This window comes from Microbulbifer maximicatervae (SeqCode) (assembly GCF_052467505.1).
This window is the reverse complement of the sequence record NZ_CP174313.1, coordinates 3,753,358-3,811,028: the sequence shown is the minus strand read 5'-3', so window position 1 is coordinate 3,811,028 and position 57,671 is coordinate 3,753,358. Positions and strand designations below refer to the sequence as shown.

The 57,671-nt window shown below is 52.1% G+C and carries 53 protein-coding genes (2 of these 53 only partly in view); 33 read left to right on the top strand and 20 right to left on the bottom strand.

All coding sequences use genetic code 11. From position 1 onward, the window contains the following. The 4 genes from ACJJIN_RS16760 to lptM form a co-directional block, all read right to left on the bottom strand. Positions 1-199: the beginning of a DUF484 family protein gene (locus tag ACJJIN_RS16760; protein WP_444895478.1), read on the bottom strand. Its footprint begins 539 nt before the window's first position; 199 of the gene's 738 nt are visible here — the first part of the coding sequence; the start codon lies at positions 197-199; the stop codon falls past the left edge of the window. Between the two features lie 123 nt (positions 200-322). After that, a complete protein-coding gene (gene dapF, locus ACJJIN_RS16755) occupies positions 323-1,153 on the bottom strand; it encodes a diaminopimelate epimerase (protein ID WP_444895477.1) in 831 nt (276 codons plus the stop codon). 93 nt (positions 1,154-1,246) lie between these two features. After that, positions 1,247-2,500 carry a diaminopimelate decarboxylase gene (gene lysA / locus ACJJIN_RS16750; RefSeq protein WP_444895476.1) on the bottom strand — a complete coding sequence of 418 codons (1,254 nt, stop codon included), beginning with the start codon at positions 2,498-2,500 and terminating at the stop codon, positions 1,247-1,249. Positions 2,501-2,511: 11 nt separating this feature from the next. Continuing rightward, the gene (gene lptM / locus ACJJIN_RS16745) at positions 2,512-2,862 is read right to left on the bottom strand and encodes an LPS translocon maturation chaperone LptM (protein ID WP_282930330.1); all 351 of its coding nucleotides are present in this window, start codon (positions 2,860-2,862) and stop codon (positions 2,512-2,514) included. A 107-nt stretch (positions 2,863-2,969) separates the two neighbouring features. Here lptM and cyaY point away from each other — a divergent pair, with 107 nt between their 5' ends. Then, positions 2,970-3,296 (top strand): iron donor protein CyaY, encoded by a 327-nt coding sequence (cyaY, locus tag ACJJIN_RS16740; protein WP_282930329.1) that lies wholly within the window; start codon positions 2,970-2,972, stop codon positions 3,294-3,296. 7 nt (positions 3,297-3,303) lie between these two features. Here the strand turns inward: cyaY and argH are convergent, their stop codons facing one another. Further along, the gene (gene argH, locus ACJJIN_RS16735; protein ID WP_444895475.1) at positions 3,304-4,728 is read right to left on the bottom strand and encodes an argininosuccinate lyase; all 1,425 of its coding nucleotides are present in this window, start codon (positions 4,726-4,728) and stop codon (positions 3,304-3,306) included. 89 nt (positions 4,729-4,817) lie between these two features. Between argH and ACJJIN_RS16730 the strand changes: the two genes are divergently transcribed. Both ACJJIN_RS16730 and ACJJIN_RS16725 read left to right on the top strand, forming a co-directional pair. Then, positions 4,818-5,975, top strand: coding sequence for a sensor histidine kinase (locus ACJJIN_RS16730; protein ID WP_444895474.1), 1,158 nt, complete (start codon positions 4,818-4,820; stop codon positions 5,973-5,975). Further along, positions 5,972-6,718: a LytR/AlgR family response regulator transcription factor gene (locus tag ACJJIN_RS16725; protein ID WP_413664050.1), complete on the top strand. Its 747-nt coding sequence runs from the start codon at positions 5,972-5,974 to the stop codon at positions 6,716-6,718. The genes ACJJIN_RS16730 and ACJJIN_RS16725 overlap by 4 nt, the downstream gene beginning before the upstream one ends. A 3-nt stretch (positions 6,719-6,721) precedes the next feature. Here the strand turns inward: ACJJIN_RS16725 and ACJJIN_RS16720 are convergent, their stop codons facing one another. The 4 genes from ACJJIN_RS16720 to ACJJIN_RS16705 all read right to left on the bottom strand — a co-directional run bounded on the left by ACJJIN_RS16720 (position 6,722) and on the right by ACJJIN_RS16705 (position 10,574). After that, the gene (locus tag ACJJIN_RS16720; RefSeq protein WP_413664051.1) at positions 6,722-7,330 is read right to left on the bottom strand and encodes a LysE family translocator; all 609 of its coding nucleotides are present in this window, start codon (positions 7,328-7,330) and stop codon (positions 6,722-6,724) included. An 11-nt stretch (positions 7,331-7,341) separates the two neighbouring features. Further along, positions 7,342-8,091, bottom strand: coding sequence for an SDR family oxidoreductase (locus tag ACJJIN_RS16715; RefSeq protein WP_444895473.1), 750 nt, complete (start codon positions 8,089-8,091; stop codon positions 7,342-7,344). Positions 8,092-8,327: 236 nt separating this feature from the next. Then, positions 8,328-9,479 carry a PilT/PilU family type 4a pilus ATPase gene (locus tag ACJJIN_RS16710; protein ID WP_108731394.1) on the bottom strand — a complete coding sequence of 384 codons (1,152 nt, stop codon included), beginning with the start codon at positions 9,477-9,479 and terminating at the stop codon, positions 8,328-8,330. 60 nt (positions 9,480-9,539) lie between these two features. Further along, positions 9,540-10,574, bottom strand: coding sequence for a type IV pilus twitching motility protein PilT (locus ACJJIN_RS16705; RefSeq protein ID WP_108731395.1), 1,035 nt, complete (start codon positions 10,572-10,574; stop codon positions 9,540-9,542). 69 nt (positions 10,575-10,643) lie between these two features. On the opposite strand from ACJJIN_RS16705, the gene ACJJIN_RS16700 reads away from it, so the two are divergent. Together ACJJIN_RS16700 and ACJJIN_RS16695 are read left to right on the top strand one after the other, a co-directional pair. Next, the gene (locus ACJJIN_RS16700) at positions 10,644-11,348 is read left to right on the top strand and encodes a YggS family pyridoxal phosphate-dependent enzyme (protein WP_444895472.1); all 705 of its coding nucleotides are present in this window, start codon (positions 10,644-10,646) and stop codon (positions 11,346-11,348) included. Between the two features lie 26 nt (positions 11,349-11,374). Next, complete coding sequence (locus ACJJIN_RS16695) at positions 11,375-11,674, top strand: hypothetical protein (RefSeq protein ID WP_444895471.1); 300 nt, start codon at positions 11,375-11,377, stop codon at positions 11,672-11,674. A gap of 77 nt (positions 11,675-11,751) precedes the next feature. Here the strand turns inward: ACJJIN_RS16695 and ACJJIN_RS16690 are convergent, their stop codons facing one another. Next, positions 11,752-13,767 carry an alpha/beta hydrolase family protein gene (locus ACJJIN_RS16690; protein ID WP_444895470.1) on the bottom strand — a complete coding sequence of 672 codons (2,016 nt, stop codon included), beginning with the start codon at positions 13,765-13,767 and terminating at the stop codon, positions 11,752-11,754. 126 nt (positions 13,768-13,893) lie between these two features. On the opposite strand from ACJJIN_RS16690, the gene proC reads away from it, so the two are divergent. The 15 genes from proC (at position 13,894) to ACJJIN_RS16615 (ending at position 28,925) form a co-directional block, all read left to right on the top strand. After that, positions 13,894-14,727 carry a pyrroline-5-carboxylate reductase gene (gene proC / locus ACJJIN_RS16685; protein WP_444895469.1) on the top strand — a complete coding sequence of 278 codons (834 nt, stop codon included), beginning with the start codon at positions 13,894-13,896 and terminating at the stop codon, positions 14,725-14,727. Positions 14,728-14,794: 67 nt separating this feature from the next. Continuing rightward, positions 14,795-15,403 (top strand): YggT family protein, encoded by a 609-nt coding sequence (locus ACJJIN_RS16680; protein WP_413664057.1) that lies wholly within the window; start codon positions 14,795-14,797, stop codon positions 15,401-15,403. Between the two features lie 233 nt (positions 15,404-15,636). Continuing rightward, entirely contained in the window at positions 15,637-17,604 is a 1,968-nt protein-coding gene (locus ACJJIN_RS16675) for a dynamin family protein (RefSeq protein ID WP_444895468.1), read from the top strand. A gap of 137 nt (positions 17,605-17,741) precedes the next feature. Beyond that, on the top strand, positions 17,742-18,926 hold the full coding sequence (gene metX, locus ACJJIN_RS16670) for a homoserine O-succinyltransferase MetX (protein WP_444898269.1): 1,185 nt from the start codon (positions 17,742-17,744) through the stop codon (positions 18,924-18,926). Beyond that, a complete protein-coding gene (gene metW, locus ACJJIN_RS16665) occupies positions 18,926-19,516 on the top strand; it encodes a methionine biosynthesis protein MetW (protein ID WP_282930320.1) in 591 nt (196 codons plus the stop codon). The genes metX and metW overlap by 1 nt, the downstream gene beginning before the upstream one ends. Positions 19,517-19,656: 140 nt before the next feature. After that, positions 19,657-20,106, top strand: a complete 450-nt coding sequence (locus ACJJIN_RS16660; protein ID WP_413664060.1) for a DUF4426 domain-containing protein — start codon at positions 19,657-19,659, stop codon at positions 20,104-20,106. Between the two features lie 92 nt (positions 20,107-20,198). Further along, positions 20,199-20,816, top strand: a complete 618-nt coding sequence (gene rdgB, locus ACJJIN_RS16655) for an RdgB/HAM1 family non-canonical purine NTP pyrophosphatase (RefSeq protein ID WP_444895467.1) — start codon at positions 20,199-20,201, stop codon at positions 20,814-20,816. Beyond that, positions 20,809-22,023: a radical SAM family heme chaperone HemW gene (gene hemW / locus ACJJIN_RS16650; RefSeq protein ID WP_444895466.1), complete on the top strand. Its 1,215-nt coding sequence runs from the start codon at positions 20,809-20,811 to the stop codon at positions 22,021-22,023. The genes rdgB and hemW overlap by 8 nt, the downstream gene beginning before the upstream one ends. Positions 22,024-22,170: 147 nt before the next feature. Then, the gene (gene trxA / locus ACJJIN_RS16645) at positions 22,171-22,500 is read left to right on the top strand and encodes a thioredoxin TrxA (protein ID WP_444895465.1); all 330 of its coding nucleotides are present in this window, start codon (positions 22,171-22,173) and stop codon (positions 22,498-22,500) included. 365 nt (positions 22,501-22,865) lie between these two features. After that, positions 22,866-24,125, top strand: coding sequence for a transcription termination factor Rho (gene rho, locus ACJJIN_RS16640; RefSeq protein ID WP_108731406.1), 1,260 nt, complete (start codon positions 22,866-22,868; stop codon positions 24,123-24,125). Between the two features lie 275 nt (positions 24,126-24,400). After that, entirely contained in the window at positions 24,401-24,670 is a 270-nt protein-coding gene (rbp, locus tag ACJJIN_RS16635; RefSeq protein WP_020413665.1) for an RNA-binding regulator, read from the top strand. A gap of 156 nt (positions 24,671-24,826) precedes the next feature. Then, positions 24,827-26,293 carry a 4-hydroxy-3-polyprenylbenzoate decarboxylase gene (ubiD, locus tag ACJJIN_RS16630; RefSeq protein WP_444895464.1) on the top strand — a complete coding sequence of 489 codons (1,467 nt, stop codon included), beginning with the start codon at positions 24,827-24,829 and terminating at the stop codon, positions 26,291-26,293. Between the two features lie 183 nt (positions 26,294-26,476). Next, positions 26,477-27,697, top strand: coding sequence for a serine hydrolase domain-containing protein (locus ACJJIN_RS16625; RefSeq protein WP_444895463.1), 1,221 nt, complete (start codon positions 26,477-26,479; stop codon positions 27,695-27,697). Between the two features lie 86 nt (positions 27,698-27,783). Then, positions 27,784-28,287 carry a hypothetical protein gene (locus ACJJIN_RS16620; RefSeq protein ID WP_444895462.1) on the top strand — a complete coding sequence of 168 codons (504 nt, stop codon included), beginning with the start codon at positions 27,784-27,786 and terminating at the stop codon, positions 28,285-28,287. A 308-nt stretch (positions 28,288-28,595) separates the two neighbouring features. Next, positions 28,596-28,925: a hypothetical protein gene (locus ACJJIN_RS16615; protein ID WP_444895461.1), complete on the top strand. Its 330-nt coding sequence runs from the start codon at positions 28,596-28,598 to the stop codon at positions 28,923-28,925. Between the two features lie 177 nt (positions 28,926-29,102). On the opposite strand, the gene ACJJIN_RS16610 is transcribed toward ACJJIN_RS16615, so the two are convergent. The 9 genes from ACJJIN_RS16610 to gshB all read right to left on the bottom strand — a co-directional run bounded on the left by ACJJIN_RS16610 (position 29,103) and on the right by gshB (position 37,738). Further along, positions 29,103-30,152, bottom strand: a complete 1,050-nt coding sequence (locus ACJJIN_RS16610) for an alpha/beta fold hydrolase (RefSeq protein ID WP_444895460.1) — start codon at positions 30,150-30,152, stop codon at positions 29,103-29,105. Positions 30,153-30,240: 88 nt separating this feature from the next. Next, positions 30,241-31,491: a heme biosynthesis HemY N-terminal domain-containing protein gene (locus ACJJIN_RS16605; RefSeq protein WP_444895459.1), complete on the bottom strand. Its 1,251-nt coding sequence runs from the start codon at positions 31,489-31,491 to the stop codon at positions 30,241-30,243. Beyond that, positions 31,488-32,816 carry a uroporphyrinogen-III C-methyltransferase gene (locus ACJJIN_RS16600; RefSeq protein WP_444895458.1) on the bottom strand — a complete coding sequence of 443 codons (1,329 nt, stop codon included), beginning with the start codon at positions 32,814-32,816 and terminating at the stop codon, positions 31,488-31,490. The genes ACJJIN_RS16605 and ACJJIN_RS16600 overlap by 4 nt, the downstream gene beginning before the upstream one ends. Positions 32,817-32,936: 120 nt before the next feature. Then, positions 32,937-33,719, bottom strand: coding sequence for a uroporphyrinogen-III synthase (locus ACJJIN_RS16595; protein ID WP_444895457.1), 783 nt, complete (start codon positions 33,717-33,719; stop codon positions 32,937-32,939). A gap of 1 nt (position 33,720) precedes the next feature. Then, a complete protein-coding gene (gene hemC, locus ACJJIN_RS16590) occupies positions 33,721-34,638 on the bottom strand; it encodes a hydroxymethylbilane synthase (RefSeq protein WP_444895456.1) in 918 nt (305 codons plus the stop codon). A 77-nt stretch (positions 34,639-34,715) separates the two neighbouring features. Next, the gene (gene ruvX, locus ACJJIN_RS16585; protein WP_413664071.1) at positions 34,716-35,138 is read right to left on the bottom strand and encodes a Holliday junction resolvase RuvX; all 423 of its coding nucleotides are present in this window, start codon (positions 35,136-35,138) and stop codon (positions 34,716-34,718) included. A gap of 20 nt (positions 35,139-35,158) precedes the next feature. Continuing rightward, positions 35,159-35,743, bottom strand: a complete 585-nt coding sequence (locus ACJJIN_RS16580; RefSeq protein WP_444895455.1) for a YqgE/AlgH family protein — start codon at positions 35,741-35,743, stop codon at positions 35,159-35,161. 34 nt (positions 35,744-35,777) lie between these two features. Beyond that, positions 35,778-36,689 carry an energy transducer TonB gene (locus ACJJIN_RS16575; protein WP_444895454.1) on the bottom strand — a complete coding sequence of 304 codons (912 nt, stop codon included), beginning with the start codon at positions 36,687-36,689 and terminating at the stop codon, positions 35,778-35,780. A 92-nt stretch (positions 36,690-36,781) separates the two neighbouring features. After that, positions 36,782-37,738: a glutathione synthase gene (gene gshB / locus ACJJIN_RS16570; RefSeq protein WP_444898268.1), complete on the bottom strand. Its 957-nt coding sequence runs from the start codon at positions 37,736-37,738 to the stop codon at positions 36,782-36,784. A gap of 350 nt (positions 37,739-38,088) precedes the next feature. On the opposite strand from gshB, the gene pilG reads away from it, so the two are divergent. From pilG to ACJJIN_RS16540, 6 genes are all read left to right on the top strand, one after another. Further along, positions 38,089-38,484, top strand: a complete 396-nt coding sequence (gene pilG, locus ACJJIN_RS16565) for a twitching motility response regulator PilG (protein WP_020413651.1) — start codon at positions 38,089-38,091, stop codon at positions 38,482-38,484. Between the two features lie 235 nt (positions 38,485-38,719). Beyond that, positions 38,720-39,082 carry a twitching motility response regulator PilH gene (gene pilH, locus ACJJIN_RS16560; protein ID WP_108731421.1) on the top strand — a complete coding sequence of 121 codons (363 nt, stop codon included), beginning with the start codon at positions 38,720-38,722 and terminating at the stop codon, positions 39,080-39,082. A 16-nt stretch (positions 39,083-39,098) separates the two neighbouring features. Further along, the gene (locus tag ACJJIN_RS16555; RefSeq protein ID WP_444892581.1) at positions 39,099-39,638 is read left to right on the top strand and encodes a chemotaxis protein CheW; all 540 of its coding nucleotides are present in this window, start codon (positions 39,099-39,101) and stop codon (positions 39,636-39,638) included. Positions 39,639-39,798: 160 nt separating this feature from the next. Then, positions 39,799-41,940, top strand: a complete 2,142-nt coding sequence (locus ACJJIN_RS16550; protein WP_413664075.1) for a methyl-accepting chemotaxis protein — start codon at positions 39,799-39,801, stop codon at positions 41,938-41,940. Between the two features lie 139 nt (positions 41,941-42,079). Further along, complete coding sequence (locus ACJJIN_RS16545) at positions 42,080-48,343, top strand: hybrid sensor histidine kinase/response regulator (RefSeq protein ID WP_444895453.1); 6,264 nt, start codon at positions 42,080-42,082, stop codon at positions 48,341-48,343. Positions 48,344-48,378: 35 nt separating this feature from the next. After that, positions 48,379-48,858, top strand: a complete 480-nt coding sequence (locus tag ACJJIN_RS16540) for a chemotaxis protein CheW (protein WP_444895452.1) — start codon at positions 48,379-48,381, stop codon at positions 48,856-48,858. A gap of 63 nt (positions 48,859-48,921) precedes the next feature. Here the strand turns inward: ACJJIN_RS16540 and ACJJIN_RS16535 are convergent, their stop codons facing one another. After that, positions 48,922-51,582, bottom strand: a complete 2,661-nt coding sequence (locus ACJJIN_RS16535; RefSeq protein ID WP_444895451.1) for a penicillin-binding protein 1A — start codon at positions 51,580-51,582, stop codon at positions 48,922-48,924. Between the two features lie 148 nt (positions 51,583-51,730). Here ACJJIN_RS16535 and ACJJIN_RS16530 point away from each other — a divergent pair, with 148 nt between their 5' ends. From ACJJIN_RS16530 to aroB, 7 genes are all read left to right on the top strand, one after another. Then, positions 51,731-52,807, top strand: a complete 1,077-nt coding sequence (locus tag ACJJIN_RS16530) for a pilus assembly protein PilM (RefSeq protein ID WP_444895450.1) — start codon at positions 51,731-51,733, stop codon at positions 52,805-52,807. A 1-nt stretch (position 52,808) separates the two neighbouring features. Beyond that, positions 52,809-53,381, top strand: a complete 573-nt coding sequence (locus ACJJIN_RS16525) for a PilN domain-containing protein (RefSeq protein WP_444895449.1) — start codon at positions 52,809-52,811, stop codon at positions 53,379-53,381. 15 nt (positions 53,382-53,396) lie between these two features. After that, entirely contained in the window at positions 53,397-54,017 is a 621-nt protein-coding gene (locus tag ACJJIN_RS16520; RefSeq protein ID WP_444895448.1) for a type IV pilus inner membrane component PilO, read from the top strand. Further along, positions 54,014-54,544, top strand: a complete 531-nt coding sequence (locus ACJJIN_RS16515) for a pilus assembly protein PilP (protein ID WP_444895447.1) — start codon at positions 54,014-54,016, stop codon at positions 54,542-54,544. The genes ACJJIN_RS16520 and ACJJIN_RS16515 overlap by 4 nt, the downstream gene beginning before the upstream one ends. Next, positions 54,544-56,700 carry a type IV pilus secretin PilQ gene (locus ACJJIN_RS16510; RefSeq protein ID WP_444895446.1) on the top strand — a complete coding sequence of 719 codons (2,157 nt, stop codon included), beginning with the start codon at positions 54,544-54,546 and terminating at the stop codon, positions 56,698-56,700. The genes ACJJIN_RS16515 and ACJJIN_RS16510 overlap by 1 nt, the downstream gene beginning before the upstream one ends. Beyond that, complete coding sequence (gene aroK, locus ACJJIN_RS16505; RefSeq protein WP_413665828.1) at positions 56,700-57,221, top strand: shikimate kinase AroK; 522 nt, start codon at positions 56,700-56,702, stop codon at positions 57,219-57,221. The genes ACJJIN_RS16510 and aroK overlap by 1 nt, the downstream gene beginning before the upstream one ends. Positions 57,222-57,288: 67 nt before the next feature. Then, on the top strand, positions 57,289-57,671 hold the 5' portion of the coding sequence (gene aroB / locus ACJJIN_RS16500) for a 3-dehydroquinate synthase (protein WP_444895445.1). 703 nt of this gene lie beyond the right edge of the window; only the first 383 of its 1,086 coding nucleotides appear in the window; it begins with the start codon at positions 57,289-57,291; its stop codon lies off the right edge, out of view.

Sequence of the window (57,671 nt, the reverse complement as noted above, 5' to 3'; positions counted from 1 at the left end):
TCATCAGCGACACGGTCTTGCCATTTTCCCGCGGCAACTTGATGGTTTCCAGCAGTTCCATGCGCTCTTCAAAGAACTCTGGGTTTTGAATCAGGTAGCGAGCTACCTGCCGTGCCAGCAGTTTATCGTCACGCTGGGTTTCCTTGTGAGTGTCGCCGGCAATCTCTTCGGGGGGCTGATTGGCGTCTGTGTGTTCCATTGTGTTTGCTTTTTCTGGCACGGGGATGGGGCATCGGACAACTGATGTGGCGAAGCGTTCTGCTCTCTGAGTTATCCCGTACCCGCTTGTGGCGGGTTTACTGCCAAATACCCGGACAATTGTTTAGAGAATAATCTGCCCGTGAAAAACCGTGGTTGCGGGCCCGGTCATAGTAACTGGCTGGCCGGGTCCGCTCCAGTGAATTGTCAGTGTGCCGCCGGGGAGCTGAATTTGGACTTTGTCATCCACCAGGTTTCGCAGGCGAGCGTATACCATGGCAGCACAGGCGCCGGTGCCACAGGCACGAGTTTCGCCAACGCCGCGCTCAAATACCCTGAGCCGGGCTTCGGTGCGTGTATCCACTTGCAGAAAGCCAGCGTTGACCTTTTGTGGGAACCGCGGGTGGCGTTCAATTAGGGGCCCGAGTCTTTCTACCGGTGCGGAAGCGATATCTTCCACCAGCAGAACCGCGTGGGGGTTGCCCATGGATACAGCACCAATGGTGAAGGTCTCCCCGTCCACTTCCAGGGGATAGGACTCTGCGCGGCGATCGGCGGAAAAAGGTACTTTTTGGGGCTCAAGGACTGGTGCTCCCATATCGACACTAATCTGATCCCCATCCAGCACTCTAAGGTGCAGTAAACCGGCGGCAGTTTCTACTTGGATATTTTTCTTACCGGTAAGGCGGCGTTCACGTACAAAGCGGGCAAAGCAGCGGGCGCCATTGCCGCAATTTTCCACTTCGCTGCCATCGGCGTTAAATATGCGATAGCGAAAATCCGCCTCGGGTGTGCGGGGCGGCTCCACCAGCAGTACCTGGTCGCAGCCCACGCCGAGGCAGCGGTCTGCCAGGCGACGAGTTTTTTCCGGGGTCAGTTTAATTTTTTGGCTGACGCCGTCGAGCATCACGAAATCGTTGCCGAGCCCATGCATCTTGCTGAATTTAACGCGCATTCCATTTCTCTGTTCGTACTGATTTTCCGCGGCGTTAGCTGCGGTTTGGGGCCCGGGCTGAAAAATGGACCCCACTGCGATGCAAGTAGCTGATCAGGCTTTTTTGGGGACAGTGGTCTCACCGCGAACCAAGTCAGCAAAAGTCTCCCGCTCACGCACCAGGTAAGTTTTGTCGCCATCCACAAGTACTTCAGCAGCGCGACAGCGGCTGTTGTAATTAGAGCTCATGGTGAATCCGTAAGCACCGGTCGACAACATGGCTAATAGCTGTCCCTCTTTCAGAGATTGGGAGCGGTTTTTACCCAGGAAGTCGCCCGTTTCGCATACCGGACCGACAATATCCCACAGGGTACTTTCACTCTCGTCCGGTGTCACTGGCACAATATCCTGCCATGCCTGGTAAAGGGCCGGACGCAGGTTGTCATTCATGGCGGCATCGACGATAGCAAAGTTGTGCTCTTCGGTACGCTTCAGGTATTCGACACGGGTCAGCAGGGCGCCGCCGTTGGCGGCAATGGAGCGGCCGGGTTCGAGAATCAGGGATAAATTGCGTTCGCCGATACGCTTGTGGACCTCCGCCAGGTAATCTCCGACAGGGGGTGGTTCCTCACCGCGGTAACGCACGCCGAGGCCTCCGCCCAGATCCAGGTGTTCCAGGGTAATTCCCAGCTCGGCGAGCTGATCGATAAGGACCAGCAGGCGATCGAGTGCATCCAGGAAGGGGGCGACTTCGGTGAGCTGGGAACCGATATGGCAATCCACACCGGTAATTTTCAGATGCTCAGAATCCGCCGCGTGCTGATAAACCTCGATCGCCTTGTCTATGGCGATACCAAATTTATTTTCTTTGAGACCGGTGGAAATATAGGGGTGGGTTTGGGCATCCACATCGGGATTGACCCTGATGGAAATTGGGGCGGTCTTGCCACACTCTGCGGCCACGCGCTCAAGGCGGTCAATTTCCGCTTCTGATTCAATATTGAAGCAGTGCACTCCAACCTCCAGAGCACGCCGCATTTCCTCTGAGGTTTTACCCACTCCGGAAAATACGATTCGCGATGGGTCGCCGCCGGCGAGCAGCACTCGCTCAAGTTCCCCGCCGGAAACAATATCAAAGCCCGCCCCCAGCTGTGCCAGCAGTGACAGAATGCCCAGGTTACTGTTGGCTTTCACTGCGTAGCAGATTAGGCCGGGACGATTGCCGAGGGCCTCGGCGTAATCCCGATACTGCCGTTCAAAGTGCGCGCGGCTGTAGACATAAGTGGGGGTGCCGAAATTCTCAGCTATTTGTTCCAGTGAAACCTGCTCAGCCCACAGGCTACCGTCGCGATAACTAAACTCTCTCATATGACCGGTTCTTACTCTTCTAAATCTTCCTCGACATTGGAGTCATCCGCTGTGCCCGATTCGTCGTCGACTTCGATAGTCGGGCCGGTCTCAATGGTGTCATCGATATCAAAGTCGGGCCCATAGCCGTCTTCAGATTCAATTTCATCAACGGTTTCCACCGCTTGCTCTGCTGCAGAGCCGGGCTCGCCGGGTTGTGCTGCACCACTGGTGGGTACTGTCTCCGGCGGGCCACCTGGAATATTGGAGGCGGGCATGGCGGGGTCCTGTGGAAGATAGAGAGGACCTTTTTGGCCACAGCCCAGTAACAGTGCGGTGGCACCGATGGTGATGGTTAATAGAGAGAGTCGTTTTTTGAGCATCGATAACATCCTGAGAGTCGGAGATTCGCAGCGGCAACCGGCAAAAGCCTGATAGTATAGCGGCCCACCTGATTCAACACATTACACGGTAACAGAAGTAACCAAAGATGAGCCAAGCGGAATATGATGCGGCTGTGGAGCAGACTCTAATCGGTATTGAGGATGCACTCGATCACTGCGATTGGGATATTGACTACGAACGCAGTGATGCGGTGCTGACCCTGACCCTGGAAGACAATGGCAGCCAGGTAATTCTCTCGCGCCAGTCTGCCAACCGGGAGTTGTGGGTCGCCGCCAAATCCGGTGGCTACCATCTTTCTTTTGAAAACCCCGGTTGGAAGTGCACCACGACCGGTGAGGACCTGCCGACTTTGCTCGACCGCGTATTGAGCGAGCAGCAAGGCGAACAGGTTTCCCTCGGATTATCCGCTTAAACAGCACTTAAGTGCGCTGCGAAATCTCTTCCCGTGCGCGTTTACAGGCCGCGCGCACTTGGTTTGGTGCGGTACCGCCAATATGATCGCGAGCCGCAACCGATCCCTCTAAAGTCAGCACCTCAAATACATCTTCGTCAATTTCTGTTGAGAATTGTTGTAGTTGGTCCAGGCTGAGTTCGGATAAGTCTTTATCCTGTTCAATGGCAAAGGATACGGACTGCCCGACAATTTCGTGAGCATCGCGGAAGGCCACCCCTTTGCGTACCAGATAATCGGCCAGATCCGTCGCGGTGGAGAAGCCCTTGGCCGCAGCTTCCAGCATATTTTCTTTTTTTGCCTTCAGTGCCGGCGCCATATCGGCAAACGCGCGCAGGCAATCCAGAGCGGTATCGGCGGCATCGAATAGCGGCTCTTTATCTTCCTGGTTGTCCTTGTTGTAGGCCAGCGGTTGGCTCTTCATCAGTGTGAGCAGCGCAATCAGGTGGCCGTTAACCCGGCCGGTTTTTCCGCGCACCAGCTCCGGAACATCGGGGTTTTTCTTCTGCGGCATAATTGAGGAGCCGGTGCAGAAGCGATCGGGCAGGTCAATAAAGTCGAACTGGCTGGAAGTCCACAGCACCAGCTCTTCACTGGCCCGGGACAGATGGGTGAGCAGCAGCGCGGCGAATGCACAGAACTCGATAGCGAAGTCCCGGTCGCTGACTGAGTCGAGAGAGTTTTCTGTGGGGGCATCGAAGCCCAGCAGCTCCGCTGTGCGTGCGCGATTGATCGGATAGCTGGTGCCGGCCAGTGCTGCGGCTCCCAACGGTGAGCGGTTAACCCGTTTGCGGCAATCCATCAGGCGCTCGAAATCCCGGCTCAGCATGGCATTCCAGGCCAGTAAGTGGTGGCCAAAGGTCACCGGTTGCGCGCTCTGTAAGTGAGTAAAGCCGGGCATAATGGTATCGGCTTCGCGCTCCGCCAAATCGACCAAGCCATTTTGCAGGCGGGTCAGTTCGGCAGCAATCAGATCGATGCGCCCACGCAGCCACAGGCGGATGTCGGTTGCCACCTGATCGTTGCGCGAGCGGCCGGTATGCAGTTTCTTGCCAGTGGCACCAATGCGTTGGGTCAGGCGCGCTTCGATATTCATATGCACATCTTCGAGCTGCACAGACCAGGGAAATTCTCCCGCTTTTATCTCTTCGGCGATGCCCTTCAGGCCGTCGGCTATCTTGTGATATTCATCAGCACTTAATACCCCCACTTCTGACAACATCTGCGCGTGGGCAAGTGATCCCTGGATGTCTTCCATGGCCATGCGCTGGTCAAAAGTCACCGAGGCGGTAAATCGCTCGACAAAGGCATCGGTGGCTTCACTAAAGCGGCCGCCCCAGAGTTTGGCGGCAGGATTGTTGGCGGACTCGGAGGGGGATTTTTCGTTACTCATGGTTTTCCTGGCTGCAGTGAGATGAAAGGCTGGGGAGCTTGGTGATATCTTGCGCTTGGAACTTTGGGACAATCAAGAATAACAACTGCATGTCATTCCCCTGGCCGTCGGGCATTATAACGCAGAAAATTCGAAAATATCGCACAGGAAATAAGGATTCTGCGCTATCTGGGCAGCTTCCGTTTCTGCCAGACCTCTGTAGTGTCACCTCTCTGGCGGTACTGGTGTTGATGGGGGAGTTGCTGGCGTTGGTGCTGGTCCTGGCCCTGGATGGTTTACCGGAATTCAGTTGGCAGCGCCTGGGGCTGATCTCTCTGGTGATCCAATGGGTGATATTACCTTCGGCCGCGCTGCTGTGCCGGCTTCGGCCGAGCCTGGCGAAAATGCCCCACAAACTCGCTGGCGGCTTGAGTTTTATTGCAGTGCTGTCGGTGCTCATATTGGTGATGGCAGTGCAGCGCTCCCTGCGCGCGGTGTTGTTACAGACCAGCTTTGATAGCTGGGGATTTGCGGGCGACTGCCTGCTTGGGGCTATTTGTGCGGGGGTGGTATTGCGCTACGCCTATCTTCAGCAGCAACTCTACAACCAGCAGCAGGCGGAGCTCGGTGCCCGAATCGAGGCACTTCAATCGCGGATTCGCCCCCACTTCCTTTTTAACAGTATGAACAGCCTGGCTAGTTTGATCGCTGTTGATCCTGATCGCGCGGAGCGGTTGGTAGAGGATTTATGTGCATTATTTCGTGCAAGCCTCGCCGATCCAAAGCTGGTGCCTTTAGCGCAAGAGATTACTCTAGCCCAACGCTATTTGGAGATTGAAGCCCTGCGTCTGGGGGAGCGTTTGCGCCAGAGTTGGCAGCTAGACGCGGGCCTGGATAAGATTCAGCTGCCCAGTATGTTGCTTCAACCCCTATTGGAGAATGCGGTGTTGCACGGTGTGGCACAGTTGCGGGCAGGCGGAGAGATCAGAGTACAACTCTCGCAAGAGGGGGGCATGTTCAAAGTTGTTATTGAAAACCCATTGCCACAGGACAGTGCAGTTCCTGCGAAGACAGGTAATGGCATGGCGACAGAGAATATTCGCCAGCGTCTCACTGCATACTACGGCGATCGCTTCAAATTTACCGCCCGTCGGGAGGAGGGCCGGTACCGGGTCATACTACAGCTACCCTTATCTCCCCGGGAAGTGGACCGGCGGGAAATAGAGTCCACCACAAATTCCAAGAAGACTATCGAGGTGATGGAGTGACCCAATTGCGCGTACTGATTGTTGATGACGAGCCTTTAGCTCGTGCCCGTCTGCACCGGCAGTTGGAGAGGATCGATAATTGTATTGCTGTGGGAGAAGCGGCAGATATTGAAGTCGGACTATCACAGATCCGCGAACTCGACCCGGACCTTGTGCTACTGGATATTGAAATGCCCGGTGGTAGCGGCCTGGAATTGGCTCAGCAGTTATCCAGCTTCGCGTGTCCGCCGGCAATAATTTTCTGCACCGCCCACGATGAGTTTGCTTTGCCCGCTTTTGCCACTTCAGCGGTTGGGTATCTATTAAAACCTGTGAATGTCGAACAGCTGCGTGAGGCGGTTTCCAAAGCGCAGCGTCTGAGTAAGCCGCAGCAGCAGTTGTTAACCAAGCAGGATCTGGAGGAGCCCAGTGGCCGCAGCCGTATTAAGGCGATAAGCCGCCTGGGGGTGGAGTTGCTGGATGTAGATTCTATCCGCTGTTTGGTTGCGGACAGCAAGTATGTTGTAGCCCATCACTCCGCTGGAGAGACCATTCTGGATGAGTCTCTAAAAGAGCTTGAGAGTGAGTTTGGACAGCGTTTCGTGCGTATTCACCGCAGCGCACTGGTGGCTGTGCAATATATTGTTGGGTTGCGCAGGGAAGGTACAAATTACCGGGTAGAGCTGGATGGCGTAACAGCAGCGCCGCTGGTGAGCCGGCGCATGCTGCCTTCGGTAAAAGGATTGATCGCAGAGATGTGTTAGAGCTTAAATGCTTCCGCGGATAAAAACAGCGAGTACGGCTGCCACCATTAATACCGCAAAACATACCCTGATTATTCGCGCCTGCCTGGGTTTATGAAAAACCGGCCTCAGGCTTCCTCCTAAGCACAACCAGATAAAATCCACCGCAGCGGCTACCAGTAAACAGACCAAGCCTGTGGCTAAATAGCTCAGGCCACTCTCTTCAATCGGTAGTAAGAATTGGGAGAATATGGCGAGAAAAGCAGCATAGGCCTTGGGATTCAATAAGTTAAAAATAAACCCATCCAGCAGCGACGGAGGCTGAGCCGTCGACGATTCGCCCTGCTCCAGTACCGGGGCCGTGGCAATTTTGATCGCGATATAGCCAATATATAAGGCACCGCAAAGCTGAACCGCCAAGCGCGCTTCTGGCCAGGCTGCCAGTAGTGCGGCGATGCCGGCGGTTGCCCCGACAATGGCGACACTCAGGCCAAGCAGGATGCCGATAAGGAAACCGCCGCTTTTTCTCACTCCAAATGTCGCTCCCGATGCGGCCAGGGCAAGTGGTGCTGGACCAGGGGAGCCGAGCAATAGAGCGGTTGCTGCAATTAGTGAAAAGAGTGCTTCTAACATATTTTTTGGTCCTACTTCCCGCCTGCAACGTCAATAAATGAACCGGTAGTAAAGGTGGATTCATCACCGAGTAGCCAAGCCACAGCTTTAGCCACTTCCTCTGCTCGCCCCCCACGCTTGAGTGGAATCGCAGACTTTACTCGCTCAATTCTGTCTGCTTCGCCACCATCAGCGTGCATTTCTGTATAAATAAAGCCAGGCCTAACACCATTTACGCGAATCCCTTCATCGGCAACTTCCTGGCTGAGCCCGATGGTCAGCGTATCGACAGCGCCCTTACTCGCTGCATAGTCGATGTACTCGTTAGGTGATCCCGAACGGCTGGCAGCAGAGGAAATATTCACGATGGTTCCTCCAGTACCCCCATTTTTGATAGACATTCTTTTGATTGCTTCCCGGCAGCAGAGCAGGGTGCCGGTGATGTTGGTACGCAGGATTTCATTGATACGCTCAGCGTCCATCGTTTCGACGCGCATTTGCGGTTTAATGATTGCCGCGTTGTTAACCAGGCAGCTAATTGGGCCTAGTTGCTCGTCGACCATATTGAATAGCTGAACAATATCTTTCTCTGAGGAGATATCGGCGCGAACGGCTATTGCTAAAACACCAAAAGATCGAAGTTCAACGATCAGTTCTTCCGCTTGCTGCTTGCGCTGCCGGTAGCTAATGGCAATCTGGTACCCCCTATGGGCAAGTAATTTGGCTGTCGCGGCACCAATGCCCCGGTTGCCACCAGTGATCAAGGCGACTTTTTTATTCATATTGATTGGTCACTCTTTTAACGGGATATTGCGCAGGAAAATAGAGACTTATTGAAAGGCTATTTTCTTCCAATAAAAATGCTGCAGAAAAGAGCCTGCGAGATCATTCAATATCGGGCGGGATCAGCTTTTGCATTGCGGAAATATCAGCAGCGGATTATACCGGGTGAAAACCGTTTACAGGCTGGGAACCTTTGATATGTCTGTAAACGGTTTTGATCTGGCTGGATCGGGGGCTAGTAGAGCTGAGGACCACCGTCTCCGTACTCTGAATCATTTTGTAGACTCAACTCGCCAGCGGCACTATTTAAGTACTCGGCATCGGATTCGGATTTGAGCTTAATCATCAGGCGCAAATCATTGGCGGAGTCGGCGTGGGAGAGGGCATCCTCATAGGTAATTTCTCCCCCATCGTAGAGCTCGTAGAGTGCCTGGTCGAAGGTCTGCATTCCCTGCTCACCAGAGCGCTTCATCAACTCCTTGATCTTATCCACTTCGCCTTTGCGGATCAGGTCCGACATCAGTGGGGTATTGATCATGATCTCAAGGCAGGCACGGCGGCCATCGCCATCGGGGGTTGGTACCAGCTGCTGGGCCACCATCGCCTTCAGGTTGAGGGACAGGTCCATAAACAACTGTTTGTGGCGGTCTGCCGGGAAGAAGTGAATGATCCGATCGAGGGCCTGGTTAGCATTGTTGGCGTGGAGGGTACACAGACACAAATGGCCGGTCTCGGCGAAAGCGATGGCGTGGTCCATGGTTTCGCGGGAGCGTACCTCACCGATCAGAATAACATCTGGTGCCTGACGCAGAGTGTTTTTCAGGGCTACATCGAAAGACTCGGTATCCAGGCCCACTTCGCGCTGGGTCACAATACAGCCGCGATGCTGGTGGATAAATTCGATCGGGTCCTCAATGGTGATGATATGGCCCTTGGTGTTCTCATTGCGGTGGCCGATCATGGAGGCGAGGGATGTGGACTTACCGGTACCGGTGGCGCCCACAAAAATAATCAGCCCGCGTTTGGTCATGGCCAGGTCTTTGAGTACATCGGGTAGTCCGAGTCCATCGATAGTGGGGATTTTGGTTTCGATGCGACGCAGCACCATACCCACCAGATTGCGCTGGAAGAAGGCCGATACCCGGAAACGCCCCACGTTGCGCACTGCAATCGCGAAGTTCAATTCCTTTTGCTCGGCAAACTCGCGCCGCTGTTTCTCGTTCATGGTTCCCACCACCAACTCGCGCGCTTTCTCTGGCGTGAGCGCGGTGCTGCTGCAGGGCACCACTCGGCCGTGTAGTTTGATGGAGGGCGGGACGCCCGCCGTGATAAATAAATCCGAAGCGCCCTTCTCTACAACCAGTTGTAGAAGTCTTTCAATATCCATGGTGTTTACCGCGTTTTATCTCGACTTTTCTTCCCCAGATTGGGGGCGGGTTTTGGCCGTTTAGAAGTTCTCCGGCATCTTGGCTTTTTCGCGAGCCACTTCGCGACTGATGATGCGGCGTGCCACCAGGTCTTCCAGACATTGGTCCATGGTCTGCATGCCGACGCTGGCTCCGGTCTGGATGGCCGAGTACATCTGCGCGATTTTGTCTTCGCGGATCAGGTTACGGATGGCTGGGGTACCACGCATAATTTCGTGGGCAGCGACCCGGCCACCGCCGTTTTTCTTCATTAGCGTCTGGGAGATAACGGCCTGTAGGGATTCCGACAGCATTGAACGCACCATGGCTTTCTCCTGCGCCGGGAATACATCCACCACACGGTCAATGGTTTTGGCGGCGGAAGTGGTGTGCAGGGTGCCGAATACCAAGTGACCGGTCTCTGCCGCAGTCAGCGCCAGGCGAATGGTCTCCAGGTCCCGCATCTCACCTACGAGAATGATATCCGGGTCTTCACGCAGTGCAGAGCGCAGTGCTTCGGCAAAGCCGTGGGTATCCCGGTGCACCTCACGCTGGTTCACCAGGCATTTTTTGGATTCGTGCACAAATTCGATCGGGTCCTCGATGGTGAGGATATGCTCGTATTTGTTGTCGTTGATGTAGTCCATCATCGCCGCCAGGGTGGTGGACTTACCGGAACCCGTGGGCCCGGTCACCAGCACCAAGCCACGGGGAGTATCCGAAATCTGCTTGAACACCTGACCCATTCCCAGGTCTTCCATAGTGAGAACTTTGGAGGGAATGGTCCGGAATACGGCGCCAGCACCTCGGTTGTGGTTAAAGGCGTTTACACGAAAGCGGGCGACACCGGGGACTTCAAAAGAGAAGTCTGTTTCCAGTAGTTCTTCGTAATCCTTGCGCTGCTTATCGTTCATGATCTCGTAGATCAGGCCATGTACCTGCTTGTGCTCCATTGAGGGCAGGTTGATACGGCGCACGTCGCCGTCGACACGGATCATCGGCGGCAGGCCCGCCGAGAGGTGTAAGTCCGAGGCGTTTTGCTTGGCGCTAAAGGCGAGGAGTTCAGTGATATCCATACTGCTACCTTATGGTTCTTGTTTGGGCTCAGGTAAAATCGCCGCTCAAATCGGTAAGGGCATCAGTATATGCGCAAAGAGACAATCGTCGAAAACCTGAATGCAGTAGGTGAGCGGATTGTGACATGCTGCAACAACTGCGATCGCAACCCTGCAGAAATTACCCTGCTGGCGGTTTCCAAAACACGACCGGCGGAAGACCTGCGGATTGCTTTTGCAGCTGGCCAGCATCACTTTGGCGAAAATTATTTACAGGAAGCCCTGCAAAAACAGGATGCCCTGTCCGACCTGGATATTCACTGGCATTTTATTGGGCCGCTTCAATCGAATAAAAGCCGCGCTGTGGCAGAGCGATTCCAATGGATGCACACGGTAGATCGCTTAAAAATCGCCCAACGTCTGTCGGCACAGCGTCCCAGTAATATGGCACCACTCAATATCTGCTTGCAGGTGAATATCGATGGCGAGCAGAGCAAGTCTGGCATAGCTCCACAGGATTTGGTGGCTCTGGCGCGTGAAGTGATGACATTGCCGGGGCTATGCCTGCGTGGCTTGATGGCGATTCCCGCTGCTCGTGACAATGTATTTGAGCAGGAAAAACCATTTATCCAGTTGGCAGGGTTGCTGCAAAGTCTTCGTGAAGAATTTCCTGAGCAGACCTTAGATACTCTATCCATGGGGATGTCTAAAGATATGGAAGCTGCTATTGCCTGCGGCGCCACTATTGTGCGTATCGGCACAGATATTTTTGGGGCACGAAACTATTCTGCATGACAGAATTAGTACGCAAGTAGATTTTTTTGGGATACGGGATGACAAAATCTGGGACTGTAGATGTATTGCTGCTGCTTTTATCAGTGAGCGCGGTGCTATCTCTGTCTGTAACGAATAGTGTACTGGTGACTTGGGTGGCGCTTGAATGGTTGGCTTTTATCTGCCTGATTGCATTTGTTTCTCCCAAAATCTCATTGGTTACCGGTTTTTTGAATTCGGCAGTTATTGGGATATTCGGAGATAAGAGCCGCTATTGGCTTTGGATACTGGCGATTGTTCTGAACTTGATTGCGATTGTGGAAACATTTCCTTTTTTGTTTAGTTAATCAGTGGCTCTTTACATAGTTAAGTTCTAAAAAGAAAACGGCCCTAAAGGCCGTTTTCTTTCTCTGGGAACAAATAATTATTGTTCATTCAAGCTGAGCTGCTTTTTTTGATCTTCACTTAGCAGGTGTTGGGCAAAAAAGAGCGCTGTTGCCTGGGTAAAGGCATCACTGTTCTCTTTCTTGCGGTAACCGTGCCCTTCATTGAGTGCGTTCATATACCAGACTTGATTGCCATTCTCGCGAAGTGCAGCCACGATTTGCTCAGCTTCGGTGACAGGTACCCGAGGGTCATTTTGTCCCTGCACTACGAACATTGGCACCTGGATCTTGTCCACATTGTTGTTGGGGCTGATTTTTTCCAGGAAAGCGCGCATCTGCGGATCCCGCTCATCACCGTATTCGACTCGACGAAGGTCGCGACGATAGCTCTTGGTATTGGTGAGGAAGGTGACAAAATTAGAGATGCCGACGATATCCACTGCTGCTTTTAAACGATCGGAATAGTAAACACTACTGGCCAGCACCATATAACCACCGTAGCTGCCACCAAACACTGCAACGCGTTCCGCATCCAGGTCAGGCTGAGTAGCAACCCAATCCAGAAGAGCACCGATATCCCTGACTGAGTCCTCGCGCTTGTAGCCGTTATCCATGGCTAGATAGCTCTTACCATAACCAGCGGACCCGCGTACATTTGGGGCAATTACAGCAACACCAAGTTTTTCTAGCCACAGCTGGTATGTACTGGAAAACATGGGGCGGTACTGTCCTTCAGGGCCACCGTGGATTGAAATAACCACAGGTACGGGGCCTTTGGCATTGCGCGGCTTATAGACGAATGCGGGAATTTCACGCGGCTTTCCATCCACCTCGTCGAAAGTGGGATAGTGCACCAGTTCGGGTTCGACAAAGCTTTCGCTGTCGAGACCACCGACTTCACTAAATGTCCATCGGGTAAGGTCACCACTGGATAGCGGGCGGCGGCCAAGGTCCATTACAAAGGAATCGGAGGGAGTTTTAGGCGTGTTTAGGGTTAGGGCCAGCTTATCACCTTCGGGGTTAAATTCTATTCCACCGATAAGACCGATCGGCAGCGAGTCGACCTTGCGGTAGCGGTCATTGCGTGGATCGTATAGATAGAGGGTGGACATACCATTTTCGTTGGCGACAAAAGCGCCGCGGCGACCGTCTTTACTGAGGATAAAGCTGCTGATATCCCAGGGGATATCGGAGGTAATTATCTTTTCATCGCCACTCTCCAGGTCTTTGCGGATCAGTTGGGTAAATTCGCGCCCTTTGTCAGAGATGATATAAACCGAGCGATTGTCATAACTGAAACCCGCTGGGAAATTGCGGGAATCAGCCTCTTCATCGCTCGTACCGGCGAGTAGTGAGACTTCGCCGCTGTCGAGATCCAGCAAATGGACATTAGATCGAGTGGAGGAGATATATTGCATGACCAAAATTTGGCTGCCGGATTGTGAGAAATCACTGGGACCCCACCAACTGCCATCCTCAGACTTAAGGATCAAGCGGTCTTCTTTTTTGTCACTGTCGAAAGTGGTTAGCCATATATCATTGGCCCTGCCATCTCGGCGAGTACTTTGGTAAGCGATAGCTGAGCCTTGCTTATTCCAGAGAATACTGCCATTGCGAGACTCACCATCAGTAATCATCTCGCTAGTGCCATTTTCTGTATCAAACAGGAAAATCTGGGCGTATTCATTGCCGCCGGCATCCATGGTGAATGCCAGTTGGCGGTGCTCTGGGCGGGTAGAGATGCCGCCTATCGGTTCTTCGAAAAAGGTTAGCTGTCGGCGAGCGCCACCTGCATTCTCTACCTTGTGTAATTGAGAAACTTCGCCGAAGCGGGTACTGACATAGATACCGTTACCGTCAAGATCCCAGCCCCGGAAGCTAGCTGAGCGTACGTTCTGGTAACGATTGAGCTCATTGATGATAGTTTGGGGAATGTTTGGCACATCTTCGAGTATCAATTGGCCGTTGTTTAGCGTGCGAGTTTCTACTGCACCAGCAGCACTGGTCGCAGTGATCAGTGCTGCTATAAGCAGTGAACGCCATCCTTTTTGCATACTGTCCTCCGTTAGGAGCCACTTGGTATGGCTCTCTTGTTATTTGAATCTGGCGGCCACATATTAGCGGAATGCCCCGAACGGGGAAAAGCAACAAAATTTTTGTAACCGCCCAAGGTGATATGAGTGAGTACAGCGAACCCTAAGATGGTTTTTATTGGTGGCGCCGGCAATATGGCGGGGGCAGTGATCGGTGGTTTGGTGGCCTCCGGTTATCCGGCGGACCAGATCACTGCTACAGGCCGTGATCGGGACAAACTCAATGCTTTTGCCGAGAGCCATGGGGTAGCTATTAGTGACGATAATGTTGCCGCTATTGTTGATGCCGATGTAATTGTACTGTCGGTGAAACCGCAAGTTATGCGAGAACTTTGTGAGGGACTGAAACCCCATTTGGTGGATCGCTCGCCCTTGATTATCACTTTTGCTGCGGGAATTCCGCTCGCGGCTTACCACCGTTGGATGGGAATGCACCTCCCTATTGTCAGGGCTATGCCTAATACCCCGGCCCTGGTGCAAACCGGAGTTACCGGTCTTTATGCCGATAGCAAGGTTACGGGCGAACAGAAGGAACTTGCCGGGCGTATCGTCGATGCGGTAGGCATCTCATACTGGGTTGAGGAAGAGCGCGGCATCGATCAGGTGATTGCGGTAGCGGGATCGGCACCGGCTTACTTTTTCCAGTTTATGGAGGCCATGATTGATGCGGCTTCCGCCGGTGGCCTTGCCCGTGCGGATGCGGAGCGCCTTGTGTTGCAAACTGCCCTGGGCGCCGCCAAACTGGCGGTCGCCAGCGATGTTGATGTCGCCCAGTTGAAGCGCAATGTGATGTCACCAGGTGGAACCACTGAGCGCGCTGTTCAACGGTTCGAGGAGGGTGGGTTGCCGCAGTTAGTGGCCGATGCCATGCGCGATTGCGAGGAGCGGGCGACGGAAATGGCAAAGGAATTGGATCGGTAACAGGTTCCGGTCCAATTGGGTAGGTGCAGCGGTGGCTGCTGAAAATCTTTTTGTTTAGGGTTTATCCATGGTCAATACCTTCAGCGATATCGGCGTTTATGTCGTGGGCATACTGGGCATTTTGTTCCTTTTCGCCGTGTTATTGCGTTTCCTATTGCAGTTGGGCCGTGCGGATTTTTACAACCCCATATCTCAGGGCGTTGTGAAGGTTACCAACCCTTTGCTGCTGCCGCTGCGCAAAGTGGTGCCAGGACTTTTTGGCGTCGATATGGCCTCAGTAGTACTGGCGTTGATAGTCGGTTGGGCGATGATTATGGCTTGCGCCATGATCGCAGGTTACGGCCTGGTTAACCCCCTCAGTGCCCTGCTGTGGTCGTTGATCGGCTGTGTCTCCACTGTGATAGCGATGGTGTTTGTCGGCTTATTGGTCTCCATCGTTGCCAGCTGGATTGCGCCGAATAGCGGCCATCCAATTCTAATTTTATTGCACCAACTCCTGGAGCCATTTTGCGGACCTGTGCGACGCTTGATTCCGCCGTTGGGGGTGATTGATATCAGCCCGATATTTGTCTTTATCCTGCTCACTGTGATTAACAGGCTGCTTATTGGTTTTGCCCAAATGGCCAACATGCCGGCTTTCGTGTACAGCCTGTTTTGGCATATCCCCGGCTTTTAACCGGACTCTGATCAACCCCAAAATATCCCCTGCATCTTTCAAGCCCCGCCCTCTGGGGCTTGCGCAGTTGTTCGAAGGTTTCTTAAATTGTGACCGGCTGAACATTTCTTCACCTGTGCGCACTAGATCGTATTTGGCGCGGTGTTAGACTCTTATACTATCGACTGACGGCTCTTTCTCTTGTCTTAGTAGGGGCCGGTAGTTCCGGGTCTCAATAACAAGAACACCGTGAAATGGAAGACGCACTTTTACGCCAGCATATTTCTGACTACGACCGTTGGAAAAAGAATCTCGATCGCCAGTTTGCCCACTTCAGCCAATGGCTTGAACAGCACTTCTCTAATTCTGCTGGTGCCTGCCAGGTTGTACAGCAGGCCCGCGCCCTACTTGCAGATGATCAGTTCACCCTGGTTTTAGTTGGGGAGTTTTCACGGGGGAAAACTGAACTGCTCAATGCCCTGTTGTCGCAAACTTACGGACAGCGTCTACTGCCCTCAAGACCAGGGCGCACCACTATGTGTCCCACGGAAATTTTCAGTGATGGCGGCGAGCGCGCCAGTTTGCGGCTGCTTCCGATTGAGACCCTGGCGACGAATACCAGCCTGGAAAGCTTCCGTCGAATTCCGCAAAAGTGGGTAACTCACGAGTTTGATGCCAATGATCCCGAGGCGACCCGAGAGACTTTATTGAAGGTTGCCTCGACCAAGTCAGTAATGCCGGAAGAAGCCGCTCGCTATGGCTTCGATCGGCGCCACTTAGATGGCAAAGGGAATCTAGTTGAGATCCCCGCCTGGCGTTTTGCTTTGATTTGTCTGCCGCACCCATTGCTGGATCAGGGGTTGCGTATTATTGATACCCCGGGACTGAACGCCCTCGGCAATGAGCCGGAGCTCACATTGAGTACACTGCCCGGGGCCCAGGCGGTTGCCTTTCTGCTGGCTGCCGATGCTGGGGTAAGTGGTACCGATATGAGCATGTGGGAAACTCACCTGGCGCCACTGCAAGAGCATCGCGGAACATCCGTGATGGCCCTGCTCAACAAGATGGATGTGCTTTGGGATGATCCGGAGGAGGATGCTGAGCTGCTGCTGCGACGCATGCGCAGCGAAGTGGCCGGTCTCTTGTCTCTGCCTCAGGAAAGTGTTGCCGGAGTCTCTGCAAAAATGGCTCTGTTGGGGCGCCAGCAGCGGGATGCGGATTTGGTGCGAAGCAGCCGCTTCGGTGAGTTTGAAAGGATGCTGGTTCAGCGCCTGTTGGAGCACCGGCATAAAATGGCCGAGCACCGCTCACTGCATCAAGCTCTCACCCTGATGGCTGATACCCGCGATCTACTCAAGCGTCGTTTGAATAGTGGCCGGGCAGCGTTGGCTCACCTGCAGCGCAATAGTGGCAACACCTCAGAGCAATTGGCAGAGTTGGAACAGTTGCAGACGACCGTGCGCGAGCAGCATAAGATTTGTCATCAGGAATTGCTGACGCTCAAATCCAGCCAGAGAATGCTTACACGACAAAGCACTTCTTTGTTGGCGCCGATATCCAGACAGCAGTTGCAGGCGCTGATTGACGATACCCTGGCTACTCTCAATCGCCGTTGGACGCCCATGGGCATGGCCAGGGCTATCGATACTTTTATGGAAGGGGTAGACCATCAGATGTCTAACCTCGAGCGGGAAGTGGATCAGGCTAATCGCTTGCTCGACGCTGTCTTTGAGCGCTCCAGCTTAAAGAAAGTGGATGATGTCGAGCAGTATTTTACTATCCGCAAATTTCGCTTCGCGTTGCGTGGACTGCATCGCCAGGCCGCTCAGCTGAGGCGATCCCCGCAGTTGTTATTGGCGCGCCGCAGCCGTCTCAGCGAGCGCTTTATTACCACGCTTGCCAGTGAAGTGGGTCGGCTGTACGACGATATGGGTAACAAAGCGGAAAATTGGTTAGAGCAGGCTCTTGAGCCTCTTAAACAGCATGCGCAGTATCAGAAACAATTACTCAATCGCCATTTGATTAAGCTCACCGAGTTGAAACAGAAAACTCGCAGTCGTCGCACGGATCTTCGAACTCTCGAGGATGAGGTTCAGCGCAATGATAAGGCGCTGGTGGCGTTAGAGGATTTACTGCGGCACAACAGCTCTGCACCACAGCCGGTTGCGCCGGCGCCGCGCGCGCACAACGTAACCCCCTTGAAGGCCTCGCATACCACCTGAATTGGGTGCTAATTGATATTGGTTCTGACTGGCATTTGTTATAAGTTGCAGTGATCTTATTCACTGACTGCTTCGGCAATTTGCCAGGCAGCACCTATCAACCTGACAGATACAGTGCCTTGTCAACGGAAAATCCTATCGCTTCTGCGGAAGCCCAAACCGCAACTACCGGTGACCCAGGCTCCGTGGGCCTTGTTGAGCCTAAAAGTCATCACTTTAGTGAACCGCTGGAATTGGCCTGTGGCCGAGTGCTGAAAAATTACACTCTGGTTTATGAGACTTACGGTGAACTCAATAGGGAAAAGACTAACGCAGTTCTGATCTGTCATGCTCTGTCTGGGCATCATCACGCTGCGGGGCGACACAGTATCGATGATAAGCGCCCGGGGTGGTGGGACCACTATATCGGTCCGGGTAAGCCGATAGATACTAATCATTTCTTCGTGGTGTCTGTTAATAATCTCGGCGGTTGCCACGGATCTACTGGCCCCGTATCCATCAACCCGGATACCGGCACTACCTGGGGGCCGGATTTTCCATCACTGCGTGTCCGCGACTGGGTCCACAGCCAAGCGCGTCTGGGGGATATGCTAGGCATTCGACAGTGGGCGGCGGTTGTTGGCGGCAGTCTCGGTGGAATGCAGGCGATGCGCTGGTCACTGGAATACCCTGAGCGCCTGCGCAATTGTGTGGTGATTGCCTCTGCCATGAAGTTATCTGCACAGAATATCGCGTTTAATGAGACCGCACGCCAGGCGATAACATCCGATCCGGACTTTTGCGATGGGCACTACCTCCAACAGGATAAGTTACCCCGTAGAGGCCTGGCCGTTGCGCGTATGATCGGGCATATCACTTATCTGTCTGACGATGGGTTGGGACGCAAGTTTGGTCGAGAATTGCGCAGTGGCAGCTTTCAACAGGGGTCGGATGAAGAGGTGGAGTTTCAGATACAAAGTTATCTGCGCTACCAGGGAGCCAGTTTTTCCACCACCTTCGATCCCAATACTTACATTCTGATGACTCGAGCGCTGGATTTCTTCGACTTAGCTCGGGAATACGGGGATGACCCGGTAGAGGCCTTCTCCCATGCCAAGTGCCGGTTTTTATTGGTGTCATTTACTTCTGATTGGCGCTTTGCGCCGGAGCGCTCGAGGGAAATCGCCGATGCCCTGATGCACGCGGATATTCCAGTCAGCTATGCCGAAGTAGAGTCAGCAATGGGACACGATGCCTTCCTGCTGCCCAATGGTCGTTATGAAGGTGTATTTCGTGCCTATATGCAGAGAGTTGCGGCAGAAATTGCTGAGGAGGTGTACTGATGCGGATAGATTTGGATGTGATCCAGGAATGGATCGCTCCCAACAGCCGGGTTCTCGACCTCGGCTGTGGCGATGGTGCACTGCTCGATCAGCTGGGGAGAAATAAAAATGTGAAAGGCTATGGCCTGGAGATTGATCCCGAGCAAATAGAGCGATGTGTGGCCCGTGGGGTCAATGTTGTCGAGCAAAATCTGAATACAGGGCTGGGAAATTTTGCTGATGGCAGCTTTGATGCTGTGGTGATGACCCAGGCACTGCAAACCTTGAGTCAGCCTCATTTAGTGGTAGAGGAAATGCTCCGGGTTGGGCGGGATTGCATTATTACGTTTCCCAATTTTGGGCAGTGGAAGGCCCGCTGGCACCTCGCATTCTCCGGGCGCATGCCAGTATCCGACTTATTGCCATACGAATGGTATGACACTCCCAATATTCACTTTTGTACTTTTACAGACTTTGAGGTGTTATGCCGAGAAAACGGCTGGGCGATTCTGCATCGGCAAGTGGTTTCTGAGTCCATGGTTGGGCGGGCATTCAAAGACTTTTTACCAAATTTGTTTGGTGAGACAGCCATCTATCACCTAACTCGCTAAACTAAGATTTGCGCCAGCTCTTTTGTGGAGGACTTTGGCGCGATAAATAGATCGAGAAAGGCACTCCTGAGGGGGCCTGACTGGAATTGACCACCAAACCTGCCGGGAGAGGTGGCGCCTATAACAACTGGAGGTGGAGCGTGAAACGCATCCTTACCCTGGCTGCTTCTGTGGCCTTGCTATTTTTATCTGTCGGCGCTGCCGCGCAAGAAGCGCGTACGATTAAGAACTACGCTGATTTTGGCGACTATCGAGTAGTCTATTCAGTGTTCAATAGCGATTTTATCCAGCCGGATATCGCCCGTCAGTACCAGTTGGCTCGAGCAAAAGATCGGGCCTATGTAAATGTCTCTGTCGTCAAGAAAGAGGGCGGAACTCATGGCCTCAGCGCTGAGATGTCTGGTACAGCTACCAACCTGATCCAGCAGTCAAGACCACTTAAGTTCAAAGAAATTCGGGAAGGGGATGCTGTTTACTATCTCGCGCCCCTGCGTTTTGAGGATGAGGAAACCCTTACTTTTAACGTAGATATTAAGCTGCCCAATGGTAAAAGTGAGACGATCACTTTCCGTCGCAGACTGAACCGATAGATATCTGCCAAGGTTCCGCTGGCTGAGAGCTGGTCGAAACCCCTTCTTTAAGATTCACCGCGGGCCGAGGCCCGCTTTTTGTTTGAAGCAATATGGTAAATAAAATTGTTCTTGCCAGCGGTAATGCCGGCAAACTTCGTGAGTTTTCACAGCTGTTCGCCTCATGGGATATACAGGTTCTTCCTCAATCTGACTTTGGGGTAAGTGACGCTGATGAGACCGGATTGAGCTTTATTGAGAATGCTTTGATTAAGGCCCGCCACGCCAGCCGTATCAGTGGCCTGCCGGCATTAGCCGATGACTCCGGGCTGTCGGTGGATGCATTGAGTGGTGCGCCGGGAATTTACTCTGCACGCTACTCAGGTGTCGGGGCGACTGATGAAAAAAACAATGCGAAGTTATTGGAGGCCATGGTTGATGTTGAATCTAAGAATCGCACTGCCAGTTTCCACTGCGCGCTGGCTTTTGTGCGGCAATGGGATGACCCGGTGCCTTTGGTATCTAGTGCAAAGTGGAGCGGGACAATTTTGCGGGAGCCGGCGGGAGAGCAGGGTTTTGGTTATGACCCGCTGTTTTTTGTTGAATCTGAGGGAATGACCTCCGCTGAACTGCCGAGAGACTTGAAGAATCGACTGAGCCACAGGGCCCAGGCTATGTCTCAATTTGAGCTTTTATGGCAGCAAAATATGCAGGGTGCCGACCTTGCCTGATCAGATTGCTGAATTACAGCTGCCACCGCTGAGCCTGTATATCCATATCCCCTGGTGTGTGCGCAAATGTCCCTACTGTGATTTCAACTCCCACCAGGCTGATAGAGACCGGGCTAATTCCGACTACGCCCTACCGGAATCCGAGTACGTGGCGCAGTTGCGCCAGGATCTGATCAGCCAGTTGCCTTGGGTGCAGGGGCGAAAATTGCAATCCATCTTTTTTGGTGGTGGTACGCCGAGCCTGTTCTCCCCCCAAGCAATTGGGCAGATCCTGGAGGCTGCTGAGCAGGTGGTGGGTTTTGCTGAGGGGATCGAGATAACCCTGGAGGCCAACCCCGGCACTTTTGAGCAAGCCAAGTTCACTGGCTATCGATCTGCTGGAGTTAACCGTCTTTCTATTGGAGTGCAAAGCTTCGATTCCAATCAGCTACAGCAGTTGGGACGTATTCACAGCGGAGAAGAGGCCGAAGGTGCCCTGGCGATGGCGCGTCGCGCGGGCTTTGACAATATTAACCTCGACCTGATGCACGGATTGCCCAATCAGACCGAGGTGGAAGCCCTTGGCGATTTGCGCCGAGCAATTTCCTTGGCTCCAGAGCATATTTCTTGGTACCAATTAACGATTGAGCCAAATACCGCATTCTACAGTGCGCCACCAGTCACCCCCGGCTCCCAGCTGATTGCCAGTATGCAGGGCAGCGGACGCGAACTACTGGCGTCCGAGGGCTATCGTCGTTACGAGGTGTCGGCTTATAGCAAACCCGAACTTGAATCCCGCCATAATATTAATTACTGGTCATTTGGAGACTACCTAGGGATTGGTGCCGGTGCTCATGGCAAGGTAACCCTAGCTGAAACTGGGCAAATTCTGCGCAGTCGTCGCACACGCACTCCGAGGGACTACTTGTCTATCGCCAGGCAACATCCCGAGCTGCTGCACAGTGCCTTGTCTGAACCCCATACTGACAGGGTTGAGAATGAGGATTTGCCACTGGAGTTTCTTATGAATGCCCTTCGCCTGGCGGATGGTGTTCCCAGTGATACTTTTACCCGCTACACCGGGTTGCCGATGTCCGAGCTGCAAAAACAATGGCCTACCCTGATGGCAATGGAGCTTGTAGAGTGTCTCGATAAGCGGATTGCTGCCACGGCTTTTGGCTTTGACTATATCGATGAGATTTTGCAGCGCTTCCTGGAGCAGGCGTAAGTCTGTGGCAGGAAAGACTTGAAATCCCATTTTGCGCCCCAATTTTGAGGGCAATGGTGCATCGCAGCTGTATAACCACCGCTGTGACCGTGAGAAGATGCGTTGGCGGTGCCCACGCATCGAGTAACTAAAGAACAGGAATGCAATATGAGCGAGCACTCAATCGTCAACGTATCTGACGCTGAATTCGAAGCAGAAGTTCTCAAAGCTGAAGGCCCGGTGTTGGTAGATTTTTGGGCACAGTGGTGCGGTCCGTGCAAGATGATCGCTCCAGTGCTGGAAGACCTGGCAAGCCACTACGGCGATAAGTTGAAGATCGTAAAAGTAGACGTTGATGCGAATAAAGAGAGCCCGGCCAAATATAATGTCCGTGGTATCCCCACGCTGCTGCTGTTCAAAGGCGGCAATGTCGAAGGTACTAAAGTCGGCGCACTGTCCCGCGCGCAGCTGACTGAGTTTATCGACGGTCAGCTGTAAGACTGTCGTTTCCATCCTGCAAAGGGGGTAAATTTCTTTGCAGGATTGGAAACACCCGTTATACTGGCTGTAATTCTGAAATAGTTCAGCGGTCTTGAATTAAATGAGACGAGCTGACAAAACGCCCCTCCACAGGGTCCCTGACCATCCCCGGCGCGTATACTCCTCGAGTTGAACTTGTTCTGATAATGCTCCATAAATTGATTATGGAGAGCAAAAGTTTACTGAGTACTGTGGTCTTGGTAGGAAAAGGTACCTAGGTGTATCGGGTAAATAAACGAGCTAATCTCTAATATCAAACCCCTCCTCAAAATTTCAGGCGTGTCCGCGCCATATGACAACAGAAACATTAATAAGCAATTGGTATGAATCTCTCCGAATTAAAAACCAAACCCATTGAAGAGTTGATTGAAATAGCCAAAGGCATGGGCCTTGAAAACCTGGCCCGTTCGCGCAAGCAGGATATTATTTTCAATATCCTCAAGCGCCACGCCAAAAGCGGTGAAGATATTTATGGCGACGGCGTATTAGAAATCCTTCAAGATGGTTTTGGATTTTTGCGTTCTGCTGACTCCTCTTATCTTGCGGGACCGGATGATATATATGTATCTCCAAGTCAGATTCGCCGATTTAATTTACGTACGGGTGACTCAATTTCCGGAAAGATTCGCCCACCGAAAGAAGGTGAAAGATATTTTGCCTTATTAAAAGTTAACGAAATTAATTTTGACAAACCGGAAAACGCACGTAACAAAATTCTTTTCGAAAACCTCACTCCTCTATTCCCCAACGATCGCCTCACCCTCGAGTGCGGAAACGGCTCCTCCGAAGACCTGATTGGTCGTATTATTGATCTTGTAGCTCCAATCGGGAAAGGCCAGCGCGGCTTGATTGTTGCGCCGCCGAAGGCCGGTAAAACGATTATGTTGCAAAATATGGCACAGGCCATTACACGCAATAATCCAGAGTGCCATTTGATCGTACTGCTGATTGACGAGCGTCCTGAGGAAGTGACAGAAATGCAGCGCTCCGTGCGCGGTGAAGTTGTTGCCTCTACTTTTGATGAGCCGCCGGCACGTCACGTACAAGTTGCGGAAATGGTAATTGAAAAAGCCAAGCGCCTGGTTGAGCACAAGAAAGATGTGGTTATCTTGCTCGACTCTATCACCCGCCTGGCTCGCGCTTACAACACAACAGTTCCTAGCTCCGGTAAAGTATTAACCGGTGGTGTTGATGCTCACGCCTTAGAGCGCCCGAAGCGCTTCTTTGGGGCAGCGCGAAATATTGAAGAAGGCGGAAGTCTGTCTATTATTGCTACTGCACTTATCGATACCGGCTCGAAAATGGACGAAGTGATTTTCGAGGAATTTAAAGGTACCGGTAATATGGAATTGCAGCTGGATCGCAAAATTGCTGAAAAACGCGTATATCCGGCCATTAATGTGCGCAGATCCGGCACTCGCCGGGAAGAGCTGTTAATGCCTGAGGGCGAGCTGCAGCGAGTGTGGATTTTGCGTAAGCTGTTACACGATATGGAAGATGTTGCATCGACTGAATTCCTAGTGGATAAATTGAAAGATTTCAAGACAAATGACGAATTCTTCCTATCCATGAAACGGAAATAATTTTTGTATATAAAGTAGCGCCTGAAAAGGCGCTCTTTATTTATTAGGAGCAGAATAAGACGATTAATTGCGTCTATTACTGTTGAAAAGGCGAGCCAATAGGCATATAAAGTTCCACATTGTGGCGCTTGATATGGATTTTAGGCAACGCGCCTTACTGAATTGGCCCAGGGGTTTATTTCTCCGCAAAGGGCCAATCTCAAATGGTTAATCTGGTGGAGCTGGTTATCCATTTGTGACTGCACGACAGCCCACACACCTAGTGAGAACCTTTTGTGAATATCTATATTGGAAATCTGGCCTACGCGGTAACCTCTGACGACCTGCACGAAGCTTTTGGTGCATTCGGAGAGATCTCTCGGGCTACTGTTATCACCGACCGTGAGACTGGCCGCTCTAAAGGCTTCGGTTTCGTAGAAATGCCTAACGACGATGAAGCGCGCAAAGCTATCGAAGAGATGAACGACCAACCGCTGTCTGGCCGTAACATCCGCGTTAACGAAGCTAAGCCTCGCGAAGATCGTCCGCGTCGCCCCCGCTTCTAAGCTGTAAAAAGCTTATTATTTCCGCGGCTCGCAGCCTAGGCTTGCGAGCCGCGACTCCCTCCCGCCTCTCTCTTCATTCCAATTGGTGTGTTGTTACCCATCCTGCGCCTTCTGTTTTACACTGCGCTCTGGTTTATAGTCACGCCTTGTTAGCCCATGAAATATAAAGATCTACGCGACTTTATTAAGTTGCTGGAAAAGCGCGGCCTACTAAAACGAATCAAGCACCCTGTTGACCCCATTTTGGAAATGACAGAAATTTCCGATCGCGTATTGCGAGCTGAAGGGCCTGCATTGTTGTTTGAGAACCCGGTAGGCTTTGAGACCCCAGTTCTTGCCAATCTTTTTGGAACACCAGAGCGAGTCGCCCTAGGGATGGGAAGAGAGAGTGTTGCCGAACTGCGTGAAGTGGGAGAACTGCTGGCTTTTCTCAAGGAGCCGCAGCCACCGGAAAATCTCCGCGATGCCTGGGAGAAGTTGCCGGTCTTTAAGCAGGTCCTGAATATGGGGCCAAAAGTCGTAAAGGGTGCAGCTTGCCAACAGGTAGTCCTTGAGAGGGATCAGGTTGATCTGCATCAGCTGCCAATCCAAACCTGCTGGCCGGGAGATGCCGCTCCGCTGGTCACTTGGCCCTTAGTAATTACCCGAGGGCCTGAGAAGAAACGGCAAAATCTGGGCATATACCGGATGCAATTAATCGGAAAGAACCGCCTGATTATGCGTTGGCTCAGTCATCGCGGGGGGGCGCTGGATTATCGGGACTGGTGCAAGAAGCATCCCGGTGAACCTTATCCGGTAGCTGTTGCCCTGGGTGCCGATCCCGCCACAATTCTGGGGGCCGTTACCCCAGTGCCGGATACTTTGTCTGAGTATGCCTTTGCCGGCCTGCTGCGGGGGGATAAGACAGAAGTGACCGATGCCTTACTCAGTGATCTTCAGGTGCCTGCCAGTGCCGAATATGTTCTGGAAGGCTTTATCTATCCCGATGATATGGCTGATGAGGGGCCCTATGGGGACCACACCGGTTACTACAACGAAGTGGACAGCTTCCCTGTGTTTACGGTAGAGAAGGTTACGCACCGTAAAAACCCCATTTACCACAGCACTTATACCGGGCGCCCACCGGATGAACCTGCGATTTTAGGCGAGGCTTTAAACGAGGTTTTTGTGCCAATCCTACAAAAGCAATTTCCTGAAATTGTCGATTTTTATTTGCCGCCGGAGGGATGCTCTTACCGTCTCGCCGTGGTCACCATGAAGAAGCAGTATGCGGGTCACGCCAAGCGGGTAATGATGGGGGTCTGGTCTTTCCTTCGTCAGTTTATGTATACCAAATTTGTTATTGTCGCTGACGAAGACGTCAATGCCAGGGATTGGAAAGATGTAATCTGGGCGATGACCACGCGTATGGACCCGGCGCGGGATACGGTGATGGTAGAAAATACTCCGATTGATTATTTGGATTTTGCTTCACCGGTCTCCGGTTTAGGCTCAAAAATAGGTTTTGATGCGACTAATAAATGGGAAGGTGAAACTAGTCGCGAGTGGGGTGTACCTATTGAGCGCGACCCGAATGTGGTTAAAAAGGTTGATGAAATTTGGTCTAAACTGGGCCTCGAGTAAGCACAGCGATATATTTTCAGTACTCCCGTCCGAATAAGCGCCCTTGGTGGCGCTCAGTACAGTGACCGCTTAGCGGTCACTCTTTATTTTTCTTCCTTCTTTGCATCTATAGCTTTTGCTGCTGGCGTCGCAGTCAGGTACGGGCTCGACCGTGCGCCTGAATTAACTATAAGGATTGCTTTAATGAGGAAAATTTATTTAGTGGGCCTGATATCGCTAGGTATTTTCATATTTTTGCTAGTTGTACCAAGTGAGCAGGAGCAAAGTGCCAGAATTGATAATATCGAAGAATTTATTCCTGCCGTTATGCATGAGGCAGCCATACCCGGAATAGCCGTTGCCAGAATAAAAGAGGGTGAACTTGCGCTTCAGCAAGTGTACGGGATGGCCGATATAGAGGCCGGCAAACCAGTTACTCAGGATACGTTATTTAATATTGCCTCGATAAGTAAGCCGATTATGGGTGTAACACTATTGCAATTGGTCGATGATGGTAAATTGGCGTTGGATGAGGATATTAATAGCTATTTACCATTTAAGGTCGACAATCCACATATAGAAGGGGAAAAAATTACACTGAGACATCTGGCGAGTCACTCTGCAGCAATTAAAGATTATTTTGACTACGCCACTTACACTGAAAATCGTGATCCCTCTATCAGTTTGGAGCAACATCTACGCTCCCTGCTGGTTAAAGGGGAAAGGCTGTACGGTAGTGGGGATTATTATCTGACAAATAACCCCGGGGAGCACAGACAATACAGTAATCTTTCTGCCGGTTTAGCTGGGTTATTGGTTGAGTCAGTAACCGGCCAATCTCTCGCCAACTATAGCCGGGATACTTTATTTCACAGCCTGGATATGGAGACTGCCAATTGGAGACTCAATGGAGTAGATCTGAGCTCTATCGCAGTTCCCTACAAAGTAGAGCAATGTGTACCATATATCGGTCTGTGTGTAGATAGTGAAGCAGAGAAGATGAACTATTTAATTGGTCGATTTATTGATCCTCCTTTTGAGTACAAGCAATTTCATCCGTATGTACACAGTGGTAATCCGCAATATCCCGACGGTGGTGTTCGTGTAAGCATTGCTGACCTCAGCAATTTCTTGCTAGCGCTGCTTAATAATCGGGATAAATCTGGAACTCAGATCTTATCAGATGTTATGTATCAGGAAATGTTTCGTCTGCAATTACCGTTGTCTGTATCAGATTCGCAGCGCTTCTTTTGGCGCGATCGCAATGGCCTTACTGGACACATGGGAACTGACCTGGGCGTATTTGTAGCTATGTATTTTGAGCCAGAAAGTAAGGATGGCTTTATTATCTTGATGAACAGAGACATGGATATTAAATCGGCTAATGCGATGAAGCGTATTGCTATTCGCCTCATGAAAATATAAAAACAACTGTAGGATGACCATTCCTGAAATTTTTATATTAAGGAGGGTCTTTCTATTTGTGTATTTTTCTAAAGCTGGATGGGAATATGATAGGGAATTTATCAAAACTAATAATTCTATTTTTTGGGATAGCAATATTTCAGCCTGTGATTGCCAGCCAGGGTAATGGTGCAGAGGCAATTTTTGAGAAGATCAAAGGGCTAGCTGGAGAGTGGAGAGAGGAAGGGGCAAAAAATGACGATTTTGTTATTAGTTTTGCCGATACAGCTGGGGGAAGCGTAGTACTGGAAAGTTGGCTCTATAACGGGCGCCAACATTCCCTGACGGCCTACCACTTGGATAACGATAATTTAATAGTGACGCACTATTGCCCCCAGGGTAATCAGCCCAGGTTAAGCTGGCAAAAAAATAGTGCTGAAGATACTTTGGCATTCTCTTTCAAGGATGTAACTAATTTTACTTTGGACAGTAAGAGTCGTCTGGATAGCCTTTCTTTTACCTGGCTAGGTAACGGCAAGTTACAGAGGGAAGAGACTTACTTGAAGAACGGGCAGCAGTTACCCTCATCCCTGACCTTGGTACGTAAATAAGCTGCCAAATCGTTATTAACTGATAGTTTAGATGTATTATTTCTCAAAGCTGGAGCGAAATTCGCGCCAGCTTTTTTATTTGTGAACTTTATTGTGGTTTTGGTTTATATAAGTATGATTCGCGACTGAATTTGCATACTGCTGCCAGCTTATTGGCATGGGGTGACAGTGCGCGCTATGCCCGGGTTGTGTTTTTTGCGTATGACGACATGCTGCATTGAAAACAAGTGGATATCTAATTCCTGGGGTTGGGAAACGGTAGAAGTTGGAAGTGAGTAAATAACTAAAATTAAATGGAGAGGTAACAAATGGAATTAATTATTTTTGTAATTATTATGGTGGCAGTTCTTGTTCTGCCTCTGAAGTTAGCAGCTGCCATGTTGGGGGCGAAAAATACGGGTGTATTTTATTGTCTTTTCGCTTTGCTGTTGGCCCTAATTATTCAAAGAATTGTTGGCGGCATGTTGCCGGGTGTGACGGATAGCGCTGGAATTTTAATGACAATTCCCCTGGCTGCTATTGCCTATATGCTGGTACTTGGTACGGGTTTTTTAAAGGCTATTCTAATTGCCCTTTTACAAGGGGTAATTACTTATTTTGCCATGCTACTTTTTGTGGACTTGCCCTGGGCTGTTTAAAAACGAAATAAATTCTCGTAGAAAGTCTGCAAGCGGCGACTTATTGAATGTTAAATCGCCATTTGCACTATCATTGATTGCTAATAGTTTCCTTGCGTGCAAGCTATAACTTTCTAAACAAATGGATGCTCTACACATCAGCCTCCGTGCCAATGATGTGTTTCCTAGATTGGGTTTCTACTGAACAGCCTGGAGGTTAGGCTTTTCAACAGGGGCCGTAAGAAACTTACTTAAAACATCAATATAAGTTGGAAAAGCTTCGAATTGGGGTAAATGTCCAACCCCTTCCATTTCGACTAATTCGGCTTTGGGGATTTCTGCTGCTGTACGCTTGCCTAATTGATCGTACCGGCCTAATTTTTCTTGTACAGCTTCAGGCGCGCGGGCGCGGCCAATAGCTGTTCGATCTCGGGTACCTATAATCAGTAGGGTAGGCACCTTGATATTGGCAAACTCATAAAGTACCGGTTGAGTGAATACCATTTCGGAGGTTAGGGCATCCACGGTTGCCATATGAGCTGCATCGGGTCCCAGGGCCCAGCCAGCTTGAATATCCAGTAGCGGGTTATATTCTTCGCGCCACTGCTCAGAAAAGTAGGCTTTACTCATGTAGCGTTTGATAGATTCTGGAGTTTGTTTTTTCTCGCGAGCAATGGCTTGGTCCAAAGGTTCATAGGGAACCCATCGCTTCCAGTCTTCAAGGCCTATAGGGTTTACAAGTGCTAACTTTTTGACTCGCTCCGGGTACATCAGGGTAAACCGGGTAGCCAGCATACCTCCCATAGAGTGCCCAACTACCATAACTTCTTTTATTTTCAATTTATCCAATAAAACCTTGGTATTGTTGCTAAGCCCCTGAAAAGTGTATTGGGTTAACGGTTTACTGGATTTTCCGAAACCGATCTGGTCCGGCGCTATAACCCGGTACCCCAGCTGACTGAGTTGGGAGATAGTCTCCTTCCAATAAGCCGCCGAAAAATTCTTACCGTGCAACAGGAGTACCGTTCCTCTTGCATCTCTACCCTCTGCAGGCGGTACATCCATAAAGGCCATTGCCAGTGGTTGTCCCTGTTGTTCGAAATGAAAGTGATGAACTGGATAGGGATATTCGTAATCAGTTAAGGCTTTATCTTGAGGCGTTACTGAATATTCAGCAGATGCATGGCCGGTAAAAAACACACTGGCGGTAAAAAGTAAGGCAACTATGTAGCGCACAAAGAGGGTCACAGCCGTGTCCTTATTGGTAAACGGGAGTTCACTATAGGCGCAATTGGGGGGGGGCTGAAAGGCCCGTCGGCCTTTCAGGGGGGATGGCTCAGGCGTGTGCGCCCAGTAGGGGAGTGCCTTGGCTGGGCATAGGCAACTGGGGCAAGTCCTTGACTGCTTGTAGCAAACCTTCCTCATAGAGTTTTGCTGCTTTGTCTTTTTCCCCAAGGGATTGAAATAAGCGAGCCAGTTCAGCGGAGGTAGCAGGATCTTGGCGCAACAATAGGCTTTTCTCGAAATACTGCTGCGCTTTGCCCCAAAGTTCATTGCGCATTGAGAGACGTCCGAGACAGGTTAGCAGTGCGGCACTCTCCCCATACTCTTTCAGCCAACCTTCAGCTGCTGATATTTGTGCCGCAGGGGCGGCCCCCACCAGGCAGCCGTAGAGTTCGGCAAGATTGGGGTCCCAAGCTCGATTGAGTAGCCAGCGCAAATGCTTCTCTGCCTCTGTGTCTTCGCCAATCCGATGCAGTTGCTGTGCGTAGAGACTGCGCAGGGCTTCATTGCGTTGCCAGCGGCCACTAAGGCTTTGCCAGGTATCGTGTAATTTATCGATATCTTTGCGATTAGCTGCTTCGGTCAGCTGATGTTGATACACCTCGAGTTCAAGCTGGTGCAGCTCAGCTTCGGGCATGTTCGCATGTTTCTCCAATTCGGGCAGAAATGCGCGAAGACGGCTCCAGTCACCCAGAAGGTAATAAGCCTGCTTGAGAAGTTGTAACAGGGCAGGATGTTTCGGCTCGAGTTGCTTGGCGCGCTCCAGGCTGGCAATACACTGCTCGTAATGTTTATCCAGGAGCTGCATACGAGCTTGGCTTAGGGCTACAGCCAGGCGGGTATCTTCACCACAGGCCTCCGCTTTGGCGAGTAATTCATTGGCCTCCTCACGAAAGCCCAGCTCAAAGGCGCTGCGCGCCGCCGCCAAATAATTGATCAGCGGGGCTTCAGATCGAGGGGCGCTCTTCAGCAGCTGACGGCGCGCCCGGGACCAGTTGCCCTCCATAAACTCCACCAAGCCGCTGGTCAGGCGTCGGCGCGCTACACGCTGGCGACCAAATCTCAGCCGGTCGACACTACCTCGGAATCCGCGAAAGATACTGCGAGCCAGCCAAATGGCAAAGAAGAGGATAATTAGAGCTGCTGCCAGCGAGAAAATTGCGAACCAGAGGTTCATCTCGTAGCCTTTATTCAGCTCACCGCCAATACCGATTACCAAGTAGCCGGGATAATTGTTAATAGCCTCCGGTAGAAAAGCGCCGAGCAGCAGTAGTACCAGAGCGGTGAAGAACAGTTTTTTCACTGGTTCTCCTCCTGTTGCGAGGCAGTTGGTGTGGTGGTGCCGGATGTTTTGTGTAAACGCTCAATATAATTGCGCAGGGCAAGCTGGGAGGCGCTGAGGTCAGGCATTTCGACCTGGATACGTTGTTTGCTAAGTTCCGTTAGTTGTTGGGCCAGCGCATCGCGCTGCGGACTGGCAGTGCCATAACTGAGTAGTAGCGACCGCGCACTATCCAGAGCGTCCCTGTAAACCGTGGTATCGCCGCGAAGCAATGCCAGTTGGGCCTGCTCCATATAAAGGCGCAGAGTCTGGCGAAAGCGAGCTTCACTCTGTGGGGATAGCATTACCGGGTTGATGTCTCCATCAATGGGGCGCACCGATTCGCGCATGAAGCGGGTGAAGTTGTGCCACTCCCGCTTCCACAGGGGGGCACTCTCCTTAATGCTGGGCTGCTCTTCACTGGGTTGTTCTGCCGAAGCCATATCGAATTGTGGTTGGATATTTGTGCGGATTAGCTGTTCTTCCAAGGCGCTGAGACGGAGGTATAAACCCTGGCGATCGATGTTTTGGACCAGCTTCAGTGAGGTGATATCACGGGCAAGCTGTTGGCGTACCCCGTACAGATCCGGTAAGTCCACATCGCGCAATATCTCGTCCACGCGCTCGACCAGCCCCAGCGCAGCGCGACTATCGTCTTCGAGAAGCAGGCGCTGGTTGGCTAGACGCAACAGATAATCTGCCTCAGCTAATTGCCAATCGTCGCGGCTTACATTTCCCAGCTGACCCAAGCGGTTTCCCTGCGCGGTGACACTGCGCTGCATGGAAGCCAGTTGCTGTTGCAGTTGGGCGATAGTGCGATTTTGTCGCTCTAGTTGATTGCGTAAATTGGCATCGGCCTGCTCCAGCTGACTGAATTCCCCGGAATAATCGGGGGTTTGGGGTTCAATTGGGGCAGAGGTAGCAGCAGGGGTTTCCGAAGCGATATTGGAGGTCGGCGCTTGGGTGGTGTTTTCAGCGGCAGCCGGCACTTCCGTTGCAGGGCTAATAGTGGTGGTGCTCTCCGGGGCTGCCGTTTTTCCGGGTAGATAGTTGAGGTAAGCGCCAAGGTGTTCGCGCAGCTGCGGAGAGTTAAACCAGGCCAGTGAGGCCACAGCAATCAAAATGATGATGAACAGTAGCCACCACCACAGCCCATTGGATCTACTGGCCGCAGCACCGCCGCTGGCTTTACCAGTAGAGGCTTTTTCCTCTGAGGCTTTGGCGAAATTACTTTTGCCTTTTACAGGCTTTGTGTTTTCCGGGGGCTCATTGGTCGCGGCTATATTTTGATCTTTTTTATCGGTCATGGGTATGGCGGCGCAGGTGGAAAATGTCGTCAGATTATAACGAGTGGCGCGAGCCTTAATAGCGGGCTAAACGCCGTTTTAAGATTTTTAGCGCAAAGCGATCGAGAATTTGATAGCAAATCAGCCGAGGGCCTTACGCAGTGTTTCCAGCATAGCGTTATCGCCGGCATTTAGCGCGCTATAGCAATGGGCAAAACCAAGCTCATTTGCCCGAGTGGCAACTCGTATACTCGGGCAGATAAGAGCGGTTTCAAAGAGTGTATTGCGGTTTATCTGGCGGATACAGGTAACCAGGTTATCGAGTGTTTCACCGCTGTGCACACTGATAATATCGGGTTGGAATTTATACTCAGCCAGGGAGGTTGCAGCCTCCGGTGGCAGCACTCGCCGATAGAGTTCGCAATAAGTTACTCGCGCACCCCTATCACTCAAGGTGTCGCCGATAAGAGGGCGGCCACCGGAGCCGCGAAAAATAAGAACTCTTTTCCCGTCCAACTGCTGTAACCAGGGTAGGCGCAGCAACTCCTCGGAGTTCATCGTATTGCCACTTTGCTCGCAGGGTATACCGCGCTTTTCCAGGGCGCTTGCGGTTGCCGCGCCGATCGCCAGAAAGCGAGGACCCTGGGGAAACTGTGGCCAATAATCTTCAAGCCAGTCTACGCCGTAGCGCACGGCGTTCTGGGAAACAAAGATCGCGACATCCGTTTGATCGAAATCGAGGATTGAGTTTTTTAAGGCCTGCATGGCAGCTTGATCCTCAATTGGCTCTATGCCGAGCATGGGGATGTTATCTACCTGGGCCCCCAGGCTGCGCAGTAGCGCACACCAGTTATCAGCCTGCTGCGTTGGCCGCGTACTGAGAATACGTTTGCCCTGCAGCAGGTCGGAGGTGAGATCGCCCATATCAGATAGCGGCGAGGATTTTATCGGCACCATCGGCCAGTAACTGTTCCGCGAGCTCAGTACCCAGGCGCTCTCCCTCAGCGGCAGGGCCACGATTGTCGGCATGTATCATGGTTTTGCCATCGGGACTGCCAACGAGTCCGCGCAGCCACAGGGTGTCACCATCCAGCTCGGCGTAGCAGCCGATAGGCACTTGGCAGCCGCCGTTGAGGCGCTTAACCAGGGCGCGCTCCGCACTGAGTCGGGCTGCGGTTTCCGGACAGTGGAGCGGTTGGATCAAGGCTTCCAGTTCGCTATCGCGGCGCGATTCGATACCCACTGCTCCCTGTCCGCCAGCGGGGAGCAGGATGTCCGTTGCCAGGAAGCTGCGGATGCGTTCCGGCATTTCAAGTCGCAGCAGTCCGGCCGCAGCGAGGATGATAGCGTCGTAATCGCCGGCATCCAGTTTGGCCAGTCGAGTATTCACATTGCCCCGTAAAAAGGTGACTTTGAGGTCCGGGCGACGGGCAAGTAATTGGCACTGTCGGCGCAGGCTGGAAGTGCCGACTACTGCTCCCTGGGGCAGGTCATCGAGGCTGTCATAAAGATTACTGACAAAGGCATCGCGGGGGTCTTCACGCTCGCAAATAATCGGTAGGTGAAGTCCTTCGGGGAATTCCATGGGGACATCTTTCATCGAGTGAACTGCGATGTCCGCACGGCCTTCGAGCATCGCCACTTCCAGTTCTTTAACGAACAGGCCTTTGCCGCCCACTTTGGTTAGTGGGATGTCCAAAACCTGGTCACCCCGGCTGGTGAGGGGGAGTAACTCGATAAGAAGTTCGGGATGCGCCTGTTGCAGGCGGTCTTTGACATAGTTGGCCTGCCACAGAGCCAAAGCACTCTGTCGGGTGGCAATGCGAATACGATCTATAGACATGCGGCTCAATCACTTATTGGTTGAAGCGGCCATTCTAACAGAGTCGCAATGCCGTGAGGTTCTCTGTAGCCGAGGGGCTAGCCCCTGGTGCGCAGCCAGTCTTCGAGAATTATCCGTGCGGCTATTGAGTCCACTGGGTCTTGTGCGTAGTTGCCACGATGTCCGCGTTCGTTGGCCTCTTCCTTGGCGGCTCGGGTGCTTAAACGCTCGTCAATAAGCTCTACCGGTAGTCCATAGCGACCGTGCAGGCGCTGGCTGAATTTTCGCGCACGCACGCCAAATTCACTTTCACTGCCATCCATATTGAGGGGGAGGCCAACCAGTAAAAGGTGGGGCTGCCACTCTTTGATCAGGCCTTCGACGGAGTCCCAATTGGGCTTGCCATCTTTGGCGGGCAGTGGGGCCAGTTCCCGAGCTCCACCGGTAAGGCTCTGGCCGTAAGCTACGCCAATAGAGCGGGTTCCAAAGTCAAAAGCTAGCGCTGTGACGGGTTTATTCATAGAGGTCAGTAGTTTTTCTGTTAGGCGTGGCCAGCTTGGGAGCCGAGGCCGGAAAGATCGATGCCGTGGCGGGCGGCGGCGCTTTGCCAGCGCTTTTCGACCGGTGTGGCGAATAGTATCTCGGGCTCTGCCGGCAGTGTCAGCCAGGCGTTTTCTGTCAGCTCTTGCTCCAACTGACCGGGCCCCCAGCCTGCGTAGCCGAGGGCGAGTAGTACATCGTCAGGGCCGCGCCCTGCGGCGAGGGATTCGAGGATGTCCTTGGAAGCGGTCAGGCTGATATCTGAATTGATTTCGGTTGTAGAGTCGAAGTGCATGCCGGTGCCGTGCAGTACAAATCCCTGCTCTGGTGACATGGGGCCGCCCAGTAGAACTGGTTCGTCACCGCGCAAGCTGAGATCTTCCAGAGACAGCTGCTCGAATACCTCATGCCAGTGCACTTTACTGGGCATATTGATCACTATGCCCATGGCACCGTCGCTATTGTGCTCAACAATCAGTGCGATAGCGTGTTTGAAGCGCGGGTCCTCCATACCGGGCATAGCCAGAAGGAACTGGCCGCGCAGGTTTCCGTGAGTCAGGTCGCTATCGATATTCGAATTAGGCATAGATCAGTAATAAACCGCCAGTTGAAAGCCCATTTTAGCCTCGGCTGGGCAGATCCCCCGCAGAAGTAGTAAGTCCCCCGGTTCTTTCGAATTGCCAGGTACGGATAATTTCCAGTCGGTCAACTTCGTTCTTGATCTCTACTGGGAAGGGAGCGAAGGGGGCAGCCAGACGCACAATTTGTTGGGCCGCATCATCGAGAATGCGCTCGCCGGAGGATTGAAGAATAACAACCTTCTCGACGGCTCCGGTGGGAAGCAACCGCACCATCATGCGTAACTCGCCACTAATTTGTTTTTCCAAGGCCTCTTCGGGAAAGTTATCGCTGCCAACAGCTTCTATTTTCTGGCGCCATTCATGTAAATAAGCGGCATCGGCTGAGGCTCTTGTAGCTACAGATGTCAATCTGCGCACTCGGGGGCGCTCGGCAATAGTTTGGCGAATTTTATCGAGACGCGCTTCTAGGCTAGCTATTTTAGGGTTGCTCAATGGCAGGTCATTGGGTGCGTCGCCGCGCTTTTGCTCGGATAACTTATCTTCTGCCGAAAGTTCAGGAGCCTGAATCGGGCTCTCACTAACTGTGGTAATTAACAGACGGCGTTGCTCTGCTGGTCGCGCAGATTGTTGTTGTGGCAAAGGCGTCACGCGATGAATTTGCGTATCGACAAACTCGGCACGGCGCTTAGTGGATAACTCTTTCCGAGAGTCTGCAGTACCACTGGCTAATTGGTTGTGCTGTGCCAAGTAGTCAGCATCCTCTGGGGCCTGAGCGGAATTTTGCAAAGAAAGTGTGACTTCAAGTGTCGGTGGCGCCTGTGCACCTTCGGGAAACCCAAAAGTTAGCCTAAAGATAATTAACACGTGCAAGGCGACCGCAAGAAACAATGAGAATACAAAGCGATCACGCTGCATTGCATGAAATTGAGTCGCGTTGGCAGAGGAATTCATTATCTATTATCAACTACTACTTATTCGGGCGTGCATTTCACACAGCCTTGTTCCCAGTGGTAAACCGCCCTGAGAGTTATCAAACGTCCAGTTTACCTTTTTTGTGCCAGCAGGTGTGTGATGCCGCTCATTAGTCGCGCGCCTATGTCCGTATTGTAAGCGGCATCGATTTCCCTGACACAAGTGGGACTGGTGACGTTAATTTCTGTTAGGTAGTCACCAATAACGTCCAGCCCGACAAATAACAGGCCTTTTTCCTTCAAGGTGGGAGCGACTTGCTCAACGATCCAACGATCTCTATCGGTCAGGGGACGTGCTTCGCCGCGCCCGCCGGCTGCAAGGTTGCCGCGAGTCTCGCCCGCTTCCGGAATTCGCGCCAAGCAATAGGGAATCGCTTCACCGTTAACGACCAGGATACGCTTGTCACCGTCTTTGATTTCGGGGATGTAACGCTGCGCCATAATCTGCTGGCGGCCGTGGTCGGTAAGCATTTCCAGAATTGCTCCCAAGTTGGCGCCGTCCGGTTTGCAATGAAAGATGCCCGCACCGCCCATACCGTCTAGAGGTTTAAAAATGACATCTTGATGAGTTCGGTGAAATTCCCGCAGCTTGGCCATATCGCGACTGACTAGAACCGGTGGGCAGCACTGGGGGAAACTTGTCGCAAAAATTTTCTCATTACAGTCGCGTAGCGCCTGGGGCTTGTTGACTACCGTTGCACCTTCGCGCTCTGCGGCTTCGAGAATATAAGTGGAATAAATATATTCATTATCAAAGGGGGGGTCGACACGCATCAGGATTACATCCAGCTCGCCGAGAGGCATTTCTCTGGACTCTTCCAGAGAAAACCAACGATTCTCATCATCAAAAACCTGCATAGGGCAGCCGCGCCCAGTTGCGCGCCCATTCTCCAGGTAAAGATGGCTCTGCTCGAAATAAAACAGCTGGAAACCACAATCTTGTGCGGCTTGTAACAGTGCAAGCGTCGTATCTTTTTTAAAATTGATCTGGGCGATGGGGTCCATCACCACACCGAGGGAATAATTCATACGGGTTTCCAAATCGTTGGGTATTTCTATCCCAGTTATCACTGGTTTTGCTCCCAAATTTGTGGTCGCTACCAGCGTTGTTGGATAGATAAGGTAAGAGCAGCTTTGCGAAGGTGCAACCTTCTTAGCGCAATACCTCCAATGAATGTATAAGTGGTGATAATTTGAACTGCGTCGCCTGCAGTGTGTCGACTCAGCTAGATTCGCCTGGGGTTCTGTGATAAAAGTTCGTCTCAGCGTGCGACCTTCGCCAGGCTAGGCGCCCGGACCCCGCAAGCGGTTTGAAAAAAGGGCGCAACTAAAGTTTTCGCGTGCCCGAAAATAAGTAAACAGGGGATTCAAAAAAGACTATGGAGCTTAACTGGGAAAGTCTGACTGTCATGGTGATCGACGACAGTAAGACAATTCGCCGCACTGCGGAGACGTTGCTGCAAAAGGCGGGCTGTACCGTGGTCACCGCGACAGACGGTTTTGATGCGTTAGCAAAAATCGCGGACTCCCGTCCGGATGTCATTTTTGTCGATATTATGATGCCGCGCCTGGATGGCTATCAAACATGTGCGTTAATAAAAAATAACAGCGAATTCCGCTCCACCCCTGTTGTAATGTTGTCGAGTAAGGACGGTTTGTTCGATAAGGCAAAAGGGCGTGTTGTTGGTTGCGATCAATATCTGACCAAACCTTTTAGTAAGAGCGAGCTGCTGGGTGCTATTTCCGCTCATGCCAAGCCGCACCATGCCGCATAAGTGGCCTACAAAAAAAGAAAATATAGATAACGGACTCCATTGTGGGCATTGTGCCCACAAGCTCGGTACCAAAATTTAATTAGAGTACAGATTTTCCGGTTGTTACAGACCGGTTGATTTTTGTACCCACACTATCGGTAGTCATAGTGCATCTCGGCACATGCTAGCGAGGATAATCACAACAAAAACCGCCGAGCGCAGTAGTTGTTGCCGAAAAGATGTCATGGGGGAAATGATGGCAAGAGTACTAATAGTTGATGACTCTCCTACAGAAACACATAAGCTGACAACCATTCTTGAAAAAAATGGCCACGCAGTAATCACCGCTCCCAACGGTGAAAGCGGAGTTGAAGTAGCCCGCGCCGAGCGCCCCGATCTGATCCTGATGGATATTGTGATGCCGGGTCTCAACGGTTTCCAGGCCACCCGCCAATTGAGCAAAGACAGCAATACCGGTGAAATTCCGATCATTATGGTAACTACCAAAGATCAGGATACAGACCGTGTCTGGGGTATGCGTCAGGGAGCCAGGGCTTACCTGACCAAACCTGTCGATGAGAGCAAATTGCTGGATGCGATCGGGGAGGTGTTGGCCTAATAGCCAGCTGCGAAAAGTGCAGTCACAAACACCTTATTTAGCTCTGGTTGATATTGCACGGCGCGCCAAAGCGCAGGCCACTGGCCTGCCTGGCCGCCGGGAAATCAAACCCTACTGGACCGGTATCGGTTTCTCTCTTCTGGATAACCACTTTGTCGCCTCCATGGATGACGTTGTGGAATTGCTCGAAGTGCCACAGCACACCTTTATTCCGGGCGCTCAGCCTTGGGTAAAAGGCGTCTCTAATGTTCGTGGTCGCCTGCTTCCCCTTATTGATCTCGCAGCTTTTTATGGCGGCTACCTCTCAGGTCCGCGCCAGCAACGTCGTGTTTTGGTGCTCGAGAGGGATAAGACCTACGTGGGGCTTATCGTGGATAAATTGTTTGGGATGCAGCACTTGGCGTTTGAGTATGCCCGTGAGGCACCGACAGATTTGAGTGAACCATTTGCGCCAATGGTGCACGGCCAGTTTGTTTTACAGCAGCATCGTTGGCTCGTTCTCGATATGCGGGCACTGATCAAGGATGCGCGTTTTATGGATGCAGCTTTACGCTGACTAATCCAGTTCTTTCTTTCCGGTAGCCGAGGGTGGTCGACCGGATGGCCCGCAATTAGTGCAGGGATGTACAGCACTGACTGAGGGGTCTTGTCATTAAAGCGTTAAAACTAAAGTGGTATTAAACCGGCCTAATGCAATGGCCCGCTAGGAGTAAATTATGAAACCAGGCTCCCAGAGTTCCTTTTCCGCGCTGCGCAGTAACCCTGCCGCGCTGGTATTAGGTCTACTGGTACTCGCCACGCTGGCGGGGCTTATTGTCAGTATTTATTTGGTACAGACTCGAGACGAGCAGGATAAAGAGTACCTGCAGCAAGTCGCCGAGTTGCGGGCCCTTTCCTATCAGGTAGTTTCCTATGCGCCGGCGGCAACCGCAGGCGATAGTGAGGCCTTTACCGAGCTGGAAAATGTTACCGAAGAAATGGCTAATGCCTGGAACCAGCTTCAGCGAATGGATGACAATAGTCGCCGCGCCCTGGGTGCTCAGCTGTCTGCCTACGATCAGGTTTGGCGCAGCTTGCGCGAGCAGGTCGACACGATTATCGGCAACCAGGAAACCATCGTATTTCTTAACGATATCGCTTCAACGCTGAGTGACTCGCTTCCGGAATTACAGGCTGAGCACAACAATATTGTAGAAATTCTGCTGGCTAACAACGCCCCGGCAAATCAGGTGGAACAGGCCCAGTTGCAGGTTTGGCGTGCGGAGCGTATTGGTCGAAATATCGATAAAATGCTCCAAGGTGGCGATGATGCTGAAGCCGCCGCTGACCAGTTTAATACCGACGCCAGTCTTTTCGGTAAGGTGGTTGACGGTATGAAGAGCGGCGATGTGGTGATGGGGATTTCCCGTATCACCGATGAAGAGGCTCGCCACTCATTGGATGAAATTACTGAGCTGTTCGGCTTTGTAAGCACCTCCGTACGAGATATCTTCGAAGCAACTCCAGCCCTGTTTGCTACCCGCCAGGCCTCTGACGGCATTATCGCGTCATCTCCCCAGCTGATCGAAGCATTGAGTACGCTGAATGACCGAATCGTAAACCTTTCAGATGATCGCCAGCCCAACAACTTGACCATTGCTGCACTGGCTTTGGTCTTCGTTTTGTTGATCTTCGGTATGATGGCGATGGCATTCTCCGGTACCCGCCGAAACCTGAAAAAAGAGGAAGATACCAACGAGCGTAACCAGCACGCGATTATGCAGTTGCTGGACGAGCTGGCCGACCTCGCCGACGGTGACTTGACCACCTCTGCAACGGTAACCGAAGCCTTTACTGGTGCGATTGCCGACTCCATTAACTTTACTATTGACCAGCTGCGTGTGCTGGTATCGCGGATTAATGGCGCTGCACAGGAAGTATCTGGCTTGTCCCAGGAAACTCAGCAGACTGCACTGCACTTGGCCGAGGCCTCTGAGCACCAGGCACAGGAAATTGCCGGAGCTTCTGCCGCGGTTAACGAAATGGCGGTCACCATTGACCAGGTATCTGCCAACGCCTCCGAATCTGCCCAGGTAGCCGAGCGCTCAGTACATATCGCAAGTAATGGCGCCAAGGTGGTACAGAACACCATTAAAGGCATGGATAACATCCGCGAGCAGATTCAGGATACCTCCAAGCGAATTAAGCGCCTGGGTGAATCCTCCCAGGAAATTGGCGATATCGTAAGTTTGATTAACGACATTGCCGACCAGACCAACATTCTTGCATTGAATGCCGCGATCCAGGCGAGCATGGCCGGTGATGCCGGTCGAGGCTTCGCGGTGGTTGCGGATGAGGTACAGCGACTTGCGGAGCGCTCTGCAGCTGCAACCAAGCAGATCGAAGGTCTGGTAAAAGCGATTCAGTCCGATACCAACGAGGCGGTAATCTCCATGGAACAAACCACCAGTGAGGTGGTACGTGGAGCTCGTCTGGCCCAGGATGCGGGTGTTGCACTGGAAGAAATTGAAAGTGTATCCAACAACCTGGCATCGTTGATTCAGAACATTTCTAACGCTGCCCGTCAGCAGGCTTCGTCTGCAGGCCACATTTCCAACACGATGAACGTGATTCAGGAAATTACCTCGCAGACTTCTGCGGGTACCCAAGCTACCGCCCAGTCCATTGGTAACCTGGCGCAGACCGCGAGTGCACTGCGCGAATCCGTTGCCGGCTTCAAACTTCCGCAAGAGGAAAGTGTTGAAAGCAACAGCGAGCTGTATGACGTGGAGTTGCCGGAAATGGATACAGATACTTTCGCTATTGAAGGTGAAGATACTCATTCATTGGAGTCCCGCGAAGACCGGGCCCTGGCCTAACCCACACAATAATGCCCGGCCATTATGAAAGTTGGCCGGGCGCAAAAGGGGCGCACGGAATTGCTTCCGATAAATCCGCGAGTTTTTCTCGCAGAAAACTGTAGCGCTTGAGTACTGAATAAATTATTGGGGACTTGGCGTGAGTCACGACAATCCGAACTTCATGGCCTTGGATTGGCTGATCGGTGAAATTAACGAGACTTTGGCACAAGCGCGCCAATTTCTTGAGACGTTCGCTGTCGAACCCGATGCGGGTGCCTCTCTTCTGCAAAACAGCTTGTCGCTGGTGCACCAGGTGCACGGTAGCTTGCATATGGCACAGCTCAGTGGTGCCGCGATGTTAGCAGAAGAGATGGAGCAACTTATCCAGGCCCTCGCCACTGGTGCGGTTGAAAATACCGACGAGACGCGCGAATTTTTGATGCGCGCATTGCTGGAGTTGCCCCTTTACCTCGAAAAGGTTTCTTTTCAGCGTCGTGACAATGCCGTTCTCTTACTTCCCCTGATGAATGACTTGCGCGCAGTGCGCCGCGAGCGATTGATCAGTGAAGGAGCGCTTTTCTCGCCAGAACTGTCTTCATTGGCAACGGTGATTGGAAAGCGCCAGCCCCTCGTCGCCGATAGCGCCCGCTTAAATGACCTGGTCACCAAGTTGCGCAAGATGTATCACGTTGCGGCTGCGGGTCTGATCCGGGATGTAAACAGTGGCGAAAGCCTGGCTTACCTCACCAAGATTATTGAAAAAATGCAGCTGCTTTACAGTGGCAGCTGCCGCCAATCCCTGTGGGAAGTACTGTTCGGTATTTTGGAGGCGCTCGGCGAACACCGTATTAATGTGCAGCCCGCACTGCGCCATTTACTGCGCAAGGTGGATATTGAATTCAGGTTGTTGCAGGGGCGTGGCGCAAAGGTATTGGACGCGCGCCTGGATCAGGACTTTCTGCGCAACCTACTTTTTTATGTCTACCTCGCCGGTCCGAATGGGCCGCACTGCGAGAAACTCTACCACCGCTTCGCATTAGATAAGGCGGTTCCCGGTACGCCTCGCCCGGATACTGAAGACGTATTGGCGATGGGGCCAGAAGCCTTAGGCAGTGCAATTGCTGCAGTGCGCGATGAACTGCAGTTGGTGCGTGAAGCACTGGAGCCCAGTACAACTGATACAGAACAACCCTCGCTGTCTGACACTGCCGCAGTGGCCAAGCGTCTCGCGGATACACTCGGTATTTTGGGATTGGAGGCGCAGCGGGTTCGCGCTCGCAGTGTCTACGAAGACCTTCGCGATGCTTCCCGTGGTACTGACGTTGAAGAGTACCTGATGCGTGCCGCCGGGGAATTGGTTCAGCTCGATTCAGCGCTTGCCGCCACCGTCGATCGCAATAAAAAAGTCGATGATGAGCAGCCCATTATGGGCGACGCCACTGACTCTGTATTACGCGAGGCCAGACTCGGTCTGGAAGCGGTAAAAGAAGCGGTCATGGAGTATGTGGCCAGCCACTGGGATATCAGTTACCTGAGCCGTGTGCCACAGCGTTTACAGGAAGTCTGTGGTGGCCTTGAAATGGTGGGTTACCAGCGAGCGGGTGAAATTATCTCCGCTTGCAATCGCTATATTGGCAACTCCCTGATTGAGGCTGGAGAACAGCCCGAATGGACAATGCTGGATACTCTGGCAGATGCCATTACCAGTGTTGAATACTACCTGGAGCGTCGTGCGGAAGGTCTGGCTGATGCAGAAATGCTTTTGGCACTGGCTGAAGATAGCGTAGAGGCTTTGGGCGTTTCGCTGAAGATCGTCGACGAGAGTGAGGCCGACGCCAGTCTGGAAGCGTCCCCGATATCAGAACCCGAACTGCCAGATCTTATTGATTACGATTTAATCCCCGATGACGAAGCCTCTGCGGTTTCTGACGAATCTCTGGACTCTCAAGCTGAAATAAATGCGGAAGAGTCATCTGCCATAACTTTGCAGCTGCCTGTCGATGAAGCAGATTCTGTTGTGGAGTCCGAGCTGGAAATCGATGGAGAGTCTGTTCCGGAGGAGTCTTGGTTCTCTGATGGGGCTCCTCAGGTTGAAGCTGCTCCGGTACTTGAAGTTGAAACTGGGATAGAGGCTCCTGAAGCTGAGGAAGCGCCTGCTGAGATTGCTGACTTCATTGAAGCTGCACCGATGGTAGAGTCTGCTGAGGTTGAGCCGGTTGCTGCAGTTGCAGAGGTCGCGGATACGACGGAGGAACTCGGTGATGACACTGAGAGCCTGATTGACGATGAAATTATCGAGATCTTCCTGGAAGAAGCCGGGGAAGTTCTTGCGCATATCAGTTGTTACTTCCCGGAGTGGGCTGCCAATTTTGCCAATCAGGATGCCCTGGTAGAGTTTCGTCGGGGCTTCCATACCCTGAAGGGGTCGGGCCGTATGGTCGAGGCCCTGGATATTGGTGAACTGGCCTGGTCTGTGGAGAATATGCTCAACCGGGTTATCGATGGCAGTGTGAAACCCGGGCCTGCCCATGTATACCTGATTGAGCAGGTGTATCAGAAGTTCCCCTCAATGATTGAGGCGTTTAAACACGGACAGAGCGACCCCGATCAGCAGCTTACCCTGCAGTTACAAGCTTGGGCTGAGCAGCTGAGTGCGGGAGAGATGCCCGCTGATCTGGAAGCCCAAAGTGCAGGCGGTGTCGCGGCAGTTGACGTTGTTGAGGACACCGGAGAAGACCTGGCTCAACTCTGGGAAATTTTTGCCCAGGAGGCAGAGACGCACCTCAATGTCGTAGATGAGTATTTGCAGGATATGCAGGCTGCCGCGCCTTTGTATGGTGTTCCCAGCGATCCAATGCACCGGGCACTCCACACACTTAAAGGCTCCGCACATATGGCGGAAGTCAAAGTGGTTGCCGAAATTATGGCGCCACTGGAGCGCTTCGCTAAAGAGCTGCGTATTTATCAGGTGCCTATCGATGCAGATATTTTTGATCTGATCAATGATAGCGCCACCTATGTGCGTGACGTGCTGGAACAGATTCGCTCTTCAGAGCCTCTCGCAATAGAGAAATCGGAACAGTTCCTTGCTCGCGTTGCTGAATTGCAGGAGCGCTCTGTAGGCCACTTGATTCGCGAGCGTGAGGCGAATGAACCTCGCGCGGTTGATCCCCAGCTTCTCGAAGTCTTGATGGCTGATGGCATGCGGGTGCTGCTTGATGCAGACCAAATGCTGACTGAGTGGCGCGCTGACCCGGCAGATAAAGGTCGTGTTGTATTGGTCGCTGACGAACTCAATGTTCTGCAGGAGGCGGCAAGCCGGGCGCAGTTGCCGATCCTGGCCGAGCTCGCTGAGCTGTTGCTGAATGTTTATCGCAAAGTCCTTGCTGGTGATCTTGAGCAGGAGCCAGCGCTATGGGCCTCTCTTGAGCAGGGACACAACGAGCTACTTGATTTAATCGATGCAGTAGCTGCAGCACAAGACCTCCCTGAAGTCAGTGAAGCTGTGGAAGAGGCGCTTCGCTACCTGGCTCAGGGTGAGGAAACCAGCTCTTCAGCTGAAGATGACTACGACCTCAATGAACTGGGAATCGATAGCGAAGCACTGGCTATTGCCGAGCCTGAAGAGCAGGCGTCGGAGCCCACGGAAGTAACCGAGCTCCTGGTTTCAGAAGCATCCCCTGATGAGTGGATTGAGCCACCTGTATTACAGGTGTCGCACGATGGGGAATCTCTCGATGGCGAGGCTGAGGATTCGGAAATTCCTCAATTGCAGGCCATAGAAGAGGCCGCTGTTGAGGACGTATCTCAATTTGAAGCACCCTTCTCTGCACCTGAAGTTGAACCTGCTGGCGACCTGGCTATCGAGCAACCGGGTAGCGAGGTGTCATCACAGGATTCCGCTCAATCAGTCGATTTACAGAAGTTGTTGGCAGACATTGACCCGGATGTTGTCGATGTTTTTATGGAGGAGGCGGGAGATCTTACCGATGAGCTGGAGGAACTGATTCAGAGTTGGGAAGAGGAGCCGGAAGGCCGCGAGCAAGGTGAGGCCCTGAAGCGTGTATTGCACACCTTTAAAGGTGGTGCACGTATGGCTGGCCTAATGGGGTTGGGTGAAGTAGCTCACCGTTTTGAAACGGTGATCGAAGGCATGCGCGACAACGATCGGCCCTCCGCAGATTTCTTCGCCAATGCCCATGGTATCCACGATCGTCTCGCCGATGGAGTAGAGACAGTTCGCGCCTGGATGGCTGGTGAACAGCTTGATGCTTTTGTACAGATGGTCAGCACCGATTGGGCGGATCAGAAACCGGCTAACTCGGCAGCTGCAGAAGTAGTTATTGAATCTGAAGCTCCAGGTGAACAGCCTCAAGAAACTGTTCTCGTAGCGGACGCGGAACAAGGTGATGAAGTCACTGCGGCCGAGAGTACTCAGCCGGATGCTGATGTAGTTGCTACGCAGCTGCCCGAGATCGCTGTAGGTCAGGAAAGCGATAACGTTTTGCCGTTTATCCGCAAGGCCGGTAATGCAGAGCAGGAGGTAGCGGCACCGACCCGGAACCAGCCCCAGGAGATGGTGCGTGTCGCTGCTGAACTTCTGGAGGAGTTGGTAAACCTCGCCGGTGAGACTGCAATTTCCCGTGGTCGTCTTGAAGAGCAGATGAGTGAGTTCGGTCTCGCCCTAGACGAGATGGATGTGACGCTGGTGCGTCTCAACGAACAGCTGCGCCGCCTGGACCGCGAGACCGAGGCTCAGATCCTGTTCCGCCAGGAGCAGTTGGCAGAACAGGACGGCGACTTCGATCCGCTGGAAATGGACCGTTACTCGTCTATTCAGCAATTGTCCCGTTCCCTGCTGGAGTCCACATCTGACTTGATGGAGCTGCGCTCCACCCTGAATAACAAGGCGCGTGATACAGAGACCCTGTTGCTCCAGCAGTCCCGAGTAAATACCGAATTGCAGGAAGGTCTGATGCGCAGCCGCATGGTACCTTTCTCCCGTCTGGTACCGCGCCTGCGTCGCATCGTGCGCCAAGTTAGTGCTGAGCTGGGCAAGCAGGTCGAGTTGGGATTCTCCAACGTTGAAGGCGAGCTGGACCGGTCCATGTTGGAGCGTATGGTTGCGCCACTGGAGCATATGCTGCGCAACGCTGTGGACCACGGCATTGAAATGCCAGAGGAGCGTTTGGCTGCCGGCAAGTCTGAGCGTGGGCGTATCGATGTGGCGCTGAAAAGGGAGGGCAGTGAAGTTGTCCTCACCATCCGCGATGATGGTGCCGGTGTCAATTTGATCCGGGTGCGTGAAAAGGCGGTGGAAAATGGCCTGATGAGGCCGGATGCTGAGCTCTCGAATAATGAGATTCTTCAGTTCATTCTGCAGGCTGGTTTTACCACTGCAGAAAAAGTTACCCAGATCTCTGGCCGGGGTGTGGGAATGGACGTTGTATCCGCCGAGCTTAAGCAGATCGGTGGCAGCGTCCATATCAACTCAGAGGCAGGCGCAGGAACAGAATTTGTCGTTCGTCTGCCGTTCACAGTTTCGGTTAACCGCGCTTTGATGGTGCGAATTGGCGATGACCTGTTTGCACTGCCGCTGAATACTATCGAAGGTATTGTGCGCCTCAGCCCATTTGAGCTGGAGCACTACTATCGCTCAGATGATGCGCGTTTCGAATACGCCGGAGAACTCTATCAGGTTAGCTATTTCGGTACTCTGCTGAAGTCTGGTGCTCAACCCAAGCTCAGTGTCGATGATATGCAACTGCCCGTTTTGTTGGTGCGCTCTGAAGGGCACGCTATGGCATTACAGGTGGATGCCATTAAGGGCAGCCGCGAGATTGTAGTGAAAAGCCTCGGCCCGCAGTTCTCCGGGGTTCAAGGGGTATCAGGTGCAACGGTAACTGGTGATGGTAGCGTCGTGGTGATTCTCGACGCTCACGCCCTGCTGCGCCGCCAGGCCACCCAGCTGGCAAGGCCGGAAGTGCCACAGCTTCAAATTCAGGAAGAGCCTGAAGTGCAGTCCGAGCAGGAGGCGCGCCAGCAGACCGTTATGGTTGTGGACGACTCGGTTACGGTACGCAAGGTAACGACGCGCTTCCTGGAGCGAGAGGGCTATCTGGTTAGCACTGCAAAGGATGGTCAGGATGCGGTTATCCAGCTGCAGGATAAGATCCCGGATCTGATTTTGCTGGATATTGAGATGCCGCGTATGGATGGCTTCGAGGTTGCCCGCCATATTCGCTCCAGTAGCCGCCTGCGCGATATTCCTATCGTAATGATTACTTCGCGTACCGGTAATAAGCACCGCGATCACGCTATGTCCCTGGGAGTTAACCACTACCTGGGTAAGCCTTACCAGGAAGATGTACTGCTGGCGGCTATTCGTGAGTACGCGGATGCCGAAGCTGTCGGAAGCTGAGACGGCAAATATCAGGAATAATATAGAGATAGGCAATGAGTGAAGTTGAAGCGCTGCCGGTAGATGTCCCCCAGGAAGTGAGCAGCCTGTTATTGCCCCTTGAACAGGGGCAGTTGCTGGTGCCGGTGGACAGCCTCTCAGAGGTTGTTGCAATACAAGCGCCGATGGCAGTTCAAGATGTGCCCGAATGGTATTTGGGGGATCTGATCTGGCGGGAACAGCGCCTGCCAGTGGTATCTTTTGAAGTGATGCGTGGCGGTGCCTTGGGAGCAGTTGCAGAAGAGGGGCGTATTGCGGTGCTGAGCACGGGAAATCCCGATGGCGAGCTGCCGTATTTTGCATTGCTCTTGCGCGGCACTCCGCGCCTGGTGCGGGTTACCCCTGAGGAGTTAGCGCTGCGAGAGCAGCCACTAAACCCTGGAGAGTTAATGCATGTGGCGCTTTCTGGTGAGGAGGCGGTTATTCCCGACCTGCAGGGATTAGAGCGGGCCTGCCTGCGCTATCGCAGTGACTGACTTGTTTTGCAGTGTATTATCAAAAAAGGGGCCTGAGGCCCCTTTTTTGATTGGGCTGTTCGCTTAGAACAGCTCTTCCGGTAAAGAATCCTCCCGGCTATCCTGGCTGGGCATATCCATATCTTCATCGGTGTAGCGATTGCGATATGGGTTATACACTTCGCGGCCGGGCACCCGGTTGGTCCTGAATATCTCAAACATGCCCCCGTAAGAGGTGCGCAAGCCATTTTGAGGGTTGATGCGTACCGTAACTATGCCATCTGGTTGAGCCAGGTGGCGCTCGGGAAGACCTTCGAGGGCACTGCTCATAAAATCGATCCAGATAGGCAGGGCGGCTGAGCCACCGTATTCATTTTTACCCAGTTCGCCATAGGAATCGAAGCCAACCCAGGCACTGGTTGCCAGGTAGGGGCTATAACCCGAGAACCACGCATCCCGTGGACCATTGGTGGTACCGGTCTTTCCGGCAATATCACCGCGCTTCATCGCCAGAGCGCGGCGCCCGGTACCCTTTTTGATAACATCTTTAAGCATTGAATCCATTATGTATGCCGTCTCTGCAGACATGGCTCGCGGAGCGCGAGGACGCGCTTGGCTCTTGCTTGGGTCGAGGGGGCCAACGGGCAGTACGTGTAGCTCCGCAGGCTCTTCACCCTGATCGACCCCTTGCCCTTCCAGCTGTAATTCCGCGAGATCGACGGGTTCAGCGGACAGGGTTTCAGAGCTGGTGCCCGGCTCGGGACAGTTATCGCATACCGTGAGAGGCAGTGCCTGGTACAGGACTTCGCCATTTACATCCAATACCCGGTCAACCAGGTAGGGCTCCACTCGGTAGCCACCATTGGCGAAGGCGGCATAGCCTCGCACCATCTCCAGGGGCGTGAGAGCGGAGCTACCCAGAGCAATGGTCAGGTTGCGGGCGAGCTTGCTGCGCTCAAACCCAAAGCCTTCGACAAAGCCTAGGGCGTAGTCCAGTCCTAGGGATTGCAGCAACCGGATTGAGACCATATTGCGGGACTTGTACAAAGCCATACGCAGACGAGTTGGGCCGAGGAAGGTCCCTCCGTCATTCTCAGGCCGCCATACATCTTGCAGGTTGGTTTCCTCAAAGATAATCGGGGCATCATTGATAATGCTGGCCGCTGTATATCCGCGCTCGATCGCCGAGGCGTAAATAAAGGGCTTAAAACTGGAGCCGGGTTGCCGGGCGGCCTGAGTGGCCCGATTGAAGTGGCTCTGGCGGAAGTCGTAACCACCGACAAGGGCGCGGATAGCCCCATCTTCGGGCTCAATAGATACCAGGGCGCCCTGTGCTTCCGGGACCTGGGCTAGAACCCACTCTTCAGTCACCTGGGGTTCAGCAGGCTTGGTATCACCGCTCTCGGGATCCGCAAACGGATCGGCCTGAAGGGGCTCATCTACAGCGGCGGCGATCATCTCGCTACTGGAGTTGCCCTCTTTCTTTTCCTTAACGACCTTGCGTAATCGAATGACATCTCCGGGAGCAAACATTTTTTCAGCGGACTGAAGGCGTGCGCCCCGGGCGCTCTCAGAAATATAGGGCCTGATAGAACTGAGTCCATTGCTCCAAGGCAATTCAATTACGCGCCGATCTCTCAGTTGAACCTGAAGTTTCTTGGGTTCTACTGCGGTGACAACGCCGGGTTCCAGACCGCCGAGAATCGGAATCTCGTTGAGTAAATCGATAAGCTGGTCGCTATCTTGCAGCAATTCCGGTGCAAGACGCTGTTCTGGGCCGCGATAGCCGTGGCGCGCATCATAGGTTTCCAGACCGTGCTGAAGCGCATTGCGAGCCGACTCCTGCAGGCGACTGTCTACCGTTGTTATGACCTGGTAGCCGTCGGTATAAGCGTTGTCGCCAAAGAGGTCTACTGCCTCCTTCCGTGCCATCTCGGCGATATAGGGTGCATCCAGGTCGAGATCGCGGCTGTGATAGCTGGCTGTTACCGGCGCAGTAATAGACTGGTTATATTGATCCTGGTTGATATAGCCAAGGTCGAGCATCCGCATCAGGATCCAGTTGCGGCGTACTAGGGCTCGGGAGGGGTTGGCGAGAGGGTTGAAGGTCGATGGCGCTTTGGGGAGTCCCGCCATCATAGCCCACTGGGCCAGATTCAGATCCTTGATATCTTTGCCGTAATAGACCTGAGCTGCAGCCTGGAAACCGTAGGCGCGGTTTCCGAGGAAGATCTTATTGATGTATAGGGCGAGGATCTCGTCCTTGGTCAGCTCTTGCTCAATTTGCAGTGATAGCAAAATTTCATTGAACTTGCGCACAAAACGCTGTTCTCGGCTGAGAAAGAAGTTGCGCGCCACCTGCATTGTCAGTGTACTACCACCAGACTGGATAGAACCGGTCTTAATCAGCTGCGAGGCGGCCCGCATCAAACCTTTGATGGAGACACCATTGTGGGAGTAAAAGCTGGCATCCTCAGCGGCGAGGATCGCTTTGATAAAGGGTTCTGGCGTTTGCTCGATCGTGATAGGGTTGCGCCGCTTTTCACCGAACTCACCGATCAGTTTCATATCCCGTGAGTAGACCCTCAGAGGGGTCTGTAAGCGGATATCGCGGAGGCTCTCCACTGAGGGCAACCCCGGTTTGAGGTAGAGGTAGATACTGGCTAGGGCCATTGCTGTAGCGGCCACACCGGCAAGGCCGAGCCAAAGCAGTGCGAGCAGACGATTGCGGGCTTTTACGGTCATGAAACTGCTTCTGTGTACTTCATCAAAGTGATTAGGTGAATAATTATACGAATATTGTGCGCTATTACCTATGCAAATGCAGGTTGAAGCGTTAATTTAAAGTGCTATAACATCAAACCCTCATAACCCACGGAAAAGATAAGAAAAAATGGGAATTTTCCCTTTTCTGAGCAAAGGCCCCAAGGCCATGTTGGGACTCGATATTAGCTCTACTGCGGTCAAGTTGCTGGAGCTAAGTCGCAACGGCGACAAATATCGTGTCGAAAGTTACGCCGTGGAACCTCTCCCACCCAATGCCGTAGTTGATAAGAATATCAACGATGTGGGGGCGACGGCTGAGGCTATTCGCAAAGTTGTACGACGTTCTAAAACTCGCCTGCGCCAAGCGGCTGTGGCTGTGTCTGGGTCGGCGGTGATCACCAAGACCCTTGAAATGCCGGCAGATCTCAATGATGAAGCTCTTGAGGCTCAAATTGCATTTGAGGCTGGCCAATATATTCCGTATCCGCTAGAGGAAGTTAGCCTGGACTTTGAAGTACAGGGGCCTTCTGAGAAGGGGGAGGGGCAAGTGGAGGTTCTACTTGCCGCCTGTCGTACAGAGAACATTGAACAGCGAATCTCCGCCTTGGGAGAGGCGGACCTTGAGCCCGGTGTTGTTGATGTTGAAGCGTACGCAATAGAGAGAACTTACTCTCTATTGGAAGACCAACTTCCTCCGCAGGAGCAGCTAGTTGTAGCCGTTATTGATGTTGGGGCGACAATGAGTGCTTTATCTGTCCTTGTGGACGGTAAGACCGTGTATACCCGAGAGCAGCTTTTTGGTGGGCGGCAGCTCACCGATGAGATCCAGCGTCGCTACGGTCTATCCGCGGAGGAGGCTACTTTAGCGAAGCGTCAGGGAGGGAGTGGTCTGCCGGATGACTATTTTGCTGAAGTGTTGGAGCCCTTCCGTGATGCAGTCGTGCAACAGGTAACCCGCTCACTGCAGTTCTTTTACTCTTCCACATCCTATAGCGATGTAGATTTTATCCTGCTCGGTGGCGGTGTTGCCGCCATGGAGGGAGTTGGTGATTTGATTAGCGAAAAGTTGGGCAGGCCAACTTTAATCGCTAATCCATTTTTGCGGATGAGTGTTTCGTCAAGAGTCAACCAGCAAGCTTTGGCGAGTGAAGCTCCATCCCTGATGATTGCCACAGGCTTGGCTATGAGGGAGAAGGACTACTGACATGGCAAAAATTAACCTTCTTCCCTGGCGTCAGGAGTACCGCTCTCAAAAGCAAAAAGAATTCCAGCAATTGGCATTGCTGGTTTTTATTGCGGCTGCAATGGCGGTATTTCTGTGGATGAAAACGGTTGATCAACAGGTTGTTCGACAAAATGAAAGAAACCAAATCCTACAAACCCGTATTAACGCTCTTAATATTCAGGTAAGAGAAATAAAAGACCTGAAGAAGCGCCGCCAGGAATTGATTGATCGAATGCGGGTAATTCAGGAGTTGCAAGGTAATCGACCTCTCGCAGTGCGTTATTTTGATGAGATTGTGCGAGCAACCCCCGAGGGGCTATGGCTTAGTGAGCTAAAAAGAGAAGGTGATCGATTAGACTTACTTGGCGTGGCTGAATCCAATAATCGCGTTTCTTCTTTTATGCGAAATTTAGACCATTCAGATTGGTACGAGGCCCCCCAATTAACAGGTGTAACCGCAACCCCGCAATACGGCGATCAGGCAAGTGAGTTCCAGCTAACGGTGAAGGTCAGTGGGCGCAAGAAAGAAGATGATCAAGATAGCGCAAAATAGTAAAGGACTTCAGAAATGGCACTGGCAGATACTGTAAAACAGCTTAATGAAATTGACTTCAATGATATTGATTTTACTCGGATAGGTGTTTGGCCCCTATCTGGGCGAATTGCTGTTCTGGTACTTAGTGCGGCACTGGTAATCGGTGCTGGTTATTACTTTCTGATTAAAGATATTTATAGCAAGCTTGAATTCTCTGTAAATAAAGAATCAGACCTCTTTAGTCAGTTCGAAAAAAAGCAATTTGAGGCTGCAAATCTTGAGGCTTATAGGGCCCAGCTGTTTGAGATGGAAGAAACCTTCGGTGCTTTACTAAAACAATTGCCGAAAGATACAGAGGTTCCAGGCTTACTCGAGGATATTGACGAGTATGGTAGCGGTAGTGGCCTTACAATTAGCAAAGTTGAGTTGGAGCAAGAGCGGGTTGGCGAATTTTACGTAGAGTTGCCTATTAGGATAGAAGTTCAAGGAAGTTATCACGAATTTGGAGCTTTCATTAGTGGTATAGCTGGAATGCCCAGAATTGTTACCCTTCATGATTTTGATATCTCCACTGAACGGAGTGATGGAGGGCTTCTCAATATGATCATTAATGCAAAAACTTATCGATACAAGGAACAGGGTGAAGAGGGATGAGAAAAAGTCTACCTATACTGATTGCCCTATCCTTTGTTTCTGGTTGTGGTCTAAATACCGATCATAGCGAGTTGCGTGAGAGGATGGCTGCAATTGAGCGCAAGCCTAAGGGACAGATAGAACCAATCCCCACTTTTACACCTTATAGCCCTTATGTCTATACCGCTGCTGCAAGGCGCAGCCCTTTTACCCGCCCGGTATTGGAATCTGAGCAGCGAATAGTAGGGCGAAAATTAGATATTGCTCCAGACCTGACTCGGCAGCGTGAATTATTGGAGGGAATTAACATTGACCTCCTATCGATGGTTGGCAGCTTAGCTCGAGAAGGTCAAATCTGGGCACTGATTAACGATGGTACTGGTGGGATTCACCGGATTACTGTGGGCAATTACCTGGGGAAGAATCATGGTCGCGTTGTGAATGCAACAAGCTCCCAGTTAGATATTCTTGAGATTATACCTGATGGTACCGGCGGCTGGATTGAGCGGCCACGGGCACTGGCGTTGGAAGAGAGGGACAACGGATAATGAACGGAAAACGGTTTGCCTATTTAATGGCTCGGGTTCAGTTACTGCTACTTGGGTTATTGCTGTTTCCAATAGCTTCTAGTGCCCAGGTAAACAAGCTGAATGACATACAGTTTGCCGAATTGCCGGGTAGCCGAGTTCAGCTGCGCTTAACTTTTAATGATGTGCCTCCAGAACCCACCGGCTATACGATAGAGCAACCAGCTCGAATTGTTTTAGACTTTGCCGGCGTAGAAAGCGCTCTCCCGCAGAAGAAGTATTCTTTAGGTATCGGCACAGCTAGAAGTGCAGTTGTTGTTTCCGGTGAAGATCGCACTCGTCTCATAGTAAACCTTGATCAGCTTCCCGCTTATTCGAGTGAGCGACAAGGTAACCAGTTAATTGTAGTAATTGGTGCAGAGTCTTCTGAGCGTGATCGTCCAGTGCAAAATACAGTTGAACACGATAGTGGCTTGAACCTCGGTGGTGAAAAACAGTTTCAGCGCTCGGAAAGCATTGCAGTAAATAATGTGGATTTTCGTCGAGGAGAAGAAGGAGAAGGCAAAGTTATTGTTAGCCTTAATGACCCTGCAGTTAATATCGATGTTGAACGGACTAACGGTAAAATTTATCTAACATTTTTAGGTGCGGACTTACCTGAGTCATTGCGTCAGCGACTAGATGTTACTGATTTCGCCACCCCTGTAAATAATATTACTGTGGACTATGATGGGCGCAACACGGTAATTGCAGTTGATCCAAATGATACTGAATATGATTACTTGGCCTATCAAGCTGATACAGAGTATGTATTGAGTATTAAGCCTTTATCTGCGCAAGAAATTCGTGAGAAGGAGAAGGAATTTCAGTTCAATGGGAAGAAGTTGTCTCTCAACTTCCAAGATATTGAGGTCCGGTCCGTCTTGCAGGTTATTGCCGATTTTACCGATCTTAATTTGGTTGCTAGTGATACAGTACAAGGCAGAATAACCTTACGCCTCGACGGTGTGCCGTGGGATCAGGCCTTGGCCCTTATTCTGAAAGCGAAGGGGTTAGATAAGCGTCAGGAAGGTAGCGTTATCATGGTGGCGCCAGCTGCAGAAATTGCTGAGCGAGAGCGTCAGGAGCTTGAGACGCGTAAACAGTTGCAGGAGCTTGCCCCTTTACTTACGGAGTTTATTAGCGTTCGCTATGCAGATGCTGGCGAAATTTTTAACTTATTCTCTGGCCAAGGTGGGGCCGATGGGATAGCTGGGGGTAGTGGCGGCCAGCAGATGAGCATCCTTTCCGCGCGCGGAAGTGCCATTGTTGATGAGCGAACGAACACAATTATCCTTACTGACACAGAAGACAAGATTGCTCAGTTTCGTGAGCTGATAGAGGTTATCGATGTTCCCATCCGCCAGGTGATGATCGAGGCTCGGATTGTTACCGCCAACAGTGACTTCCAAAAAGAGTTGGGAGTTCAGTGGGATTATGTAGGTAGTGCAGATCTTTCTGATGATGCCACGGGTGTTGGCTCTGGTAGCTTAGCTTTAGATGATGGCACTGCGCTTGGTAGCCTAACAGGTGACTTTGACCCACTCTTGGTGGATCTTGGAGTGAGTAGCCCAGCAGGGAGTATTGCTTACGCTATTCTAAAAAATGATTTTTATTTGAGCCTGGAGCTGTCTGCGCTTGAAGACATCGGTGTAGCTGAAGTTGTTTCACAACCAAAAGTTGTTACGGGCGATAAACAGGAAGCCATTATTCAGTCGGGTATTGAGATCCCTTATTTGGAGGCGACCTCGTCTGGCGCTGCTTCTGTTACGTTCCGCGAAGCTGTGCTGGAACTCAATGTGACTCCGCAGATTACTCCGGATAACAATATTATTATGAACCTAAACCTTGAACAAAATAGTGTGGGCGAGTATGTCACTGTAGGTGGTGGGCAAGTACCTTCGATCAATGTAAATACTCTGGCAACCAAGGTGTTGGTTCAAAACGGTGAGACGATCGTCCTGGGAGGGGTATTTGAAAGTAATGTTGTTGAGGGAGTATCCAAAATTCCGTTGTTAGGCGATATCCCCTATCTAGGCAACTTGTTCAAAAAGACTATACGTACGGACGATAAACGTGAGATCCTGATGTTTATCACACCGCGTATTCTTGAAGACGAGGCTTTCTACTCTAAGTGATCACCCGCTCTATTTTCCTGGTCGGCCCCATGGGGGCCGGCAAGTCTACAATCGGCAGGTTGTTGGCAGCGCAATTGCAGCTGCCTTTTGCCGATACCGACAAAGTGCTGGAAGAGCGCACTGGTGCGGATATTCCCTGGATTTTTGATGTGGAAGGCGAAGCGGGATTTCGCCGCCGTGAGACTGAAATATTGGAAGAGCTCTGCCAGGGTGAGTGCCAGGTTATTGGTACCGGTGGTGGAATAGTTTTGCTCGAGGAGAATCGACGCCAGCTACAAAAATATGGCCATGTAGTTTATTTGCAGGCCAATATCGATCAGCTTCTGGAACGCACTTCAAAGAATACCAATCGCCCGTTGCTTCGTGTACCCAACCCCCGTCAGCGTATTGCGGAAATTTTGCAGGAACGCGAGCCTCTGTATCGTGAGGTTGCAGATATTATTTGCGACACCAATGACCTCTCCCCCAAGCAAGCATCCCTCCTGGTCGCAGAACATTTAGGCAGCCTGCTGTCCGATTAGTCCAAAGCGTCTGTGCTAAAGTGCGTCTCACTTCTGTTGGGAAAAGCACTAGGGGATTGAGAGCAGTATGCAAAGCCTTAACGTAGAACTCGGCGAGCGTAGTTATCCGATAATTATTGGTTCAGGTTTGCTCGGTGACCCGCAATATATCTTCCCTTACATTAAAGGCCGGCAAGTTTGCATTGTTACCAATGAAACTATTGCTCCTCTTTATTTGGCGACATTATTGGGGGGGCTAAAGGGGCTCGATAAAGTGGATGTTGTCGAGCTTCCCGATGGTGAAGCTTTCAAATCACTCGACACAGTGAATCGAATTTTTGAGGTGCTGCTGGAAAAGCGCCACAACCGCACTACGACACTAATCGCGTTGGGCGGTGGTGTTGTTGGGGATATGTGCGGTTTTGCTGCAGCCTGTTATCAGCGCGGGGTTAACTTTATCCAGGTACCGAC

Excerpts from the sequence above, each read along its gene's own strand:
- dapF (WP_444895477.1), bottom strand. The coding sequence starts at position 1,153 with ATGCGCGTTAAATTCAGCAAGATGCATGGGCTCGGCAACGATTTCGTG.
- lysA (WP_444895476.1), bottom strand. The coding sequence starts at position 2,500 with ATGAGAGAGTTTAGTTATCGCGACGGTAGCCTGTGGGCTGAGCAGGTT.
- lptM (WP_282930330.1), bottom strand. The coding sequence starts at position 2,862 with ATGCTCAAAAAACGACTCTCTCTATTAACCATCACCATCGGTGCCACC.
- cyaY (WP_282930329.1), top strand. The coding sequence starts at position 2,970 with ATGAGCCAAGCGGAATATGATGCGGCTGTGGAGCAGACTCTAATCGGT.
- argH (WP_444895475.1), bottom strand. The coding sequence starts at position 4,728 with ATGAGTAACGAAAAATCCCCCTCCGAGTCCGCCAACAATCCTGCCGCC.
- ACJJIN_RS16730 (WP_444895474.1), top strand. The coding sequence starts at position 4,818 with ATGTCATTCCCCTGGCCGTCGGGCATTATAACGCAGAAAATTCGAAAA.
- ACJJIN_RS16720 (WP_413664051.1), bottom strand. The coding sequence starts at position 7,330 with ATGTTAGAAGCACTCTTTTCACTAATTGCAGCAACCGCTCTATTGCTC.
- ACJJIN_RS16715 (WP_444895473.1), bottom strand. The coding sequence starts at position 8,091 with ATGAATAAAAAAGTCGCCTTGATCACTGGTGGCAACCGGGGCATTGGT.
- ACJJIN_RS16710 (WP_108731394.1), bottom strand. The coding sequence starts at position 9,479 with ATGGATATTGAAAGACTTCTACAACTGGTTGTAGAGAAGGGCGCTTCG.
- ACJJIN_RS16705 (WP_108731395.1), bottom strand. The coding sequence starts at position 10,574 with ATGGATATCACTGAACTCCTCGCCTTTAGCGCCAAGCAAAACGCCTCG.
- ACJJIN_RS16700 (WP_444895472.1), top strand. The coding sequence starts at position 10,644 with ATGCGCAAAGAGACAATCGTCGAAAACCTGAATGCAGTAGGTGAGCGG.
- ACJJIN_RS16690 (WP_444895470.1), bottom strand. The coding sequence starts at position 13,767 with ATGCAAAAAGGATGGCGTTCACTGCTTATAGCAGCACTGATCACTGCG.
- ACJJIN_RS16680 (WP_413664057.1), top strand. The coding sequence starts at position 14,795 with ATGGTCAATACCTTCAGCGATATCGGCGTTTATGTCGTGGGCATACTG.
- ACJJIN_RS16675 (WP_444895468.1), top strand. The coding sequence starts at position 15,637 with ATGGAAGACGCACTTTTACGCCAGCATATTTCTGACTACGACCGTTGG.
- metW (WP_282930320.1), top strand. The coding sequence starts at position 18,926 with ATGCGGATAGATTTGGATGTGATCCAGGAATGGATCGCTCCCAACAGC.
- rdgB (WP_444895467.1), top strand. The coding sequence starts at position 20,199 with ATGGTAAATAAAATTGTTCTTGCCAGCGGTAATGCCGGCAAACTTCGT.
- trxA (WP_444895465.1), top strand. The coding sequence starts at position 22,171 with ATGAGCGAGCACTCAATCGTCAACGTATCTGACGCTGAATTCGAAGCA.
- rho (WP_108731406.1), top strand. The coding sequence starts at position 22,866 with ATGAATCTCTCCGAATTAAAAACCAAACCCATTGAAGAGTTGATTGAA.
- ubiD (WP_444895464.1), top strand. The coding sequence starts at position 24,827 with ATGAAATATAAAGATCTACGCGACTTTATTAAGTTGCTGGAAAAGCGC.
- ACJJIN_RS16625 (WP_444895463.1), top strand. The coding sequence starts at position 26,477 with ATGAGGAAAATTTATTTAGTGGGCCTGATATCGCTAGGTATTTTCATA.
- ACJJIN_RS16620 (WP_444895462.1), top strand. The coding sequence starts at position 27,784 with ATGATAGGGAATTTATCAAAACTAATAATTCTATTTTTTGGGATAGCA.
- ACJJIN_RS16615 (WP_444895461.1), top strand. The coding sequence starts at position 28,596 with ATGGAATTAATTATTTTTGTAATTATTATGGTGGCAGTTCTTGTTCTG.
- ACJJIN_RS16600 (WP_444895458.1), bottom strand. The coding sequence starts at position 32,816 with ATGACCGATAAAAAAGATCAAAATATAGCCGCGACCAATGAGCCCCCG.
- ACJJIN_RS16595 (WP_444895457.1), bottom strand. The coding sequence starts at position 33,719 with ATGGGCGATCTCACCTCCGACCTGCTGCAGGGCAAACGTATTCTCAGT.
- hemC (WP_444895456.1), bottom strand. The coding sequence starts at position 34,638 with ATGTCTATAGATCGTATTCGCATTGCCACCCGACAGAGTGCTTTGGCT.
- ruvX (WP_413664071.1), bottom strand. The coding sequence starts at position 35,138 with ATGAATAAACCCGTCACAGCGCTAGCTTTTGACTTTGGAACCCGCTCT.
- ACJJIN_RS16580 (WP_444895455.1), bottom strand. The coding sequence starts at position 35,743 with ATGCCTAATTCGAATATCGATAGCGACCTGACTCACGGAAACCTGCGC.
- ACJJIN_RS16575 (WP_444895454.1), bottom strand. The coding sequence starts at position 36,689 with ATGAATTCCTCTGCCAACGCGACTCAATTTCATGCAATGCAGCGTGAT.
- gshB (WP_444898268.1), bottom strand. The coding sequence starts at position 37,738 with ATGAATTATTCCCTCGGTGTGGTGATGGACCCCATCGCCCAGATCAAT.
- pilG (WP_020413651.1), top strand. The coding sequence starts at position 38,089 with ATGGAGCTTAACTGGGAAAGTCTGACTGTCATGGTGATCGACGACAGT.
- pilH (WP_108731421.1), top strand. The coding sequence starts at position 38,720 with ATGGCAAGAGTACTAATAGTTGATGACTCTCCTACAGAAACACATAAG.
- ACJJIN_RS16550 (WP_413664075.1), top strand. The coding sequence starts at position 39,799 with ATGAAACCAGGCTCCCAGAGTTCCTTTTCCGCGCTGCGCAGTAACCCT.
- ACJJIN_RS16540 (WP_444895452.1), top strand. The coding sequence starts at position 48,379 with ATGAGTGAAGTTGAAGCGCTGCCGGTAGATGTCCCCCAGGAAGTGAGC.
- ACJJIN_RS16535 (WP_444895451.1), bottom strand. The coding sequence starts at position 51,582 with ATGACCGTAAAAGCCCGCAATCGTCTGCTCGCACTGCTTTGGCTCGGC.
- ACJJIN_RS16530 (WP_444895450.1), top strand. The coding sequence starts at position 51,731 with ATGGGAATTTTCCCTTTTCTGAGCAAAGGCCCCAAGGCCATGTTGGGA.
- ACJJIN_RS16525 (WP_444895449.1), top strand. The coding sequence starts at position 52,809 with ATGGCAAAAATTAACCTTCTTCCCTGGCGTCAGGAGTACCGCTCTCAA.
- ACJJIN_RS16520 (WP_444895448.1), top strand. The coding sequence starts at position 53,397 with ATGGCACTGGCAGATACTGTAAAACAGCTTAATGAAATTGACTTCAAT.
- ACJJIN_RS16515 (WP_444895447.1), top strand. The coding sequence starts at position 54,014 with ATGAGAAAAAGTCTACCTATACTGATTGCCCTATCCTTTGTTTCTGGT.
- ACJJIN_RS16510 (WP_444895446.1), top strand. The coding sequence starts at position 54,544 with ATGAACGGAAAACGGTTTGCCTATTTAATGGCTCGGGTTCAGTTACTG.